Raw genomic sequence first — 57,068 nt, 5'->3', positions numbered from 1 at the left:
TTGCTGCGTGATACGCTGGGTGTAAATGGTGGCCGAGACACCGACGCTGCGTTTACTCAACATGAGCAAGACCGTTTCGTCCACATAGTTGTCGATAAGCACGATCGAACGCCTGGCCGACTTTACCAGATCGGTAGCGAACTTGTACGCATCGAAAATCTGGCCGTTATAAAAAATGCCTTCGACCGGGGGCAAGGCAGTACGCACAAAAAAATCTATCTTCTCGGTATGTTGAGCGACAGTCCTTTCAAGTTCTGACAAACGTTTATTAATGGAATACCCTTTTAAAAGATAGTCCTTTAAAACCTTATTCGCCCATTGCCTAAATAAAATACCTCTTTTACTATTGACACGAAACCCAATGGATATGATCGCATCCAAATTGTAATAAGTCAGATTGCGCATCACTTGCCGTTTGCCTTCCTGTCGAACTGTTCGGAAATCCCGAACAGTTGAACTTTCCTCTAATTCTTTCTGATCATATATGTTTTTTATATGCTCGCTTATATTTGCTTTGCTGGATTGAAAAAGATCCACAATTTGCGCCTGTGTCAGCCAAACGGTTTCATCTTCCAGCCTCACTTCCAACCTGACCGCTTCATCCGGCTGGTATAATATGATTTCTCCCTGTTCCATTACTTATTTACCTTTTCTTAATTCATCAAGCCTCTGCATCGCACCGCTGAACTTCTCACTAAACATCATATCATCGGGCAAAACAAACCAGGTGGGAATACCTCTCGACTGTGGATTACCTATACATTCATCTTGCCCGTTCTGTTTGCGGTAATCGTCCCATTCACTATAAGCGATGTTCCAACGAATACCTAATTTATAGGTATTTTCCCATTTAATAATAGCCAGTGAATAGGCCGGATCATCTTTGCCGTCATAAATCACTTCTACAACTTCAACCACCCCTTTAGGGGAATTTATAAACTTCGGATTTTTATACGAATAAGTGCTCATGTCTTTTATTTTTTATTCATAGCACACAAAGATACTCAAAAACAAATATATACATATATACATACGTATGATTAACGTATAAAAACATTTATGGTTATTCTAATCTTTGATTAATTCCGGTACAGAAACAAAACGTACCGAAAGACGGAAACAGGATTTATTTCGGTACGCTTCCCCGATCGGTACAAAAAACACGCAAAAAACGAAAATACTACTTTTAGTCTTTTAGTATATTAGTATTTTGACTATATTTGCGGACATGACAACCATTTAAAAAACTGAATTTATGAGCAAAGCAAAAGTAATCTCCGTATTGAATCACAAGGGGGGAGTAGGAAAGACCACAACCACGATCAACCTGGGCGGTGCGTTACGTCAAAAAGGGTACAAGGTTCTTTTGATCGACCTTGACGGGCAGGCCAACCTGACCGAATCGCTGGGCTTCTCCGCGGAGCTTCCCCAAACGATCTACGGCGCGATGAAAGGCGAATACGACCTGCCGATCTACGAGCATAAGGACGGTCTTAGAGTCGTTCCCTCCTGCCTGGATCTCTCGGCCGTTGAAACGGAGTTAATCAACGAGGCCGGGCGGGAACTTATCTTAGCCCACCTTATCAAGGGCCAAAAGGAAAAATTCGATTATATCCTGATCGACTGCCCCCCCTCGCTGTCGCTGCTCACGCTTAACGCACTGACGGCCTCGGATCGGTTGATTATCCCGGTTCAGGCTCAATTCCTGGCAATGCGTGGAATGGCCAAACTTATGCAGGTCGTCCACAAGGTGCAGCAACGTTTGAACTCGGATCTTTCGATCGCCGGGGTCCTGATAACCCAGTACGACGGAAGAAAGAACCTGAACAAGAGCGTTTCGGAACTGGTACAGGAAACATTCCAGGGCAAAGTGTTCAGCACCCATATACGCAACGCCATTACGCTGGCCGAAGCCCCGACACAAGGGCAGGATATTTTTCACTATGCCCCCAAATCTGCCGGGGTAGAGGACTACGAAAAGGTATGTAACGAACTGCTAACAGAAATAAAGTAACCATATGGCAAAGAAGAACGATTTAAAAAACAGTATGTCGGCCGGGCTGACCGGGGGATTAGACAGCCTGATCCAATCCACGGCCGGGCAAAAAGAGGCTCAAAAGCCGAAGAAAGCGAAAACCGTGCATTGTAATTTTGTCATGGACGAAACCTATCACCAGAACTTAAAGCTGATCGCGATCCGCAAAGGCGATTCGCTAAAATCGGTATTGCAAGAGGCTATATCTGACTACTTGGATAAAAACAGTTCCCTGCTATAACAGCGTATCGGGAATATACAGGGCAAACACTCCACAAAAGAAATTCTCCAGGAAAAAGGTACGCAAAAAGCACCCCTACACATCAAAAAGTATATTGAAAATGCGATTCCCTATAAAGAACCCGTTGGCGGGATTAATCTTGCGTATGTTTAACCTGCCAACGGGTACGATATTAATTAAACGTTTACGTCTTTTGCCGCATTAACCCAGCCTGTTGTCTCTGCATCAAACTGGATCGGATTCAACACAGCCTCTCCCTGATCATCATAACCACCACCGAAAATCAACGTGTAGATATAGCGCTTGCCCTGTTCCCATGTATCTCCGAACGGAACATAAATTGTTTTGTATTCGCTTGCTGAACCCAACAGATAAGCTCCGGACTGCCGGATTTTGCAGGCGATCTCCAGATAACATTGCTTCGCATTATCGGCCTCCAACTTGCTTTTGGTGGCTGTTTCGGAAACTTTCCAAGCAGTCAGCTCCTGTGGTATATTCAGCATAGGAGTATTTGTGGTAATATCGGTAGCTTCGGTATTGCTATTGACCGTGATGTTTGCGTTTTTCACTACGGTAAATGCGTGTGGAAATGCTAAATCAGACGAACTCCAACTTCCCGTTCCATCGGCTGCCGCAGGCAATGTGAAGGCGCCGGCAAATTTGAAATTATGAATCTTGATCACGTCGATGTCCACCTGCATGTTATCGTATTGGGTCTTTGCTTTGAATACGACCTGTGACAGAATATGTTTGAAATTAAATTTCACTATTCCGTTGTTCATGTCTTTTGTCTGGCCTTTGGCCATGGCATACATCACGTCGTAGTTTGCATGAGTAGTACCGCTTCCATACTCATCCATGCAGGTATAACTTATCTTTTGGACATCCTTGGTGGCTTCCCAACTATAAAATATCATCATGTCTTCACTAACCGTTCCGGGATTGAACGCGTAAAAGTCCAAAGCCTCGGTAGGCCAATAACGAAGGTCGTTCGCATCGTCATAATCCCACTTACCATTTTTGTACACGATCTTCACTCCGTCATGTTCAAATTCCGTGTCGTTCTTTCCCATGAAGGCAGTACCATCCGCCGTAAAAGCGAACACGTCGAAATCGGTGTTCTTCAAGTTGGTGTTGGTAGTAGGGGTAGCCCTCGTTTCCGCCGCATTACTTAACACGTTAAAACCAATCGCATTCTGTGAGGAGGTTTCCACATTCGCAATCTCCTCGTCTGAGCAACCCATGAGTAGTGCTCCAAAGATTGCCCAAAGCATTACTGTACTTTTTTTCATAAATAAAAATAAATTAAATTGATACATATAATTAATAAACTCGATTACTTAATAGTTGACATAGCGTTTACCCGGCATCCAATCCGCACTGAAAACTCAAATATCCGTTTATAACACTATATCCACATTCACATCATCCCAATCATCAACGTCCACATCAAATCCCGGACCGCCACTTCCCGGCTCGGATGGTACCTCATAATCAAAATTCAACACCAGATGCACATCACCGACATGCCCCGCTACCGGGACATCATGCACTTGGTCGCTCACGTCCTGTTCCAATACAGACATGCTGCCGGAACGGTTCTTGAGATACAGCCGGAAAACATTGGGCTCTCCTTCAAGTGCGGAATGTCCAAACGTATAGAATCCGCCTATAATCTGATTCCGTGAAACCATTCCATCAAAGAGCAGGCTCTCCGAAAGACCGGCGGGCAAACTGTCGCCGGACATGTTAAGCGAGCCGGACATGCCGGAAAGAGCAGCCCGCAAATCCGCCACCCTATCCAGTCCCCGAAGACCGTTCACCTCATACGTGTAGTGACATACCATGTTTACGGGAGTTAGCCGTACTATCTCCGCGCTTCCTCCCGGAATGTCCTTGAGGATAACTCTGTCTATATGGTCGCCACACAGCCAGGGTGGGGTGACAGCCATTGTCCGGTTATCCGGCGACCGAACATCACGCGTATCGGCAGTAAAAAGCGTGTAACTGCCGTTTTCTTTCCAAACCATCCCGTCGGTATCGTAGTTGAAGCAAATTACCCGGTAATCATTCTCGGGGAGCTCCACTTCCCCATCCTCTCCTCCGGGGAAATCAAATATCCACGTGTTGCTTTCATCGTCGGTCGGATAAAATACGACCCTCATGCCTTCAGGCTTGTCATGATTGGAAATCTTGGTCCAGTCGAATATTACCCGCACCGTGGCAAAGTGCGGATGATCGTAACATAAATCCTTATGCTCACAAGCCGTCAGTCCTATCCATAAAAATATGAACACCAGACTAAAGCGTATCCGTATCACTGCCTGCCTCCTTTCTTCCGGCTATAATTCCCCCGCCCGATCAACCACACCAAAGAGATACCCGCCTTGGTCGGGCCGAACCAGCGGCGGTTTTTAGTGGTCTGCCATACATAGTGACCGTCCAAAGGGATGTACTCCTTGTACGATCCTCCAAGGTAGCCGATTCCCAACGTGAAATCCACATTGAACCGATGTCCCACAGGTAACGAGTAGCCGTAAGCCACGCCTCCCCCGTAACTCCATTTATCCCCCAAGTAACCTTTCCCACCCAATTCGAAATCATAGGTGACGATCTGCCCGTACAATCCGACATGATGCCCGGAAAACGGTTTTTCCACCGCTCTCCGACCGAACCAGCGGCGCAACTCCACATCTCCCCCATAGATACGCCAATAATTATGCTTCCGATCACTTTTCCACCAGGCATACATCCAATTCCCGGCCACAGACCAGTTCTTCCCCAAACAGAACTCAACCCCGATGTCAGGTATCAAAACAGCGTCATAAAGCAAGTTTGTTTTCACCGCCATGCAAAACGGCCGTTTCTTTACCGGAGCTATGACGGTAACGGTATCACGGATGCACAACGTATCACGTGTATGTATATATACCGTATCTCTGACGGGATTTATCGGATCACTATCATAGCATATTTTCACCATCGACGAACGAAGTTTCGGAAAATGGAATTTATACAAATATGAGTATGGCCTCCCCCCTTTCAGTCTTTTCAGTTCTCCCCCCCAATAAGGGCTGTCCTGGTTTTCCAAACGGACGATCTTCTCCAACAAACGAAGGACATCCTCCCTCTCCGGAACATTCACATCCGCTCTCACCATCGTTATAAGTCCGTTCCAGTCGCTTCCCGAAAAATGAAAATCCCTCTCCAATACCGGAATCTTTATATAAGGTGATATATACCGCCACAAAACCTCTGCTCGTTTTTCAGACAGCCTTCCATTCAACAGCCCCCCTCCTTCCGGGGAAGCTCCTCCTATTATTTGAATTTTCCTGATAAGACGGACGGAGTCGTTCAATGCGGAACAGATTTTAGCAAACCGCTCCATCTCGTTCCCATTGTCAAGTAAACATGTATCTATATTTACCTTTCCTTGATGAAAATAGATCCTTACCGAATCACGCTTCTCCTGAGCGGATATTTCTCCGCTTATACTCAACACGAGCACGAACAATACACATTTAATATAAAAAAACATCTTTTCGTCATTTAATCATTTGTTAATATGACAATCCAAACCCAGGCTTTTACACCCCCCTGAATTTCAACCGCTAAAGATACGCACCTATAAACCAACCTCCAAAGCAAAAACAAGCATTTTAAACTTATAAATACTTAAAAAGACAACCACACAACAATTAAAAACACTTAACATCATAAAGAAAAGTACTTAAACATACAAAAAAAAAAAAAAAAACAGTTATTTTTGCAGGAAACATTATACTTAATAACACTTAAAACAATAAAACACATGAAAATCAGCACAAAAGCCGCCTCTTTTCTAAGTTCAATAAAAACTCAAACTTACGACAAAAAAGAAAGAGAAATGATAATAACGTATCAACAAAAACGAGTCTTTCATCTATCCCTGCTCATGCTGGTCTTATGCGCACCCATATACATATATTCAGTTCCATTTCCCAATGAACAGTTTTACCTTAATTCCGCAACACTATTATAAATTAAACTTTTTAAGTACCTGAGCAACAAAAAGTTGCTCAGGATTTTGCCATGTCAGAATTTTCACTTATCTTAGTGTTGCAAAAAAAACAAGAGAATCCGACGATAGACATGGCGAAGATACAAATTAAATCTGAGAGACTCACTCCTTTTGGGGGATTATTTTCAATCATGGAGCAATTTGACTCCACATTATCATCTGTAATCGACTCAACCCTCGGTCTAAGGTGTAGATCGTTCGGTTATCAGTACAGCGAAATCATCCGTTCTCTCATGAGTATCTACTTCTGTAGCGGTTCATGTATTGAGGATGTCACTACTCATTTGATGAACCACCTCTCGCTTCATCCGACACTTCGCACTTGTAGCTCTGATACTATCCTCAGGGCGATAAAGGAGTTGACGCAAGAAAACATTTCATACACATCAGATATGGGCAAGACCTACGATTTCAATACGGCTGACACTCTCAATACTTTATTGCTCAATTGTATATTTGCATCTGGCCAACTGAAAGAGGGTGAGATGTATGATGTTGATTTCGACCATCAGTTCATAGAGACAGAGAAGTATGATGCAAAGCCTACATACAAGAAGTTCCTTGGTTATCGCCCTGGCGTGGCGGTTATTGGCGATTTGATAGTCGGTATAGAGAATAGCGATGGTAACACAAATGTTCGTTTCCATCAGAAGGACACGCTGAAGAGGTTCTTTGCGAGATTTGAACAGAATGGGCTCACTATCAATCGCTTCAGAGCTGATTGTGGATCATGTTCCGAGGAAATCGTGGAGGAAATAGAAAAACACTGCAAGTCCTTCTATATCCGTGCTAACCGCTGCAGTTCGATCTACAATGACACCTTTGCTCTCAAAGGCTGGAAAACTGAGGAAATCAATGGCATTGAGTTTGAATTGAACTCTATCCTTGTTGAGAAGTGGAAAGGTAAGGCATATCGACTTGTGATTCAAAGACAGAAACGGATGGATGGTGTGCAGGATTTTTGGGAAGGAGAATACACATACCGTTGTATCCTGACTAACGACTATGATTCTTCCGTAAGAGAAATTGTCGAGTTCTATAACCTTCGTGGAGGAAAGGAACGTATCTTCGATGATATGAACAATGGTTTCGGGTGGGACAGATTGCCCAAATCCTTCATGGCAGAGAACACAGTGTTCCTTCTTCTTACAGCACTTATCCGTAACTTTTACAAGGCCATTATTCAAAGACTTGACGTAAAGAAGTTCGGGCTCAATGCAACAAGTCGCATAAAAGCGTTTGTCTTCAGGTTTATCTCTGTACCAGCCAAGTGGATCAGGACATCAAGGCGGTATGTGCTGAACATCTATACCTGTAATAATGCTTACGCAGATGTTTTCCAGACTGATTTTGGATAATGCCTACAACTTATGGGAATGATATTGTGTATTGCCTCAAGTCACATTGTGGGGTAAGGGGATATTGTAGGCAGAAGTGGGTGCTTCAAGTTCAAATTATCTGCAAATTCAGTAATGAGAGGACGTGTAAACGCAATAAGGACGTTCAAGGGCTTAGTTGCGGATTTGAGGATAAAAACATTATCATCTTCATTTTGCCTTAATTCCGCATCCGTAGCATTACTTTTACTCAATACTATTTGGTCACCCTGTCTTGTTGTTAACACAGCAGCTACATCATATAAACTTTCTCCCGAAGCAGATGTCTTTGTCAATACTCTTGCAATCGTAATAGACGGAGTATAAAGTCTTGTAACAGGAAGAAGAATTTCCTTAGAAGTATCATCAAAACGTCTTTGAAAGTTTCTTTCCAGTACAAAATCCGACATTGGATATAATCCTTCTTCTATTAAATCAATCACTGTATGATTTTTTGAATCATTTAATGATTTTCTCCAAGATTGCAAGTTTATATTTATGTCTTTAAGTGCCATTGTAGTATTCACTACACCTGTTTCATCTTGAATACCACCCAATGTTTTTACACGTATAAATATATCTTGTCTTTTGTAAACTGTAGAATCAAAAGTACCATCCTTTCCATTAAATCCGAACGACCCATTAAGTGAATCACCTTTATATACAAGTGAAGCATTAATATTTTTCTCTAAGGATTTAGTTTTCTGTTCAAAATTTACTTTAATTTTTAATTACCAAGGCTTGCTGAAATACATAAAATGTGAATTATTTGAATACAAAGATACTAAAAATTCCTTCACATAACATCGCATTGGCAAAATGGCAGGTTAAGTGCTAAATTGAAAGTTTCTGCATTTTATTCCGCCGAATGTGTTCCACATTCGCTTTTTATTTGTAAGTTAGCTCTGTGGAAACACATCGGCTACGTTCTCGCTAAATTGAACTTTTTGTCCAATTTATCCGCCACTTCGCCAATGCGTTTCCCGTTATGTGCCATTTTTGAATGACAATGCGAATAGATACAGACAAACAAATGAATTTACTTAGTGATAAGAACGTTGCAATAATTGGTGGTGGACCCGTTGGACTGACTATGGCAAAATTATTACAGCAAAACGGCATAGACGTTTCAGTTTACGAAAGAGACAACGACCGAGAGGCAAGAATTTTTGGTGGAACCCTTGACCTACACAAAGGTTCAGGTCAGGAAGCAATGAAAAAAGCGGGATTGTTACAAACTTATTATGACTTAGCCTTACCAATGGGTGTAAATATTGCTGATGAAAAAGGCAATATTTTATCCACAAAAAATGTAAAGCCCGAAAATCGATTTGACAATCCTGAAATAAACAGAAATGACTTAAGGGCTATCTTGTTGAATAGTTTAGAAAACGACACGGTTATTTGGGATAGAAAACTTGTTATGCTTGAACCTGGTAAGAAGAAGTGGACACTAACTTTTGAGAATAAACCGAGTGAAACAGCAGATTTGGTTATTCTTGCCAATGGCGGGATGTCCAAGGTAAGAAAATTTGTTACCGACACGGAAGTTGAAGAAACAGGTACTTTCAATATACAAGCCGATATTCATCAACCAGAGATAAACTGTCCTGGATTTTTTCAGCTATGCAATGGAAACCGGCTAATGGCATCTCACCAAGGTAATTTATTATTTGCTAACCCCAATAATAATGGTGCATTGCATTTTGGAATAAGTTTTAAAACACCTGATGAATGGAAAAACCAAACGCAGGTAGATTTTCAAAACAGAAATAGTGTCGTTGATTTTCTTCTGAAAGAATTTTCCGATTGGGACGAACGCTACAAAGAATTGATTCATACGACGTTGTCATTTGTAGGATTGGCTACACGGATATTTCCTTTAGAAAAGCCTTGGAAAAGCAAGCGCCCATTACCCATAACAATGATTGGGGATGCCGCACATTTGATGCCGCCTTTTGCAGGGCAGGGAGTAAATAGTGGGTTGGTGGATGCCTTGATATTGTCTGATAATCTAGCCGATGGAAAATTTAATAGCATTGAAGAGGCTGTTAAAAATTATGAACAGCAAATGTTTATCTATGGCAAAGAAGCACAAGAAGAATCAACTCAAAACGAAATTGAAATGTTTAAACCCGACTTTACGTTTCAGCAATTGTTAAATGTATAAAATGGAATAAAACGGCACATAACAAACAAATTGGCAATAGAGCCGGTGAAGTACTTCTATTGAACTTTTGTGCAATGTTGAAGATTAGTAATTCTATTCAACATTTGTGCTAAAAGTCGGCTCCATCGCCAATTTGCCAAACGTTATATGCCATATTACACCAAAACTCGTCTGAATTATACAAAATGAACTATGTTTAACTTTTTTAAACCTAAACCAAAAAATCAAATTGAAATGGAAGTTTCGGGAATAAATCCTGAAACAAACAATGAATTTCTATTCTATAATTTTATCGAAAATACACCAAACTATATTCTTGAACCTTGGCTAAAAAAAGCAAAACAAGTTGGTTATAAAGTAAAACCTCAATACGAACAAGCGATTTTGCAAAAATTGAAATTCAATCAATTTAAAAATCCTCATACATTCCCTGAGTACTTTGAAAATAAATTTGATTTTATTGCTATTGACTTTGAGACAGCAAATAACAGTAGATTAAGTGCTTGTGCAATCGGATTATGCTTCGTGAAAAATGACACAATAGTTTATTCGACAAAACACTATATAAATCCACCAAAATCAGAAAAGTTTTTAAAAACTCATACTTCAATACACGGAATTTCATATGAAGATGTAGAATTTTCCCTTAATTTTCAAGAATTATGGGAAGACGAACTTTCTAAATATCTTTCATCTAATTTATTAATTTTTCATAATGCGAGTATGGACTTGAGTGTTTTGAAAAATCTATCTGATTCTCCGCAAACACACCTAATATTTTTAGTATATTAGCGCTCAAAAAGCAGGGATTATGAACATATTCAGTTTTACGGCTCATTTCGGTTCGGAGGAAGATTGTCGTTTGCATTTCAAGGAGCAGCGTGATAAGGAAGGGGTTGTCTGCAAGCGATGCGGGGGCACTTCCCATTATTGGTTACAGGGTAAATGGAGTTATGAATGCAAAGGTTGCCGTTTCCGCACCTCGTTGCGCAGCGGTACGATCATGGAGAGCTCCAAGCTGCCGTTTCTGGTGTGGTACAAAACGATGTTCCTGATGAGTTGCACAAAAAAGGGATTCTCCACCAACGAACTCCAGAAGCAATTAGGATTGAAGCGTTACGAACCGGTATGGGCGATGGTACACAAACTCCGCAGGGCGATGGGCAACCGGGATGCAAGGTATACACTGGAAGGGATGATAGAACTGGATGAGGGTTACTTTTCGGTGGCCAGTAAGGAAATCGAGCGAGGCAAGGGTACACGTGGCCGGGGAGCCGAGGGAAAGCAGAACGTTGCGGTGATGGCCGAAAGCACCCCGTTGGAAGATATCGAAACGGGCAAAAAGGAGAAGCATGTGCGTTATTTCAAGGCCAGGGTACTGGATAGCCATCAAAGTGAAGGAATCAACGGCGTGGTCAGGGACTGCATGGAGGATGATGCCATCGTATTTTCGGACAAAAGCACTTCTTACGTTGACATCTCCGATCTGGTGGAATTGCACGTCACCGAGAAATCAGACGCCAAAACCACCAAGGAAACACTCAAATGGGTGCATATCGCAATCAGTAATGCAAAACGGACATTGCTGGGCAACTACCATAAAATCAAAAGGAAATACTTACAGTTGTATCTCAACGAGTTTATTTACAAATTAAACAGACGGTATTTTGGAGACAAACTCTTTGACAGACTAGTAATTGCGAATATAACAGGTGCATAAACGGATAATCAGAATCTTTAAACATCCTAATTAACTACCTGCGGATTTTAGGTATAAAACGAATTGGGCATAACGACCTAGAATATTTGGAGAAGGTACTAAAAGAAGTCAAAGGGCAATATCAAACTAAACTTGTAATAATAGATGGTGTATATTCCCAGGATGGGGATTTGTCTTTACTTCCGGAAATTATTACTCTTTGCAAGACTTATGAAACCATGCTGATGTTAGATGATGCACATGGAATAGGAGTAATGGGAGCCAATGGCAGAGGAACAGCTGAATACTATAACTGTTTAGGTCAAATTGATATTATTACTGGCACATTCAGCAAGTCATTTGGTTGCGTAGGGGGATTTGCAGCAGCTTCGAAGAAGATAATACAATACTTGAAATTTTATGCGGACAGCAATGTGTTTTCAGCAGCCCCTACCCCACAAGTCACAGCATCCATACTAAAAGCTTTAGAGATTATAAAAAAAGAACCACAAATAAGAACCAAACTTTGGGAAAATACGAACTATCTTAGAAAACGGTTGAAAGAAGAAGGGTTCGACATAGGAAAATCTGTTTCCCCTATTTTTCCTATTATGATAAGAGATAATAAAAAGGTTTACGAAATTGCTAAAATGTTGCAAGAAAAAGGTATCTTTACAATTGGAATTGTATATCCGGCTGTAAGAACCAAAGAAGCAAGATTAAGGGTCAGCGTTCTTGCCACGCATAAACTTGAACAATTAGAATCTTTAGTCAATACTCTTAATGATATAAATAAGAACATAAAAATAAAATAATAATGAAAGAAAGGAGAAAGCGAAGAAGTGCCAAAGACATAAAGGAAAGCATTATTAATGCGGCAACCCATTTAATTGAAACTGAAGGATTTTCTAATCTAACAGTTACAGGTATTATGCGACAAGCTGAAATTGAGCCTGTACAATTCTATAACAGATATGATGATTTGAATAAGTTCATTGACGAGTATGTAAAAAAATACGACTATTGGTTTAGCGATATTGTAAAATCACAAAAACAATCTAGTAACGATAAAGCACTATATATGAACATTCTTGTAGGTTTATTTCAATCTTTATCAGAAAATAAAATCATGCAAGAACTTCTAAAATGGGAACTAGCTAATAACAATGAAACTAGTCAACGTACCGCTCAACTACGGGAATTGCACACGTTACCTTTATGCCAAAAATTCTCAAACATATTCTCCAATACAGATATTGACATTGTAACTATATCTGCACTAATAATAGGAGGAATATATTATCTTATTTTGCATGATAAACTTTCAACTTTCAGTGAAATAGACTTAAAAAAAGAATCTGACAAACAAAAAGTTATTAAGGCTATAAGCAAATTGTCAGACATTTTATTTACGTTTATACCTTCTTCTATTACTAAAGAAAATATTGATATTATAATAAAAATGAGAGAAGATAATATTCCTGTAGAAAAAATAGCATATTATACAGGAATCCCTAAAGAAATTATTGTTTCTATCTAAAATATCCGTCCAATGAGGAAAAACCCATTGGACGGGTCTATAGCCTAACCAAAAATCTTTTGTTTCACAAAACGACCCTTTTTCTGTACTAAAGAAAACGGTTCTTTTTTTGCTTAATCAAAGAACTTATGTCGCTACGGTGTTTAGTTAACCAATCTTCCAAAATAAACGAAACTAAAGATGAAATAGGTATTTTGGCTTTAGCTTTGAGCAACCCAAACACCTCTTTTACATCTGTATCAACATATAGAACTTCCTTGCAATTATAATTTTTTCCTTTAATGTACTCTAATAAGTCCGTCAAATCCATTTCACTAGAGCCATTAAAATTAAAAACTTCCGAAGAAGTTGTTTCCATTTCTACATGAAGTGGTTCTTTCTCCTCTTCAACTTCATATTTAGCTTCTTGAATAGGAGCTTCATTTATACTACTCCCATGCAATTCTTCACCTCTTATCATTTTAGCTATTTCCAGAACACTAGAAATACCTTCATTTTGCTTTTTCCTTAATTTATCAGCCATGTGCAAATATATACAATAAATGAATAACTTTATAACAAATATCTATTAAAAGAATATTTTATTTTATTGCTCCTTCTTGAATGATATAATCATAAGCATTCTTCACCTTATCAATACACTCATTACTAATTGCTAATGTATTTATACGTTCCATAGCAACAGAAGCTGGTATTTCATCTGTAACAAAACCAACTTGCTTAAGAATATCAACTACCTGTTCTTTTGTTTCATATCTTACCGCAGTTCTCATATTGTTAGGTAAAAAGAATATTTTAGCTTTTACATTTAAATACTGTAACACTTGGATAAAAAAACCTGTACTATCCATTGTAAATTTATCGTATTTAAATGGGCATATTATTATATCCGCAGCTTTAAGAATAGTTCCCAGAGCATCATCATCAATCTTACCAGGCAAATCTATTAATAGATTTCCTTGCTCAACCTTAGTAAAATCACTAATAATTTTAGCAACATTAGATATATCGGTTTGTATAACCTCATATTTAGGTTCATTATCATAGGTCGCAATATCTTCTTTTCTTCTATCCGATAATGAACGCTGAAAATCTAAATCCAATACTAGAACTTCTTTTCCTTTTTCTACTAGATAGTTGGCAAATTGTATGCAATTAGTCGTTTTACCACAACCGCCTTTCTGATTCCCAAATAATATTATCATATCTTACTTATATTTATTAATTTTGTTGCTGTCCTCTTTTCTTTTTCCTATTAGGAGATTTATCTTGCTGTACATTTATATGCTGGCTAAGAATATCACAAATAGCATCAATCAGATTAAATCCCCTTGCCAGTTCTGAATCTTGTTCAACATTTATTCTTTCCATCTTATCAAGAGTAACTAGAGTAATCCTATCTTTACTATAGCCATCTTTTATAATATTGATTCCTAAATCATCAGTACTTACGATTACTTTATTCTTTTTATCTATTAGATAAACTAAATTATCATCTTCAACAAAAAGAATTCCTTTTTCTCTTAATGTAGAATGTAAATCTGAACTATGAGCCAAATAACTATTTATCATATCAGTATAGACAGTATTTTTTTTATCCATATGCTCTTGAATCAAAATATCATCTTTTTTCACATGATAAATTCTACTTAACAACTCGGCTTCTTTAAGTGTAGCAACATTAAATTTATTTGCTTCATACACTCTGCTATTATATCTAAGTTCTTTCAACAGTTTTTTATCAAGAACCAATAAAGCCTTATCATCACCATTTATAAATATTGTGCCATTCATTGAAAACCTATAACCGTAATCTAACATTAATTTCTTGAAACTATCCATTGTATATTTTGTTCCATCTTTCAAAAGAAGATTAATTATACTATTACAGTGTTCAACTTTTGCTTGTTTATTAGGCTCTACTAAAAGTTCCTTCAAATCCATAACTTCCCCACCTTTCAAAACTCTCTTATTTCTATAATCAATTAATGTATATCCATAAGGTTTAGTATGTCCTTTTCCTGTATGAAAGACTAAATTTATACCAAACTTATCTTTCATCAAAGTTTGAAGTTCTGTATAGGAAAGTCCTTGCTTATATTTAAATAAAAGAGCTGTTATCTGTTTTCTTCTTTCTTCATCAGGTGTATATTGTTTAGCTTTATCTTTTATCTGCTCTAATTGAATTGAAGCGTGCTTTTCACCACCCTTATACAAAATTAATAATCCATCCTTTTCTCTTAATTTCCATCCTGATTGTTCAAGTAACAACTTATATTGCTGCACTGTAGAAAAAGAAAACTCCATGTATTTTGAAATATCATCTTTAGCCTTCAAAGCTAAATCAACATTCATTATTTGATTTATGACTTTCTGTGAGCGCACAGCTTCCATATTATCTTTTACCTTCTGTCCGTTCTTCTGTACTCGTGTAGAAACAATATGTACATGATTATTTTCTGTATCAGAATGAAAATATATCATATAAGGATTATTTCCATAACCCATTTTATTTATATATTGCAAAGCTACATTTTTCAAATCCTCTGCCGAATATTCACGCCCCTTACATGAAATCACTGCATGAAATTGTTTTGCCTTGACCGCTGGATTAGTCCTACAGACAGATTCCATATAAGCTATATAATCCGACTTCTTCAAATTATCTGGATTCATAGCAAAATTTTCTGCAACAAGAAGTTCACTCTTGCCTTCCTCATTCTTTCGCTCATTATAATCAATACCAGCGAAAGAAGTTGCCGCTTTTAAAACTACTACTACCATATTTATAACTTCACACCGCAAATATACAAACAAATATTCAATAAAAGAATATTTCAATATAATTTATTCATACAATAAATATACAAATATTATATATTCATATATTATTTATATATATAATATTTTCCCCTAAAGTTTTTGGTATCATAATAATGTTTTCTCTTCGTCCATGCCGGGCAGAACCCGGAAAAGTACGGTATCAAATACCTTCCCGGTTTCTCTCCAGTGCAGGCAGAAAAGGTATCAATTAGATGCAATCCTTTTGCCGATGGGCGGTAGTTCCTGAATGGTGTCGGTGTCTTTTCTTTTATGATGCAGCCGTTTTCCTGTATTCAGGTATAGAGAGAAACGACACAAGGAACTTTAGGGAAAAGAAATAGTAACGCTGTCTTTATCACTAAAATTATATATATAAATATTATATATACATATATTATTTGATTGACATCAACTTACGCCAAGTAACATTCAATTTATCTTGCATAATTACATAGTCTGCCATTTTCTTTTCTACCTCATTAAGAACCTCTTGATTAACTTCTTCCTTATGAATATTTACATACCTAGCCAACTGATTTATATTATTTCCTATACGTTTCATTTCCAAACAAATTTCATCCATCGAACGAATAAATTCTTTAGGGTCAATAAGACCAACTCCTTTCCTAAAGACTCTCTGTCTAAAATAATCTGACATACATTTGCTAGATTTAGAAGCTTTAGTTAGTTCTTCATATTCTAAATTCGTTAAGCGAACTTTCACTATTCTATCTCTTTTATTTGCTTTCATACTATGATACTAAATAATATATGCCCCCAAGTTGCGAGGGGGCTAAACTCCTGATTTATCAGGCAAGATTTGGTTTTTGTGTCCACAAAAACACATCTTGCTATTAATTTCTACAAACGCAAATATATAAATTACTAAACACCCTCCCAAACAAAAGGGAAAAAAATACAATTAGATAAGTTTTTTTGGTATCATAATAATGTTCTCTTATCGTCCATGCCGGGCAGAACCCGGAAAAGTACGGTATCAAATACCTTCCCGGTTTCTCTCCAGTGCAGGCAGAAAAGGTATCAATTAGATGCAATCCTTTTACCGATGGGCGGTAGTTCCTGAATGGTGTCGGTGTCTTTTCTTTTATGATGCAGCCGTTTTCCTGTATTCAAGTATAGAGAGAAACGACACAAGGAACTTTAGGGAAAAGAAGATTTTTCGTGTGGCTCTTTCTGGAACTCTGGAAGTGAAGCGTGTTAATCACATATTATATATTATTTGTTTATATATTATATATTCACATATTATTTATATATATAATATTGTATTTTGTTCCTGTTCTTTTTCCCTAATGTTTTATGGTATCAATTTTTTGCGTCCGGCTTCCGGCTGCTTTTTGTATTTGGTATCAAAAGGTCGTTCTACAGGGTGTGCCAGGAATGATAATTCGGTATCAATTTCTTTCCCTACAGTATATCAAAAAAGCATAGGGACAAAAACCCAACTTTTTAAAATATGTTTTTTTTAGATAGGGACAAAAACCCAACTTTTGATTGATTATTTGTATCATATAGTGTCTTTTTTTGTTAATAGATGTTCTTTTCCCTAAAGTTTGTGTTAAGATTATGAGAAAAGTTCCTTTTTTATGGGTTTATGTAATAAGAAAAGTTCCTTTTTTGTGTGTTGGTATGATTATCAGGTTTTTTTTATCAGCTAGTGATGGTAGTACCCTTAAAAATGAAAGGGTAACTATCTGAAAAACAACAGATAATGGTAAAAAATCAGGGACAAAAACCCAACTTCTTAGGGACAAAAACCCAACTTCTTAGGGACAAAAACCCAACTTCTTAGGGACAAAAACCCAACTTTTAGACCCCTCCTAGGGACAAAAACCCAACTTTTATTCATCTTCTTTTTCTTCTCCAATCATTCCGGGGAGTATTTCTACTTCTTTTAATAATACGGATAAACAATATTCTGCTTTATTTGAAATTTTATTCCAGTTATCTCTAACATATTCGCCTAGATAAAGCATCTTAGTTACTACTGCTTTATAGTTGCTTAATGTAATCTGTGGAATAAACTGCTGCAAATGCTCGTCCTTCATTGCAAAGTGCAAAGAACAAAAATTCGTTATCATCTTCTTTTGTCCTTTTAATAGTTCTTCTTCCTTCTTTGATAATGCAGACTTAATAACTTTGAAATTAAGTTTATAAGGCTGTGTATCGCCTGAATTACGATAAACTTCTGCCATTTCAAACCAGCAATCAGCCTGTTCAAACAAATCATCGTAAACAGGGCGTATTACACGTTTATACAAATCTTTAAATTCGGGGTATTTATCTTCTAATTTTAAGAATTTCCGAAATCTATCCACATAGATAGAAAAACCACCTTTTTCTTTCCATGAGCTAATCAGCATATACATTCTTATTGTATATCTACTTTGCGCTCTTAAAGCTATCTCTTTTATATAGCGTGTAAAACCTCTATCAACATTAATGAAAACTTTAGCAACCTCTCTATCCATTTCTAAAGAAAAACCTCTTGAATAAGGAGTTTTGGGTATATTTGCCTTAGTGAATAAACCAGTAATAGACCAACTATCCTCACCTGTTATTGGGTCTTTAACATCAAGCTCTACAGGAATACTGATTAATTTACGAACCATGCTTTTTACTTCCTTGTATTGGTCTGGATTAACGCCCAAATCCCGATATGCGATATCTACTCTTATACGGTCTGAATATTCTTGAAATAAAGATAATTGCTCGCATGGAATAGATGTACCATATTTATCTAGATGCTGAATACTTAATTCTATGACATCCTGTAATTTCTCTATAACAGCAATTAAGATTCTAATCTGTACTGTCTTAAAATCACCAGCCATTAATGTAACTACATTAGGTTGTTTCAGCCATGTGGGATTTTCTGGGAGTTTCACAGGAAGATTTGTACGAGGATGCCCTTTCCTAATTCTAACAATCTCACCGTCTATTTCTTCTTTTTCTTCTTTCACCGCACGTTTTCGGGCTTTTATTTCTCTATTTACCATCGCTTATTATTTTGACTGATTAATACTCCAAAAAAAAGTAGAATAAAGAACACAAACATAAACTTGGCTATATAAAATAGCCCTATGAAAATCATTCTAAAAATAGCAATGATAATTTCTAATAGATTTCTTATTATGTTCCTCCAGTCCATTTTCTTTGTTTTATAATTCCTGTCGCCAAAGCTCCGGCTGCACTATTGTATAACCAGCACTTTGCAAATATACTCTTTTAAATTCATCGGGCAACGTTCCTTCAAGGAATTGCTTTTTATGCCTTGATGCAGTTCGGCGGTCATATGGACTATTTTTAGACCAACCTCTTTTAAGAATTAGTTCCTTAAAGCATTCATCTAATGTTTTTGCTTTATCTATCATAATCTTTTCGTAAAGAAATTATAGGGTTTTTCATCCCTTTATACGTTTCACAAGGATTTCCTAACAGTTCGCACATAACAAAATGTACAATTTTTCCTTCATCCAATGATAAATTCGATTTATTTGCTAATTCTACAACTAATGTATATTGATAACTATAGTTCTCAACAACAATTTCTTTTTCATTGGAAACTTCATTGTAAATCTTTCTATACTTATGCCATAAAGACGTATTAAAAAGCTCTACCGTAAGAAAATTGTTTACCTGCTCTGTTGTATAGTCTTCTGGCAAACGTTTCCCTGTAAGTCTATAAACAGCCTCCATTTTTGCTTTTTTTCCTACAAACTTTTTTTTCCCAATCATCTGACAAGAAGGAAGTTCATCCCTAGATATAAAAGGCTTCAAATCTGACACCCTACGATATACCTTATATTCAATAAACATTCTATCTATATTTTGATTATATGACATCTATTCCCTTTCACACTATTCGAAAAATTATGGTCATTTATCCCAATCATAATTATCGTAATCTATTTCCTTTCCTGTAGCATGGCATTCAGCCACATAATCAGCCCATTTTTTTCGCTTCGTCACATCAAAAGGCATACGTAGAAACTCATCCTTCCAAGGCTGTATAAAGTAACCAAAATCGTGTTTGTTCGTTACATACTGAACAGCATCTCTAATGGCGTTATACTCATATCCTTCTTTCAACAATGGTTCGTCACCCAGTTTAGAGTATATGTTTGCCACTTCCCGAAGCATCTTTGCAAATTCTTTGTATGTGGCAAAATTCTTTTCTTTTTTATCCATAATCATTCTTTTTTGTTTTGAGTATTAATTTTTTTCGATGAAAGTATTGGTTGTATTCAACACCCCGGCTGAATCTCGACTTTTGCCATCTCTTATGAAGATTCCTTCTTCTTTCAACCGTTCATAATCAAATTCATTCATCATGATAATGACAATATTTTCATTTGTATATAGCTTACACTTCATAAATTGAGTACCTTCTATTTTTCCAATTACGTCTATTTGGATTGTTCTTTCATTCATAATTCGTTTATTTATATATCGATTTGAGGATTATTCTTGTTTTTTTACTTCATATCCCTTTTCTCTGAGATACGCTGCTATATACTCATCATCTCCGACATCATTAAGGACATCGAAAAGATAACCTTTTACATAACTGGCTACTGCAACCGCATTTGCATACTCGATGTTCTGCGAAATGAATCTCACTTTCTCTGTTCTTCCTAAGCCTCTGAAGGCTTCTTCAATTTTGCTCATATTTATACTGTTTTACGCTAATTCTGTTTCAATAAACTTCATCATCTGATTGTGAAAAGAACCACTCCTTTTTTGCGCAGCCTTACAATCATCAATGGAAAGATTCGATTCCTTAATTATCCCTATTGCGATTGCTGGCATATCTCTGACTACTACAATATGCTGAACAGCAAACCAAATACCATCAATAAATTCATTATTCATATCTTCATTTTATTGGTTAAAACTCATATTCACTTTCATTGAAATTTTCGATTGAATAAATTAAACCACCGAAGTCACCTGCTGAGAAGCCTCCAGTAATATTACTTCGATGTGTTCCCTTATACTTACCAAAGGTTAATGTTCTTTCTTGATTCATTACTATTCTGTTATGCGTTATTTGGTATGATAATCCCATTTTATCTTGACTTATATATCTGGAAAAGAGACCTGTGAACTAAAGACTACTCTTTCTTTTCCTTACGCCTCGATTTGAGAAATTCTTTAGCCGCTTCTTTGTCCTCATGTACTTCATCTGATACATAATATATTATAGCCTTTGAATTGTGAGGATTGTTTTTCCACTTTCTTCCTATTGCATCCGGATTTACAACATATCCTTCTTTTGCCCATTGCAGGGCTGTTAGGCTCTTTTGGTTCATTCTCTTATACCAAAGAACCTTACGATGCATTTTTGTCCGGGGAGTAATTACTCCGTCTGCACATACCAGTCCTTCACAGTTGTAACCGGGGCTTTCCAGAAATTCAATTTCTTTTTGAATTTCTTTTATGCTCATTTTCTCGATGCGTTCCATGTATTGTGCAATCGTTTCATCTGTCATATCCGCTGCCATATTTCATGAATTTATGTATTAAAATAAGGCTATTAACTAGTTTAATAGCCCATTTTTGATTTCAAATACTATCAAACGTATTTATCCAATTCTTTTTCTAGCTTTTCCCTATCAATCTCTGGAAATAGTTCAAGAACAAGACTTAGCGAATCGCAATAATTGTTTGCATAGTTTTCTGTATCCATCAATCGTAACACCATTGAACAAAAAATACTCTTTTCCTGCTTAAAAGTACGATTTAACACAGAACTAGATAATCTGAAAATTTTCTTCTCTACTCCAATCATAAATTAATCCTTTCACATTTCTAATAATTGACTATCAATCTGTAGTTTTCTTCAATGCTTCAAAAGAAGACAAGTAATCATCAACAGCTTTATTTAACGCTGCATATTTATCTTTCCACGTCCTTATTTGCCGTTGTGTTTCAATATACCTATCATTCAAAGTTGCATAATTCTGAATAGCAAATCTAATAGCTTTAGCATCTGTTTTTTCACCAGATAATTTTTTTAGATTTTCTAACTCTGCGCAGGCTGCATCGTCTAAGCGTAATGTAAACTCTTTTTTCATAAAAAAATGATTAATGAATTAATACTGAAAAATAGCACTAACAGTTGGCTACGAAATGGATTTAAGAAGCAATGTTTCATGATTTTGTTTGCTGTTCTTTATACTGGCAGCCAAACCAGCTTTAAAGGTTTGTTTATCTCTTTATTTTCAATACTCAAAGATAGTGATTTTCTATAAATGTCGCAAATAATAGGACAATTATTTTTGTTAAAAATGGTTTTAGGTTTATAGACTGCCGAGGTTTTATTTTTCCCTAAAGTTTTTGGTATCATAATAATGTTCTCTTATCGTCCATGCCGGGCAGAACCCGGAAAAGTACGGTATCAAATACCTTCCCGGTTTCTCTCCAGTGCAGGCAGAAAAGGTATCAATTAGATGCAATCCTTTTACCGATGGGCGGTAGTTCCTGAATGGTGTCGGTGTCTTTTCTTTTATGATGCAGCCGTTTTCCTGTATTCAAGTATAGAGAGAAACGACACAAGGAACTTTAGGGAAAAGAAGATTTTTCGTGTGGCTCTTTCTGGAACTCTGGAAGTGAAGCGTGTTAATCACATATTATATATTATTTGTTTATATATTATATATTCACATATTATTTATATATATAATATTGTATTTTGTTCCTGTTCTTTTTCCCTAATGTTTTATGGTATCAATTTTTTGCGTCCGGCTTCCGGCTGCTTTTTGTATTTGGTATCAAAAGGTCGTTCTGCAGGGTGTGCCAGGAATGATAATTCGGTATCATTTCATCATGCCATGTTTACCCATCAGTGCCGGAACTCCGAAAAGTACGGTATCAATTTCTTTCCCTATAGTTCTTATTGGGTTAGACAACAAGACGCATTAAAATGTATTCTCAAAGTGAGAATGTATTTTAATTTGCGTCATGTTTCCGCTTCTGCAATGCTTACTAAAGTGGAGTTACCTAAAAGGTAGTGGAACTTTACTAAGGATTGCAGAAGGGATAAAGAAACATACCTTAGAAGGGTGGGTGGGTTTACCGATAGCAAAACTATTGGAGCGTAACAAAGTGAAGCGATTAAGCCTTTTTGGTTCTTTTTTGGCGTTTGAAAAAAGAACTCCCCCCAATGAGGGGGGAAGGAACCTTTAAGCAACCTTTGTATTTTTCTCTTCTTCAACTTCTTCCACATCTAGCCTTATATTTAGATGCTGGGCTATGAATTTACTACCTTTAATAGCATCTGCCAATACAGTAAATAAAAATTTAGGTTCTTCTTTTATTGCTTTGCACCATGATTTTAAATAAGCCGCATTTTCTTCTCTGACGGTTACAGAAATACCCAAATATACACCAGACAAAGCCGATATTAATTCTGCTACAAGTTCTTCACGCCCATAATTGAATTTATCATTTTCATAAAATCCTTTTCGATTTAGTCTATTTTTAACACCTGTACTATGTCCCATTTCATGTAATTCTGTACCATAAAAACTTTCTCCGTCCTTAAATTGGCTCTTTAAAGGTAAAGTAATGCTATCATTTGATATTGAATAAAACGCACTATCACTAGAAACCGTTTGAATAGGACATACCCAATTTTGATTCTTATTCATTTCATCAAGTATTGGATTTACATACATTTCTTTCTCTTCTTGTGGCTGTTCCTCTCCTGAAAATTTAGCCTTTAATATATCCCATCTATTGGGATATTTTTCCGCAAAGTTTGTTTGGTCTAAATTAAAAACTTGGAAATATTTTGTATAAGCTGCTAAACGGTATTCTTTTTGTTCTTCTTCTGATAATTTGTTATATTCATCATATGAAATTTTTTCATTTGTCTGACGATGATAAGCACAAAATAATGTATAATAAACAGGAAAAGCAACAGCACCTTTTAGAACATTAATACCTTCGTTTCGTGCTTGATTGAATGTCAAAAAAACAGGAGTTTGATAATTATATTTTTCACACAAAAAATAAAGTAAAAAAGCGTTTCCACCACTATAAGTACGACCTGTTAAATTTTGTGGTAAAAAGTTCTGTTTAGAGTTGACTTTAGAGAACCAAGGTTTTTGCCAATTCATAGACAAGCTTTCAATTTTTTCAACCATAAGGTTTACAAACTTCTCTGCATTTTTATCAAAAGTAGATTTCATAATTTTGTTTGCTGTTCTTTATACTGGCAGCCAAACCAGCTTTAAAAGTTTATTTATCTCTTTATTTTCAATACTCAAAGATAGTAATTTTCTATAAATGTCGCAAATAATAAGACAATTATTTTTGTTAAAAATAGTTTATAATCGGCTGATTTTTAACGTATTATCTTTTCCCTAAAGTTTTATATATTTTGGGTGAGAGATAAGGTTTTATAAACGGAATATTCCCTTTAGGGAACATGAAGTCTATAAAACCGAATATCCAATGCCTTGCTTTTGTAGGTGCTTCATAGAAGCGGTGAAAAAAGCAAAGCATTGGATATACCTTAGAAGGGTGGGTGGGAAAATGCGTTAGGGATTGCAGCGGAAAGCCCACAGCGTAGCGAGGACTTGCAGCGAAAAGCCCGACCTGAAAGGTAACGCCCTATTTATTTCTTCTATTCATCAATCTTACTTTTTCATAACGTAAATACCTATACAAAGTAGCCTTACTTCCAATGTGTAAAATTCTACATATTTCATCTATAGAATAATCCCGATTTTCATATAAACGCTTTGCTGCTATAGCTTTTCTCTTTGCATCTTCCGATAACCCTATAGGTCGTCCCGTAAGTTTCCCTCGTTCTTTTGCAGCTTGTAATCCAGCCCTAGTTCGTTCTACTATTATTTCACGTTCATATTCAGCCAATGAAGCAAAAATTCCAAATTGACATCTTCCTAAAGCACTATTAGTATCAATACCATCAACTATGCTTTTGAATGCAATTTTTCTTTTCTGCAAACAATCAACTATATAAACTAAATCTTTCAAAGAACGTCCTAATCTATCTAGCTTCCAGATAACAAAAGTATCACCTTCTCGCAAATATGCAAGGGCTTTATCTAATTCGGGTCTATCCTTTACTCCTGATACTTTTTCCTCAAATATAAGTTTGCATCCGGCTTCTTTTAAAGCATCTAGCTGCAAATCTAAATTCTGTTCCCTCGTTGAAACACGAGCGTAGCCTATTATCTCCATTTTATTTAAATCCAAGTTTCATAAATTCAACTATTCGCGAAACTATTTTAAACTAGGGCTTTCCCCCCTGTTATTACCTCTAGTACTATTATAAATCAAAAGTACAGAAAAAGGGTCGATTAATGAAACTTTTAAATTTAAGAATATGAGTTATTCACAATTTATCATGGCTGTATTTGCCATTTATGTAGTTTACTACGCTGCAAACATCCTGTATGATGCTTTCCTAAAGCAAAGCAAAACCAATACAGGTGAAGAAGAAGAAATTATTTCAATAGGAGAGGAAGAAGAAATACCTCACAAAGTTGTAGATGAAGATTTTGAAACAGGCTCATACGAAAAAGAAGATGAAAAAAAAGAATCTGAACAGAATTATGTATCTGTAAATGAATCTATTGAAATGGAAGTTGAAACACAAGGTATTCCAATGGAACAACTTCTTGCTAAAGGGAAAAGCATGTTTTCACACGTAAATTTTAACAAATAAACAACTAATTTTTATTCAAATGAAAAAGTTTTTTTCAAAAATTGCTCAAAGAGCATTCGCTTTAGCCATTAGCATAATGGTAGTAACTAACACTTTTGCACAAGGTGCTGCGGGAATTGATGCAGCTAGTTCTGAACTTGCAACCTACATGGACCCCCTAGGAAACATGATGATGATACTAGGAGGTCTAGTAGGATTAGTTGGAGCAGTGCGAGTTTATTTAAAATGGAACTCTGGTGACCAAGATGTACAAAAGGCTGTTATGGGCTGGATGGGGTCATGTATCTTTCTGGTTGTATCAGGTGTTGTCGTAAAAGCATTCTTCGGAATCTAATATGTCGAAAGAGTATCCAAGTTACAATGTATATAAGGGGCTACAAAAGCCCCTTATTTTCAAAGGATTTAAAGGCAAGTTCATATATATCGGTGGAGCTTGTATTATTAGTGCTTTACTTTTATGTGCTATTGTTTCTACTCTGGCTTCTTTTATGTGGGGAGGTATAACTCTTGTAATAGTTATGTTTGGAGGGTTAGGAATAACATCGCAATTACAAAGAAAAGGGCTTCACAGGAAAGATAAACGAAAAGGCATATATATAGTATCACGCACTTTTATAAGAGATAGAAAAAAATAAAGCTTATGAAAAAGAAAAGTGAATTTGAAGCTCCTTATATTGGTATTGAAACAATAGACAATACTCCTATATTCTATAACCGAAGGGGCGACTATTCTGTTATCATTAAATGTGAAAATCCTATAATACAGTATTCAGCAGATATGGATGCTTACTATGATTTTCACCACTTATTTACTAATATCCTCAAAGTATTAGGAACTGGATATACAATACAAAAACAGGATATTCTATGTAAAAAATCATTTTTACCACCCCAGAATAGGAAGAACGACTATTTATCAAATCGTTATTTTGAACATTTTAAAGGACGAATATATACTGATATTTCTACTTATCTTGTTATTACAGGAGAAGTAGAAAGGTCTAAATTCTTTTCTTTTGACCCTCGAAGGTTTGATACTTTTATTAGAAACATCACAAAAGTATTAGGACTATTCGCTAACAGAGGAATAAGAGCTAAACTATTAAATGAAAATGAAATAGAAATATATATAAAAAGATTTCTATCTATCAATTTCAATCAGCAAACAGTAAGCCTAAAAAATATCAAAGCAAGAGAAGAAAATCTTATAATTGGAGAAAAAAACGTACAGTGCATTTCTCTTGTAGATATTGACGAAGTTAATTTTCCTTCTGTTATAAAACCATATAAAGAGGTCAATATTGGGCTAAGGTTTCCTGTTGACTTACTCTCTTTTTTGCATGATACACCAGGTATAGACACAATTATCTATAATCAAGTAATAAATATTCCAGACCAACGAAACGAAGCAAACAAATTAGAAGGCAAAAAGAAAAAACATAAAGGAATGCCTGACCCTGCAAATGATTTATGTGTAGAAGACATAGAACGAGTGCAGTCGGATATTGCCAGAGAAGGGCAAATGCTTGTATATGCACATTATAATATAATTCTTGCTGGTCTTGATGATATTAGTAAGGCTATCAACTATGTTGAAACATCTCTTTTTGATTGTGGCATTATTATTAATAAACAATGCTTCAACCAATTAGAATTATTCGAATGTGCACTGCCAGGAAACGCAATCAACCTAAACAGTTATGACAAATTTCTAACAACTTCCGATGCTGCAATTTGTCTTTTGTTCAAGGAAAAATTACAAGTAACAGAAAACAGCCCTTTTCTTACTTATTTTACAGACAGACAAGGATTGCCTGTTGGAATAGATATGTCCGGGAAAGAAGGTGAGAAAAAATATACAAATAACTCCAACTTCTTTGTTTTAGGTCCAAGTGGTTCTGGTAAGTCTTTCTATGTCAACTCCAAAGTAAGACAATGGGTTTTAGATAACACTGATATTGTATTGGTAGATACAGGGCATAGTTATTCAGGAATGTGCGAATACTATCATGGCAAATACATTACTTATTCTGAAAGCAAGCCTATATCTATGAATCCTTTCCGAATTACTGAAGAAGAGTATAATGTAGAAAAGAAAAACTTTCTTAAATCATTAATTTTCCTGATATGGAAAGGTGCAAATGGTGAGGTCAAAAAGCAAGAAGAAGAAATTATGGATATTACCATAGAAAAATACTATTCTTTCTACTTTCATCCCTTTAATGGTTATTCAGATGCGGAAAAAGAAGCCATACGTGAAAATTTACTACTCGAATTTCAAGTCAATGAAGAAGAATTTGAAAACGAAAGGGAAAAAGAAGAACGCAAGATACTTTCCGAAAAAATAGAGAAATTACAGCAACTAGTAGAAAAAGGAGAAGGCGGAGAAAAAACCAACGCAGAAAAAGCGATACAAAACATTCTCATCGAAAAAGGCTTTACACGCCAAGAGCTTGATAATCCTGAAACTAGATTACTTTCTATAATAGAAAGACGAATCCAGAAGAAGGAAGATATATTGAAAGAAATAAAAGTTGAAAGCTTATCTTTTAACTCTTTCTACGAATTTTCCCTACGCATTATACCTATCATTTGCAAAGAGAACAAAATTGATTTTGATATTACTAACTATAAGTTTCTATTAAAAAAATTCTATAAAGGAGGACAGTTAGAAAAAACTCTTAATGAGGATTTTGACACTTCCCTTTTTGAAGAACCCTTTATAGTTTTTGAAATTGATGCAATTAAAGATGACCCTGAATTATTTCCAATAGTAACCTTAATTATTATGGACGTTTTTATTCAAAAAATGAGATTAAAAAAGAACAGAAAGGCATTAATAATTGAAGAAGCATGGAAAGCCATAGCTAGCCCTATGATGGCTGGCTATATACTCTATTTGTATAAAACAGTTCGTAAATTTTGGGGTATGGCAATGGTTGTTACTCAAGAACTGGAGGACATAATTAGTAATCCTGTAGTCAAAAACTCTATAATCAGCAACTCCGATATTATATGCCTATTAGACCAAAGTAAATTTATAGACAAATATCAAGAAATAGCAAATCTTTTATCCCTAACGGAAGTAAATCAAAAGCAAATATTTACCATAAATCAACTTCCCAATAAAGAAAACCGTAATCGGTTTAATGAAGTATTTATAAAAAGAGGAAATTATGGAAATGTATTTGGAGTAGAGGTTTCTCTACACGAATATTTCACATTTACTACAGAACGAATTGAAAAAGATGCTGTTGGATATTATCATATCATTTATGGTAGTTTCCAAACAGGATTGGATAATTTTATAATAGACCTAAAATCTTCCAAATTAAAAAATATGGATTGGGTTTTACAAGTCAATAAGGTACTAGGGTATCACTCCGATGATGGAAGCCTAAAAGATATACTTAACATCATAGGGGAACAACCATTATATAAGTATATCCTAGATAAATACAAATGGATTACAAACCGTTAAAGATAATATCATGAAGAAAATCCTATTTATTTTAGTGGTAGCATCTACTTTAACCCAAGTTGCATATTCGCAAAAGGCAGTCTTGGATATAACCTGTATGGAAACACTTATAGCTAATCATAAGGTGCAACATACTTCTTTCTCTAAAGTGAAAGAGAATGAAGCTCAAATAAGCCTTATACAAAAACAAATCAGTGAAAAAATGGTTCAGATTGAATTTTTCCAAAGCAAATTTTATAATAGCCTAAAATCTGTAGAAGCCATCATAAAAACAGGAAAAGATATTATCTACTGCACTGATATTGCAGCAGATATTGGTAAATATCAAAAACAAATGGTTGAACTTGCTGTAGGTGACCCGGCTTTATTATTGGTGTCAGCAAAAACAGAGCTAGAATTAGTAAATCGCACTGCGGATTTGACACAATACATTTATCAGGTCGCTATTGTCGGGACAGATGTAAACCTTATGGATAATAAGCAAAGAATAGACTTGCTTAAGTATGTTATTAATGAACTAAGAAACATGAGAGGTATAGCATACGCTGTATGCCGACAGATGAAAACAGCAAAAAGAAATGGAGTATTACAAACATTAGCTCCGGGGGTATTTAAATACAAAGATAATCGTTCAAAATTAGTTGATGATTTATTACAGAATTATAAAGTAAAACCTAAAAGATAATATGAAAAGAGTGCTTTTATTTTTTTCCCTAATGTTGATTATTGGTACTTCTAATACCTATTCCCAAATGCCTGTAAAGGATAAAGGGAAATGGAGCGTGCTTAATAATATGGAATTTATGGATAGAGTACGACTACAACCAGAATGGTATCATTACTGGATATGGTATAAAAAGGTTTTGGGTATTAAAATTCCTTTGCCGGGCTTAGGGTTACACGACAAATACGGGAAGGAAGATAGACGTAATTTCCAGTTACAAGAAATTCCCATGATGGCAGCCGTAGAGTACAATAAATCAGAAACAGAAAAAGAAGGGTATAATGTTGATACCATATATAGACAGGAACTCTTCAAATTTGGAGATAAAGAAATTGATTATCAATATACTTTAACTAAAAATCGTAGAAATGATATTCTTAATGATATAAATAAAAAACTTGTCGAATATTCTTCTAATGGCGGTAATAAAGAACATGTTGAAGTTATAACTGATGAAGTTACTAGAATAAAAAAGAACATAGATATAATCCATGATTCACATATGAGTAACTCTAAAAAAAGGGAAGCCTATTTAGATTTTGATAAAGAACTAATAGAGGTTCTTTCATTAATAACAAGATTGAATAATATAAATAAAACAATAATGAGCCATGAATGAGTTAATAGATAAATTCTTATTTGAATTATTTGATGGACTAAGAGATAAAACAACTGTTCTATTCGGAGAATTTATTGCGGATGCACAAGCATTGGCAGCAATCTTTATGTTGTTATATTTTGGAGTAGAAAGCTTCAAAATGATGAGTGGAGATAAAAAATTAGAGATTATCCCGTTATTGCGTCCATTCGCACTGGGATTGGTTCTTATGTTCTGGATTCCCTTTATTAATCTAATCAGTTATCCCGGAGAGTTATTAACAGCACGAAGCAAGGCTATGTTTACGAATCAGATAGAAGAAGTAGAATTACTTTCTCGTAATAGATATGCACTCATTGATAGCGTAGCAGTAGAGTTATTACATACTTCATTAGAAGTTGAAAGAGCCGAAAATGAAGTTAAGGATAAGAAATGGTATGATTTTAGTATAGACTTCTCAGCTATTGGAGACAAGATAGCTGGATTATATGTATATGTAGTCGCTAAGGTTAAAATGATAATGTTTAATATCATTGAATTTATTGTCGTTACTTTTTGGCAAGTATGTACCTATTTTGTCTTTTTCCTACAAATCATATTCACAGGAATATTAGTTATTCTTGGTCCACTAGCTTTTGCATTCTCTGTTTTACCTGCATTTCGGGATGCTTATATACAATGGATAGCTCGTTTTGTCAGTGTTAGTTTATATTCATGTATTGCATATATAGTATTATCAATTTCTTTAGTAGTAATGCAATATGGGATAGAAAGAGAAATTGAAATTTTAGAATATGCGCTTAGAAATGAAGCTGCATTTGTCATGTATGTCGGAATGACCTCTGGAGGTGTCAATAGCTTCCTTCTTACAGCATTACTTGGAGCATTTGCCATGCTTACAATACCTTTTGTTTCTACATGGATTGTAAGTACAACTGGAGTAGGGCAAGCAGTAGGAGGCATGGTTGGAGGAGCAGCCATCGCAACCAAAGCTGTAGCAGCTCCGGCTACAGGTGGAGCCAGTGCAGCTATGTAAAAAGATTCATTAAATTTTAAATTCACATAATCATGATTATTAAAAACTTAGAAAATAAAATCAAATTAGCCGGAATTTTATCCATTGGCTGTTTTGCAACTAGTATAGTTATTTCAGGTATGGTACTAGCCTTTTGTTTCTCTTTAGTAAAAGCTGAAAGAAAAAAAATATATGTTTTGGATAATGATGTCCCTGTACTAGTAAAACAAACTGGTACAGAAGTCAACTTGGAAGTCGAATGTAAGAGCCACATAAATCTATTCCACACTTTATTTTTCACATTACCACCAGACGATGAATTTATAAAATACAACATGGAAAAAGCCATGTATCTAATTGATGATAGCGGATTAAAACAATATAATAATTTAAAAGAAAAAGGATATTTCAACACCATATTAGCGAGTTCTGCAACAGTAACAATTATGACAGATAGTATCAAGGTGGACATGAACAACCTATCTTTTGAGTACTATGGCATCCAACGTATAGAGCGAGAAACCTCTATTCTAAAAAGGCAACTTGTAACTACAGGGAAATTAAGACAAATTCCACGTACTGAAAATAATCCTCATGGACTTATTATCACAGATTGGAAAACGATACTAAACAAAGACCTAGATTATAAAGTAAAAAAGAATTTCTAATGAAACTGTTTAAACATAAAAAGAATGATAGAAAAGAAAGTATCAAGACTAAAGCCGAGCAAGCTACAGTTGTTCTTCTTACTAAAATATTTCAAAAGTTCGGAGTTAATAACGCTTGTGAACGCTTATTGGCGTGGGCTGATATACACCGTAAAGCTATGTTTGGAATTACGATTTCATTCCTTTCTTTCGTCACAATTCTATCATTAGTAATGCGTCCAGAAAGAAAGCCAATGCAAGTTTTCAACGAAGAAAAAAGCAAAGTACAAATTAACATTGATAGTACCCTACAAAAAAAACAAGTAGGAGTTCACGACTTGTTAGAAGTGATTAAAATGCAAAATGAAATTAATGAGCTAAGAAAAAATGGGAAATTAACTCCAGAAGACACTATACGAATAAAAAATTTATACAATAAATTAAATAAATAGCGTATGAAACAGATTGATATTAAAAAGCCTAAGTACATCATTCCGATACTCATCCTACCTTTTATTCTAGGGATAGGATGGCTAGTTAAGGATATGATAAACTCTGCCCCAGCAGAAGAAACTACATTAGTAGAAACGGAAGAATTAAATCTTGATATTCCTGATGCTAATTTAGAAAAAAGAGAGATAAAAAGTAAATTTGAATCACTCAAAGGAGCTTTCAATAAATCTTCTGATTATTCATCAATACAAACCATAGATAAAGAAGAAGAAGTTAGCGAAATTGAAAGTTCTGGTTCTCTTTACTCCAATGATGAAATAAGGCAAATTGACAGTTTAAATCAAGCTTCTAGAATCCGAGAAAAGGAATTGGAACAACAAATAAAAGGATTTCCTACTATAGATGAATCAAGTCAAACAGAAACTAGGAAAGCTCCTGAAAAATCCAAGATGCAAGAAGAAATGGAGCTTTTTAAAATGCAAATGGCTTATATAGATTCATTACAAAATCCACGTCCTAGAACACCTCAAAAAAAACAAGATGAAAAGCCAAAAGAAAAGGCTATAGAAGTTGTAAAAGCGAAAAATCCCGCAGAAGTATATTTTAATACTGTAGGGAAAGAACAAAAAACTTCACTAATCACAGCTATATTAGATGAAACTTTAAAAGTAACAGATGGTAGCCGAGTACGCATACGGCTTCTAGATGATATAATGATTAATGACGCTCTTTTAACTAAAGGCACTTACCTATATGGGAATGTATCTGGCTTTAAAGCTCAAAGAGTACACATTAATATTTCCTCTATAATGGTTGATGGCAGACAAATGAAAGTAGATTTATCTGTATATGATAATGACGGACAAGAAGGTTTCTTTGTTCCTTCATCAGCTTTTAGAGATTTGAGTAAAGATGTTGGAGCGCAAATAGGAAGCCAAACTATACAAATGAACAGCCAATCAGAAGGAGTAGAACAATTCGCTTTAGGTGCTTTACAAGATGCTTACCGTAGTACAACCCAAGCTCTTTCCAAAAACATCAAAAAAAACAAAGCCAAATTAAAATATAACACACAAGTTTTTTTAGTAAACAACAAAGATAAAGAACAATAATATGAGAAAGATTTTTATTGCATTATGCACAATGGTTTCTGTTATTACAGGAAATGCACAGAACACCCCTATTGGAGAAAACATCGAGCTTGCAGGTGAAAACCCAGAAGAACTAAAGGTTATATACGTCAACAAAGATGTTTCAACGCATTTTATAGCTATGGAAGATATAAAATATGTTGATATATCAGTCAATGATATTGTTGGCGATATTCCTACTGGTAACTCTCTTAGAATAAAGCCCACAAAAGAAGGAGCTAGTGGAGTTATCACCATTGTTACAGAAAGATTTTTCGTACAATATATGCTAGTATATAGTAGCGATTTAGCAAAAGCATACACTCGCTTTAATATCCCTTATGCTGATTTACGTAGCTATATGAATCCAGAAGTGAACTTAACCAAAGCACAAATGTATGATTACGCACATAGAATGTTTATTTCAAAAAATAAATTCTATGATGTTTCCAGTAAAAGTAACCTAATGAAAATTGTACTAAACAATATCTACACATTAGATAAGTATTTCTTTATTGATATTTCTATGATTAATAAAACAAAAATACGATATGATATAGACCAAATACGCTTCAAAATAGAAGATAAAAAACAAACAAAGGCTACTAATTTTCAATCTATAGAAATACTTCCATTGATGCAAGTTAATAAGAATCTTGTTTTCAAGAAGAACTATCGAAATATTTTTGTCTTTGAAAAATTTACTTTCCCAGACGAAAAAGTTCTTACCATAGAAATATCTGAAAAACAGATTTCAGGACGTACTATAACATTAAGAATTGATTATGCAGACATTCTTCATGCAGATGCTTTTACTGAATAAAATTTTACGATTATGAAAAGAATAGCATTTCTTGTTATCACCTTATTTTTTTCCCTAAAGTCAATGGCTGGTGATGGTGATAAGTTTTTTAATATTTCAGGAGGTTGGCAATGGAAAAATACCGTCAATGCAGTTGTAGGGCTGGAGTTTGAAGGTAAATATCACAATGCTTATGAACTATATATTGATTTAGCTACAGCATATGATAAATGCCCGGTATGTAATAAGGTATGCTCTGATAGTTTCTGGAGCTATAAAACATTCGGCATAGGTGCAGCATATAAACCTACAATCTCACGAGGCAAAAACAGTAATTTAAGATGGCGGTTTGGAGCAGATTTAGGAGCTAACAGAAAAGGGTTTCAGGCTTCCATTGATATAGGTTTAGAATATAGCTATTCATTTAGAAATGGAATGCAAGTCTTTGTAATGCAAAAAAATGATTTTGTCTTTTGGACACGTGACCATTTCCGAAATGGATTATTAGTAGGTGTCAAATTTCCAATAAATAATTAAGTATGAAAAAAATATATATAATTCTATTATCCATTATAGGGGTAATATCATCATGTACAAAACACGAAGATATTATAGACACATCATTACAGCCGGGTAGTATCTTATGTAGTGATGGAAGTATAGTGCATCCCTCACTTTTTTCACCCAATGAAAAAGAAGCCATTGGAGTTGTATTTTGGTGTAATGATGGGAATAATCCTGATATAAAAGAAACCGCTTATGCCGTTTCATTAGAAGATTTAGAAGAAAATCCTTTAATAGATACAGACGAGGATATAGCTAATGTTTCGGAAGATGAAAACAGCTTTGATGGAGCAGCTAATACTGCCGCAATAATGAACTTTGCTATAAAAGATAGTTTAGCTTATCCAGCAGCTCAAAAAGCTATAGAATACGCACCAAAAGGTGTTACAGGTTGGTTTATTGGCTCTATCGCACAAAACAAAGCAATCTCTAATAATCTTGAAAAGGTATATTCTTCTTTCTCAATCATTGGAGGAACGCACTTTGATGGTTGGTACTGGAGTTCTACAGAAGATGGAGCAGGAAAAGATACTCCTAAAGTGTTTGCACTAATTTCTTCATTAACAAAAGGAAGAGCAACCAGTACAAGCAAAAGAAATTCATTTAAAATCAGACCTATTATAGCAATAAGATAATCATGAAAAAGAAAATAATTATACTAGCAGCCTTCGTTGTTACATTTTTTACCGCATGTACTTCAACGCATATGATAACTTTCAGTAACGCTGAACTAAGCGACAAAGAAAAAGACATGATAGAAAATAATAGTAACTATTCAACCGCTTCAATAGTTGGTGGAAGTGCAAAATTAGTTAAAGAGGAAAGAGATAAAGCTATCCAAGAAAAGATAGAAGCTAGAAGAAATAAACTAAAAGCTATTGATGGCTTATCAATCTCCAGCTATAAAGATAAAAATGGAAAAGAACAGTTTAAAGCAACAGCTCAAAGTGAAATCCTATTCAAATTTGATTCATATGAATTAAATGAAGAAGCTCAAAAAATGCTTTCTGACTTATGTAATATCATTAGTGAAATACCCAATACTAAGATTAAAATAATTGGGCATACTGACAATATAGGAGAAAAACAATACAATATCATACTTTCTAAAAATAGAGCAGCAGCAGTAGGAAATTACCTTAGAACCGCTGGTATAGAAACAAACAACATAACAGAAGATGGAAAAGGATATAGCGAACCCATTGCAGACAATACAAGTGAAGCTGGACGTGCTAAAAATAGGAGAGTAGAAATATTTATCACAAATGATGAATATTAAAAAGAGAGATTTCTATTAACAAAGACCGGGAGGTAAAACTCTCGGTCTTTGTTTTATAGTCTGGAAAGAAATTGATACCGTACTTTTCGGAGTTCCGGCACTGATGGGCAAACATGGCATGATGAAATGATACCGAATTATCATTCCTGGCACACCCTGCAGAACGACCTTTTGATACCAAATACAAAAAGCTGCCGGAAGCCGGACACAAAACATTAGGGAAAAAGAACAAAGAGAAAACACTATATATAAATAATATATGAATATATAATATATGAACCTATAAACATATAATATATGATTAATATACTCCACTTCCAGAAAGAGCAACACGAAGAATCTTCTTTTCCCTAAAGTTCTTTGTGTCGTTTCTCTCTATATCTGAATACAGAAAAACGGCTGCATCATAAAAGAAACGATACCGACACCATTCAGGAACTATCGCCCATCAGCAAAAGGATTGCATCTAATTGATACCTTTTCTGCCTGCACTGGAGAGAAACCGGGAAGGTATTTGATACCGTACTTTTCCGGGTTCTGCCCGGCATGGACGATAAGAGAACATTATTATGATACCAAAAACTTTAGGGAAAAATAAAACTTCGGCAGTCTATAAACCTAAAACCATTTTTAACAAAAATAATTGTCCTATTATTTGCGACATTTATAGAAAATTACTATCTTTGAGTATTGAAAATAAAGAGATAAATAAACTTTTAAAGCTGGTTTGGCTGCCAGTATAAAGAACAGCAAACAAAATCATGAATATCTTAAGATTTCTTTTAAGTAGCTTTTTATGGGCTATGGGTGGAATTTTTGTATTAGCAATCTATGCGTATAGTGAACTAGTCTATTTGATTTTTATTTGCATTGCAATAGTAGGATTAACCATCTACTACAGAAAATCCATAATAAAAATGTACGCAGAAATCTTTAATGAGTTAGGAATCAATAAGTATGTTATACAAATTAAAAATCTAAAGAAATACAAAGAACCTATTTACAAACTAATCAATACAATAGGTCTATGATGATTGTTTTTTCTCTATCTTTGCTAAAGACATCAGCAAGATAGCTATATAAAATTAGAAAATAAATAGTTATGGAAACTAATCAAACATATCAAAATGAACTTGGTTCGGCTATGCTCCCATTTGTTATGAGAGAATTGGTTGATACAGTCATGAAAAGAAAAACGCTACCTTTAGAAGATGCGTTATACTATATATATTCTTCCAATTTGTACAAGGCATTATTGGACGAGAACACAAAACTATGGTATTCAAGTACATTATCACTTTATGAAGCATTAGAAAAAGAGAAAACAGAACAGAAGAAAGTACAAAAGGACAATCCAAAGATATTGCTTTTTCAAATGTTTTGTGCTGAAAATTACAGGGAAACTAAAAATATAAGTGCTAAAGAAACTCTTTTGCTGTTTTCCAATCATGGCGTTTTTGAATTTCTATATGAAAATTTTGAAATGCTGCACACACAAGATACAGAGTATATATTAGATACTATAATAACTTATATCAATAAAAAGGCATGAAACTATATCACGGCTCAACAGTTACCGTCAAATCCCCTAATATACAGAAAGGGCGTAAAGCTACTGACTTTGGAAAAGGATTCTATACGACAACTAATTTTGAACAGGCTAAGAAGTGGGCAATACTCAAAAGAAATCGGGAACATGGTAAAAAAGCGGTCGTTTCAGTTTATGAAGTCCCCGATAATATTCTTGATAGAGAGTTTTCAGTCCTTCGATTTGATGGGGCTACAAAAGAGTGGCTGGAGTTTGTAGTTAATAACCGCAGAGGAAAAGGAAAAAACAGCTATGATTTAATAATGGGACCCGTTGCCAATGACCAGTTATATGCAACAATCCGGCTTTATGAACAAGGTGTTGTTACGGCTGATGCAGCGATTGAAATGCTAAAGACCCATAAGCTTTTTAACCAACTTTCATTTCATACAGTGAAAGTTATTCCATTATTAAAATTCACAGAATCTATTGAAGTATAAATCATAAAACTATAATGAACCATGAATAAAGAAATGAGCTTGGATGTTGCGCTCGACATTATCGGGACACTCCGCATGATGAAGATAGATGAAATATCAGAAGAGAAGGATGAAAACAGAAAAAAAATACTGCAAAAAGAACTTTCTGTTCTCAACACAGAAGAAAAAATAGCAAATGGATTGTTGCAGTTTGAAGTTTCTGAAAATGTGCGCTTATCAGTCATGGATAAGATACAAAACTATTACGCACCTAAATTGAAAGCATATTATGCAACGCTATGAAGTAGAAGCCATCTTTGAACAAAAAAAAGATGGCTTATTTGAGGACATCAATATATCATCACAAAAGCCTATTGCTATAATCTTAGGTGGACAACCAGCTTGCGGAAAAAGCACTCTTATAAATGTTGCAAAGAAAGACCATCCTAACTTAGATTTTCTCACTGTTAATGGTGACCTTTACAGACAGTTTCACCCCAATAAGGAACTAATAAAAGACCCTATTAAATACCCCATTGAAACCCAGATTTTTTCTAGCGTTTTTACAGAAAGACTAATAGAAGAAGCCATTAAACGGAAATGCAATATTATTATAGAAGGAACTATGAGAAATCCAGATGTACCTTTAAAGACAGCACAAAAATTTAAAGATGCAGGATTTAGAGTTGAAGCATATATTATTGCAGCCCCCAAGGAGTTTACCCAACTAGGACTTTACAACAGGTATCAAGAAGAAGTACTAAGTAAAGGACAAGGACGATTAGCCGATATTGATTCACATAACAAAGCCGTAAATGGACTAATGAAATCTGCAAATCAATTATACAGTGATAAGGCTGTAGATAAGATTTCTATCCACACCTACTTAGCGAAAGAAAGAATTAAAGATTTCAATCTAGTAAATGGTGAATGGAGTTGCAAAAGTATGCCATCTATTTTTATAGATGAAAGTCGTTCAAAACAGATGAAGAATAAAGAAATACTTAACACTAACATTCAAAGAGGAAAAGAGCTTATTGAATCCGTAACGAATCCTGAAGTAAAAAAAGGAATGAAAGAAGCTCTGTCACAACTTCAATCTTCACTAGAAAAAGTTCAAAGACAAGAAAAAGGATTAAAAAAAGGTTTCTTCTGATTCTTCCAAAAAGAGAGGACTGGCTTTTCCAATCCTCTTTTTCTATTTATTTGCGTCTTAACTCATTATCTATTTGCTGTGAAATTTGTCCTTTAACGGTTCTGATTACCTCATTAATATAATCAAGAATTGGCTTAGGGTCTATAGTTTTATCTTTGTATTCCATTTGAAAATGTAAGTGTTCTCCTGTGCTGCGCCCGGTACTTCCACTAATGCCTATTGGTTGCCCAGCTTCAACAGCTTGTTTCGCATTTACAAGCACACTGTATAAATGCCCATAGATAGAAGTAAAATCACCATGACGCACTTCTACATAATTGCCCAACCCTTTATTTTTTCCTGTTTTTACAACCATTCCCGGCATTATCGAATAAACATAGTCGTTGTTGCCTTTAAGGTCTATCCCTCTATGATTTGCTATTTTTCCAGTAAATGGGTCTTTTCTTTTACCATAATGGGAAGTTATCACCATTGAATCAATGGGCAAAGATAAATACCTTCTTTGCTTCCAGTATGCAAGTCGTTCTGTAGTCAAAGCATCATTGACGACAACAGCCTTTTCTTTTTCTTCTATCAATTTATTTTCTGTCGTTGCTAATACAGGTTCCGCTTTAGGAATATCCTTTTTCTGTAATACCGTATTAAACTGACAGTAGCCATTCACTGAAAAAAACAATGAATAAGTAAAAAACATGATAAATTTATTCTTCATATTGATATTTTTATTACTTTTGAGCAAAAATATACATTACATGGATAAAAAGCAAGCTATTTTTAATGAAAATGATATTCCATATAAAGAATTAGAACTAATAGGAATATCAAAAAAACAGATATGGTCTTTGGATAAGGCAAATATCACAGCTCTATTATCTGGAAAGAGAACCAGTTTACTAGACCTTTCTTTTCACGATAATAATGGAGAAGAAATAAGTATGAAAGGAAAAATAAGTTTGTACTGGAAAGATAGCAACAATGCTGGCGTTAAAGTTCATCCAGTCAGACCAGAAATAATGAATGATATAAACCTTAAACCAAAGGAGTTAGAACGACTTCAAGATAACGAGATAATAACAAAAACTATTAACAATGAAAAATATCTCGTACAATTAGACCCTGAAACAAACGAATTGCTTAAAACAAAAATCAAAAGTATTTCAATACCTTCAAACATAAAAGGTGTTGAGCTGGATAAGCAACAAAAGGAAACTCTAAAATCAGGTAAGGAATTAATTTTGAATGTTGACAAAGAAAAAATTGCCATAAGATTAGATTTAAATAATCCAAGAGGAATAAAATTCCTAGACTTCGAGCAGAAACAGAAAATAGCTTATGACCGGCATAACCCACAAATTATAGGAACTATTCATACTGATAAAAACAGAAATGAATATATAGAATACATGAAAGGACAAAAAACAACACTTGGAAATGAATCGCAATCTAAAGTAGAACATAAATTCAAATTATAAAATGGAAGAAAAGAAAAAATTTGAAGCTTTGCAATATAGTTATGAAAATGCCGGACAATTCCGAGCAATAGCAGCAATTCTTGGATATTCAGAAGAATATCGGAATGGTGATATTACCTTTTCCAAAGGTAATGAAACATATACTTATCCACTGAATACACTTAAACTTGGCAATTTAGGAGATAATAGAGAATCTTTATTAGAGCAATCTAAAGAAAGAATAATCAGTTTCTTTGATAAAGAACAAGCTAGCAATAATTTCCAAGAATATAGCCAATATTTACGAGAAAACCACAATGTTGCAATTATAAAATGGGATGATATAAAACAAGGTACTAACAAGAATGAAGGATATAAAGACGGATTTACAGTCATTGACCTTGAAAATAAAATTGCATATAAAGGAGAAGACCTTTATCGATATGCTTATGAACAAAACCAAACCCTAGATGGTAAAGGTTCATATGTTGATATAGACTGGAACAAGTTTAATGAAGTAGGAGTTAAACCGGAAAATTTAAGCCCCGAAGATATTGCAAACATCAAAAATGGGAAAAAAACAGGTATGCTAAATTTTTCCATTGAAGATACTCCCGGTAATAGAACACTTCTAGACAATGAAAAAGTGTCTTATAAAACAGAAAATGGAAAACTCCATTTTGAGGGGAAAGCAACAACTCTTAAATATATAACAGCCGAGAATACACCTGAAAATAAATCTAAATTAAAAACCAACGAAATTGATTTCAAAGAAGAAGGTAAACGCATCAAAATTGATGGTATCAATGCTAGAAAACTAGCAATCGCAGCTATTACAGTAGTTTACCCAATCGCTGGGATTGCTATCTTGCTCATTCCTAAACGACAAGAAATAAAAAATGATTTATCCTTTACTAAGGATGAAATAAAAGCCCTAAAAGCTGATAATGTCGTAGTAAAGACTAATTCAAAAGGAGAAAGAACATTGCACCAACGTGACAAAGATACTAATGAGATAGTATCAATAAAAGCAAAAGACATTCATATTCCCCAAAAACTTGGAGGAATAGAGCTTACTCCTATGCAGCAAGAAAATCTCAAAAATGGAAAAGAAATTACCATTGTAAACGAGGAACTAAACAAAGCTGCAAAAGTAAAACTAGATTTGAATGCCAGAAATGGATTATCAATCAAAGATGCAAATACTATAGAAATTAAAGCGACTGAAAAGAAAGAACAAACAATAGGGAAAGAAAGATATATATCTGATAAAGAAAGATTAGAGTTTGTAGCCCAAAAAGGAGCTAAAGGGATTGATGAAATTTTTAAAGATAAACCCACCGAAATGGCTGCCTTTTTAGAGAAACATAAACTTTCTAAAGATTATGCTTCTTACAAGGAAGTAGAAAAAACATATTCCAGCTCTAGGGAAGCTACTAAACAAACTGTCGGAGAACAAATATCTACCCAAATGGATAAAATAGATAGTTCTATTAAAGCAACAGCGAAGCAAGAAGCATCTATTCTCGGATATGGTAGAACCTACGGAAAAAATAATGATACTCCAACAATGAAACTATAATATTATGCTAACATTTGACGATTATAAGGCTAAAATATCCATCATTCAAATACTTGAAGATTTAGGATATAAACAAGACATTAGCAAAGGAAAGGTTTCGCCTGTTTTTAAACTGACAGACGGAGCAGGTAACAAGTTGGATGAAATCATCATCAAGAATCCTCATAGTGTACAAGAACACTACTATGATAGGAATTATAAAGGTGGAGATTTAATTCAGTTCATCAAAAATCATATTAACGACTTCCCACAATTCCAACATCAAAATACATTTGTGCGAATCAATATGATTTTAGGACATTACGCAAATGAGCCTTATAGTCCTAAATATGAAGCATTCAAAGTTGTAAAAGCAGAAAACAAATCTTTTGACAGAGATAGATATAAAGAATTTCCTACTACACTCGCTGATTTAAGATTTCTCACAAATGAAAGAAATATAAATCATCAAGTCGTAGAAAAGTTTCTACCATTTATCACAAGGGTTAAAGACTTACAAGGAAACGGCAATTATTATAATATAGGTTTTCCCTATATTAATCCAAAAGATAAAGACAACAAAGTAACAAATTACGAATTAAGAAACTATGGATTCAAAGGAATGGCTGCCGGAGGTGATAAAAGTAACTCGCTTTGGATTGCTGATTTTTGCCCACACCCCCAAATGGCAAAACATATATACTTTGCAGAATCCGCTTTAGATGCTATGAGCTTCTATCAGCTCAATGCTAACAAAATCAAATTAGAAGAAAGTGTTTTTTGTAGTGTAGGAGGGTACATTTCAGTTAATCAAATAAAAAACACTTTATTGCGATACCCACAAGCTAAAGTACATACCTGTTTTGATAATGATTTAAACGGTAATTTGTATGACATTAAAGTGTCTGGAATCATTAGTAATACAGAAATGACAATAAAAGAAAATAAAGATGATGTGCTGTTTAAAACTAAGGGTAGAGAATTCACTATTAACAAAAATGACGTTTCACTAGAAAGTTTTAGGGAAAAAAGCAAAATAATAGCTCCTATGATTTCTCATAAAGCAGAAAAAGCAAAAGATTTCAATGAAATTCTAATGAAACAACATGAACAAAAAAAAAGTATTAAGTTATGAATGATGGAACAAACATAGCTTCTGATGATATTATATTAAAGCCTAAATTCCGATATTGGTTAATGAAGAATTTCCTTTTAATCACATTAGCGATTTTCGTATTCATTTTTAGTAAATATATAAGAGAACATGAATTATTAAAATTTATCAGTGGAACGATATTAGTATTGTTGATATTTATAATTTTCTACAGATATATTTCAATGTTACTTTGTACAAAATGGATTATAACTAGAGAGCAAATAAAAATATATCAAGGAGTGCTTTCAAAAAGGATTAACTACATAGAATTATATCGTGTATATGATTATGAAGAAAAGCAAAGTTTTATCCAGTCTTTAATAAACAACACCAATATCTACATTTATTCTGGCGATAAATCAACACCAGAACTACTGATGAATGGTCTTAAAGCTAATAGTGATATAATTCAAACCATCAGAAATAGAGTAGAAGAACAAAAAAAGAAAAAAGGAATATATGAATTTACAAACAGATAATGATATGAAAAGAGTGCTTTTATTTTTTTCCCTAATGTTACTGTTAGGCAACATAAAAGGACTAGCACAATCTATTGTCATTGACCCGGTAATGATTGGAACATTGGTTTATTCCCATCAGGAGCAACAAGGTGTATTGAAAGACATACAAAGTGAGGAAACAAAAATCCGCAACTTTCAAATTTTAATCCAACAAAAAATGAATCAAATTCAATCCTTACAGGAGAAGACATACAACTATCTTTCTACAGTTAATGCAGTTGTGAAAAATGGAAAAGATATTATTTATGCTTCAACCTTAGCTAGAGACATAGCTAAATACCAATCCGAAGCAGCTAAATATGCAGTTGGAGACCCTAAATTATTAACCATAATTGCAAAAACAGAGTATGAGCTTATCAGTCGAAGTGTAGATTTAATGATATACATAAACAATATAGCATTGCAAGGCGGTGAAAAAAATCTTATGGATAATAAGCAAAGGATAGATTTATGTATTCATGTGGTCAATGAACTTAGACGAATGCGAGGACTTGCATACGCTGTATGCCGACAAATGAAATCCGCTAAAAGGGCTGGAGTACTAAAAACACTTGTACCCGGACAATTTAAATATGTAAATAGTGGGAAACAAAAAGTAGATAATATTTTAAACGGTATTAAATGGATTAGTAAAGGAGGATATTAAATGGATAATGATACAATCAAAGATTTAGGCTTATGCCCTATTTGCCAGAAAGGACACATAATGAAAGGCAGTTTAGGATATTCCTGTAATTACTTCAAAAACATGAATGACAAATGTACATTTAATATTTATCATTCATATTGGGGAAAAGAGATTACAGAAGAAATAGCCAGGCAATTAATAACAACAGGGAAAACAGATATATTTCATGACTTCCATAATAAAAAAGGAGTTCCTTTTTCTGCATATCTGACTATCGAAAATGGAATCGTTATTCCTTCTTTCGTAAATGAAGTATTAGAAACTCCGTGTCCTGTGTGTGGTAGAGAAATTGAAATTTTACTAAATGGATATGCTTGTAAAGGGTATTCACAAAAGGACAAGGACAACAACAGAGTTTGTAACCTCTATATACCCAAAACTATTGCACAAAGAGAAATACCATTGGAAGCAGCAGAAATACTTGCCAGAGGAAAAAAAACACCGTTTATGACTGGATTTAAATCAAGAGAAGGAAATGATTTTTCTTCACGGCTGGTTCTAACAGAGAACTTAGATATTTCTTTTGACAATACATTGTGTAAGTGTCCTAAGTGTGGAGGAAACTTATATATAAACAAAAAAGCCTATAATTGTTCCAACTATAGAAATGAAGCCATAAAATGTGATTTTGTCATTTGGCGTGAAATGTCAGGACGTTCTATAACTCCCGAAGAAGCAATAGAACTTTGCGAGAAAAAAGAAACACCTGTGTTAACTGGATTTCATGATAAAAACGGGCAACCGATGGAAAGAAAGCTTGTACTGAACGATGATTTTAAAATAAAACTAATATGAAAATAGAATTTATAATTTATAGCCATTTTTTTAAAGAGAGAGGAATGAAGGTAAAGGGTGATTGGAATTTTCCGCATCTTCCAAGGATAGGCGAAGAAATTTCACCTCACATTATAATGTTTCAGAATGAATTTACCTATCAAAATTTATTAGAATATCTAACAGATGAAGCTAAAAGTGATTTTAATAAATTCAATGATGGTGAAGATGATTTAGAAGGGAATTTTAAAGCATGGGTATATGATGTTATCTGTGAGGTCAATATAGTTGAATCAATACATTATAGACCAGATACAGAAGACTATACCCAAATTATTCCTGAAATTTGTTTAAGTGATTTAAGTAATTAAATATTATTGATATGCAAATGAATAAGACTGATTTAATCAAAATGGTTGCTGAAAAGGCAAATAAACCAACAAAAGAAGTAGCAGAAATAATTGATAGTTTTTTCAAAGAATTATCTCAAAATCTAAGAGAAAAAGATGTTTCTATAAAAGATTTTGGTACTTTCAAAAAGATTATTCAGCCAGCTCGGATAGCTAGAAATCCGGCAACTGGAGAACCTGTAGAAGTTCCAGAAAAGGAAGTTGTTAAATTTAAGCCGTCCAAAAATATACTAAACATGAAATGGCTATGATAGAAATAAACATCCATATTCCTATAGATGGTGTGAACAATATTTCTATACCAATCCAATTACCTGTAGTTCCAAGGGTTGGAGAAAAGATTTATCTATCTGACAAACAAATAAATAATTTGATAAGTCTATTAGAAGAAGAATATTACCACAATCCACAAACAGAAGAATGGAAAGAATCAATAAGACGGTTCACCAATATTGAGGAAGTAGCATATAATGCTGCAAATGGAACGATACACATTGAATTATCAACTATTTAAAAGAAACAATATGAAAAAGTATTTATCATTAGTAATGATTGGTTTAAGCCTTATGTTGTCTGGATGCAATAAAGACGATAACAACGACCCTGATACTCCACCTACAGGAGATACAGGAAAAGTACGTTATGAAGCTACCGTAAGCGACCCAGAAAATTTCAAACTTCTAATACATTATACAGTAGGAGTAGATATTTCTTCCGAAGCTCCCGAAGAAGCTGCCAAAGAAACTATTGTAGAAAGTCCATTCACATTTGAGCAAGAAGCCAAACAAGGAACATATTTATGGCTATCTGCCTACCCTATACCTAAAGATGAAGAAAACCTTGAAAATTTACAGCTACCTAAGACAGTCGAAGTAAAAATTTTTATTGATGATAAGCTGCATAAGTCTAACAGTGGTGAAAATTATGCAATGGTTCAACATATATTCGGACAGGAAAATTACCAGTAGAATTGATACCTTTTCTGCCTGCACTGGAGAGAAACCGGGAAGGTATTTGATACCGTACTTTTCCGGGTTCTGCCCGGCATGGACGATAAGAGAACATTATTATGATACCAAAAAATAAAAACCAATACCACTCTCACTGCATAAAAGAGTGGTATTTTCATTTGAATTAATAAAATGAAAGACCAAAAAAGATTATTACACAAGTGCCTATTAGAAGACATTCCAGCTTTTGTAATATGCGGAACAGATATTTGTTCCGTCCAAGCAATGGAAGCATATTACCAGATAGCAGTAGAAAAAGGTTGCAATAGCAATTTTTTAGAAGACTTGAAATTAGCTATAGAAGATTTCAAGGCTTTTCAATGTGAGGAACCTGAAAAAGTTAAAATACCCGATTAAATCATGGAAGAAAGCAAAGAATTACAAAAACTATATGGATTCATGCAAGCATTCATTTATATAACTGTTTGCATAGAGATTCTACTATTTGTTCATTTTCCCTTTAGTGAACAAATTATGCCCTTATTATCAAAAATGGCAAAAATTCCTATCTATTCTAATATTCTTTATAGTAAACTATTTACATTCTTTATTATAATGGTTACTTGCATTGGAACACGTTCAAAAAAGGATTTAGAATTAGACCCGACTAAACAAATCATTTTTCCTTTAATCTTTGGATTCATAATGTTCTTTGGAAGTATATGCTTTCTTTTCTTTAAAGAAAAAGGAGAAACTAGTTTAGAATGGTATAATATAGCTTACATTATACTATCAATAATTGGAGCGACATTAATAAATTCAGCTCTAGATAACATTTCCAAACGTATTAAATCAAACTTTATGAAAGATAGATTTAATATAGAGAATGAAAGCTTTGAACAATCTAAAGACAAGGTAGAAACAGAATTCTCTGTCAATATTCCGATGAAGTTTTTCTACAATAGAAAGTGGCATAATGGGTGGCTGAATATATGTAACTGTTTTCGTGGAACTTTCGTAATAGGAACGCCTGGAAGTGGTAAATCTTTTTCTGTTATAAATTCTTTTATAAGACAACATTCAGCTAAAGGATTTGCAGAAGTTGTTTACGACTTCAAATTTCCTGAACTTGCCAAAATTGCATATTATAATTATCAAAAGAACAAGCAATTAGGAAAAATACCAAGTAATTTCAAGTTCAATGTCATTAATTTTTCTGATATTGAATATAGTAGAAGAATAAACCCATTGAAACGAGAATATATAGAAATCCTAGCAGATGCAACAGAAACGGCAGAAGCATTATATGAGAGTTTACAAAAAGGCGACAAAGGAAGTGGAGGTAATAGCGATTTTTTTAAAACATCAGCAGTAAACTTGTTAGCAGCTTCTATTTATTTTTGGTCTAGATACGAGAATGGCAAATATTCAGATTTACCGCATGTACTGGCTTTCCTTAATCAAGAATATGACGTACTTTTTAAAGTCCTCTTTTCCGAACCTGAATTAAAATCACTAGTTTCCCCATTTGAAGCTGCATATAAATCAGGAGCAGTGGACCAATTAGAAGGACAGATGGCAAGTCTAAAAGTACAGTTATCAAGACTGGCTACTAAAGAATCTTTTTGGGTATTTAGTGGCAATGATTTCAATTTAAAAGTATCAGATAAAAAAGACCCTAGTTATCTTATCATTGCAAATAACCCTAAAACACAAAGCATGAATAGTGCTTTAAATGCACTTATCATTAACCGATTAACTAGACTTGTCAATACAAAAGGTAACTACCCTACTTCAATCATAGTAGATGAATGTCCCACATTATATTTTTATCAACTTGCAACACTACTTTCTACTGCACGTAGCAATAAGGTTTCAATTTGTTTGGGATTACAGGAACTACCGCAATTAGAAGAACAATACGGCAAAGCTACCGCAAAAACTATAACTTCTATTATAGGTAACACTTTATCCGGGCAAGCTAAAGCTCCTGAAACTTTAGATTGGCTACAAAAACTATTTGGAAAAGTTAAGCAAGTAAAAGAAGGTGTTACTATCAGAAGAAACGAAACAACAATTAATATGAATGAACAAATGGATTTTGTTATCCCGGCATCCAAAATATCTTCATTACAAGCTGGTACATTAGTAGGGCAAGTTGCATTAGATTTTGGACAAGAAGATAATTTTCCAACAGCGATGTACCATTGCAAAACCAATTTAGATTTAAAAAAAATTAAGAAAGAAGAAGAAGCCTACAAAGAACTGCCAAAAGTATATAACTTTGGGACAGCAGATAATAGAGAGAAATTACTGCAAAAAAACTTTAAGAGAATATACGACGAAGTAGAAACAGTAATAGAACAATATGTATAACATTACATTACCAATTTTAGGCACAAGGTTAAAGCAAATCCGAGAGCATATAGGATATTCCCAAGCTCAATTAGCAGAACAGCTGAACTGTAAACAAAATGCGATTTCAAATCTTGAACTAGGAAAAGGGGGCAGCCTAAAACTTTTATTTCAAGTGCTGAATTTTTATTCTAACTATGTTTTTATAGATTTAATATTTAGTGAAAAGTTTTATCTGATTTCTAATACAGAAGAAGATGAAGCGCAAAAAGCCAATTATAATTCTGTTATAATAGAAATTATAAGACAATCAGAAAAAAACTATGAGGATGCTATGTCAAACGCTAAAAAAGAGCTAGAAGCTAATCTTCAAAAAGCCATCAATTTATTACAGCCCTAATAAAATAAAAGAGAGTACAAAATACTCTCTTTTATTTTCCAATATTACTTTAAAGAATTTGTGATACCTATTCTTTTGGAGTTCTGGCACTGATGGGCGTATATAGCATGATGAAATGATACCGAATTATCGTCCCTGGTACACCCTGAAGAACTCCTTTTTGATACCAAATACAAAAAGCTGCTGGAAGCCGGACACAAAGAATTGATACCATAAAACTATAGGGAAAAAGAAGAAGGACAAAATGCCATATTATATATAAATAATATGAATATGTGATTAATATCCTTCACTCCCCGAAACCCAGAAAGAGCAACACGAGAATCTTCTTTTCCCTATGTCCATTTCATAAAAATGATACCAGTATAATAACAAATACTTATAATATGAAAAGAGAGCATCCAAATACATACCTTTTAACAATACAATCGAAATCAATCTATCCTATCTAATTCTATTATAGCTACTTTCTCTTTATCTGGACTTGCTTCATTTTGTATAAGAGTTATATGTTTTTGGGTATAGCTTTTAATAACCCAAGGAGCACCACCTAAATATAAAGCATTGCTATTAAATATGATATATTTTCCTTCTATTTTGTAAGTAATATCAATTTCATCGTAACTTTCCCAATTTACTTTCCCCGATTGAGTATCTATAAATTGCATACCTACTCCCATATTGGGAACTACCCAAGCATCACAACGACCTGTACCACGCCATGAGGTTTGATATAGTTTTTGGGGAGTAAGTTCTCCTATTTGTACCTCTGGATTTTTATCATCACAACTTGTAAAACTTATGTTTACTAAAAATAATGCCCAAAGCATTAATAAGCAAGATTGTTTAAAATAATGTACCATGTATTAAAATAGATTATATTAATATAAATACCAGACTTCAAAATTACAATCCTATAATTGTGTATAGATTTGCTAATGTTGCTATTGAAATCTGTTTTTCTACTAAATTAGAAGCCCATGAACTAAGACCATATACTTCCAGCAAACTCTCATCTCTTTCATCTGCAAAAAATGAAAAACAGAGTTTGGTAGTTGGGTCGTATAAATATTCCATATTAGTTGCCTCATGATAGTACTTACAGAAACCTTTTTCATTGAAGTTCTCCAAAACCATACATAGCGGAGAACGCATTTGAGGATTAATACGCTTTCTAGTATTATAACTTATCTGAATATCAGAGCTGAAATACCTTGATATTTCTGCCGATATAATTTGGGCTTTTTTGATAAACCTTAATTCCGCAACACTATTATAAATTAAACTTTTTAAGTACCTGAGCAACAAAAAGTTGCTCAGGATTTTGCCATGTCAGAATTTTCACTTATCTTAGTGTTGCAAAAAAAACAAGAGAATCCGACGATAGACATGGCGAAGATACAAATTAAATCTGAGAGACTCACTCCTTTTGGGGGATTATTTTCAATCATGGAGCAATTTGACTCCACATTATCATCTGTAATCGACTCAACCCTCGGTCTAAGGTGTAGATCGTTCGGTTATCAGTACAGCGAAATCATCCGTTCTCTCATGAGTATCTACTTCTGTAGCGGTTCATGTATTGAGGATGTCACTACTCATTTGATGAACCACCTCTCGCTTCATCCGACACTTCGCACTTGTAGCTCTGATACTATCCTCAGGGCGATAAAGGAGTTGACGCAAGAAAACATTTCATACACATCAGATATGGGCAAGACCTACGATTTCAATACGGCTGACACTCTCAATACTTTATTGCTCAATTGTATATTTGCATCTGGCCAACTGAAAGAGGGTGAGATGTATGATGTTGATTTCGACCATCAGTTCATAGAGACAGAGAAGTATGATGCAAAGCCTACATACAAGAAGTTCCTTGGTTATCGCCCTGGCGTGGCGGTTATTGGCGATTTGATAGTCGGTATAGAGAATAGCGATGGTAACACAAATGTTCGTTTCCATCAGAAGGACACGCTGAAGAGGTTCTTTGCGAGATTTGAACAGAATGGGCTCACTATCAATCGCTTCAGAGCTGATTGTGGATCATGTTCCGAGGAAATCGTGGAGGAAATAGAAAAACACTGCAAGTCCTTCTATATCCGTGCTAACCGCTGCAGTTCGATCTACAATGACACCTTTGCTCTCAAAGGCTGGAAAACTGAGGAAATCAATGGCATTGAGTTTGAATTGAACTCTATCCTTGTTGAGAAGTGGAAAGGTAAGGCATATCGACTTGTGATTCAAAGACAGAAACGGATGGATGGTGTGCAGGATTTTTGGGAAGGAGAATACACATACCGTTGTATCCTGACTAACGACTATGATTCTTCCGTAAGAGAAATTGTCGAGTTCTATAACCTTCGTGGAGGAAAGGAACGTATCTTCGATGATATGAACAATGGTTTCGGGTGGGACAGATTGCCCAAATCCTTCATGGCAGAGAACACAGTGTTCCTTCTTCTTACAGCACTTATCCGTAACTTTTACAAGGCCATTATTCAAAGACTTGACGTAAAGAAGTTCGGGCTCAATGCAACAAGTCGCATAAAAGCGTTTGTCTTCAGGTTTATCTCTGTACCAGCCAAGTGGATCAGGACATCAAGGCGGTATGTGCTGAACATCTATACCTGTAATAATGCTTACGCAGATGTTTTCCAGACTGATTTTGGATAATGCCTACAACTTATGGGAATGATATTGTGTATTGCCTCAAGTCACATTGTGGGGTAAGGGGATATTGTAGGCAGAAGTGGGTGCTTCAAGTTCAAATTATCTGCAAATTCAGTAATGAGAGGACGTGTAAACGCAATAAGGACGTTCAAGGGCTTAGTTGCGGATTTGAGGATAAAAACATTATCATCTTCATTTTGCCTTAATTCCGCATCCGTAGCATTACTTTTACTCAATACTATTTGGTCACCCTGTCTTGTTGTTAACACAGCAGCTACATCATATAAACTTTCTCCCGAAGCAGATGTCTTTGTCAATACTCTTGCAATCGTAATAGACGGAGTATAAAGTCTTGTAACAGGAAGAAGAATTTCCTTAGAAGTATCATCAAAACGTCTTTGAAAGTTTCTTTCCAGTACAAAATCCGACATTGGATATAATCCTTCTTCTATTAAATCAATCACTGTATGATTTTTTGAATCATTTAATGATTTTCTCCAAGATTGCAAGTTTATATTTATGTCTTTAAGTGCCATTGTAGTATTCACTACACCTGTTTCATCTTGAATACCACCCAATGTTTTTACACGTATAAATATATCTTGTCTTTTGTAAACTGTAGAATCAAAAGTACCATCCTTTCCATTAAATCCGAACGACCCATTAAGTGAATCACCTTTATATACAAGTGAAGCATTAATATTTTTCTCTAAGGATTTAGTTTTCTGTTCAAAATTTACTTTAATTTTTAATTACCAAGGCTTGCTGAAATACATAAAATGTGAATTATTTGAATACAAAGATACTAAAAATTCCTTCACATAACATCGCATTGGCAAAATGGCAGGTTAAGTGCTAAATTGAAAGTTTCTGCATTTTATTCCGCCGAATGTGTTCCACATTCGCTTTTTATTTGTAAGTTAGCTCTGTGGAAACACATCGGCTACGTTCTCGCTAAATTGAACTTTTTGTCCAATTTATCCGCCACTTCGCCAATGCGTTTCCCGTTATGTGCCATTTTTGAATGACAATGCGAATAGATACAGACAAACAAATGAATTTACTTAGTGATAAGAACGTTGCAATAATTGGTGGTGGACCCGTTGGACTGACTATGGCAAAATTATTACAGCAAAACGGCATAGACGTTTCAGTTTACGAAAGAGACAACGACCGAGAGGCAAGAATTTTTGGTGGAACCCTTGACCTACACAAAGGTTCAGGTCAGGAAGCAATGAAAAAAGCGGGATTGTTACAAACTTATTATGACTTAGCCTTACCAATGGGTGTAAATATTGCTGATGAAAAAGGCAATATTTTATCCACAAAAAATGTAAAGCCCGAAAATCGATTTGACAATCCTGAAATAAACAGAAATGACTTAAGGGCTATCTTGTTGAATAGTTTAGAAAACGACACGGTTATTTGGGATAGAAAACTTGTTATGCTTGAACCTGGTAAGAAGAAGTGGACACTAACTTTTGAGAATAAACCGAGTGAAACAGCAGATTTGGTTATTCTTGCCAATGGCGGGATGTCCAAGGTAAGAAAATTTGTTACCGACACGGAAGTTGAAGAAACAGGTACTTTCAATATACAAGCCGATATTCATCAACCAGAGATAAACTGTCCTGGATTTTTTCAGCTATGCAATGGAAACCGGCTAATGGCATCTCACCAAGGTAATTTATTATTTGCTAACCCCAATAATAATGGTGCATTGCATTTTGGAATAAGTTTTAAAACACCTGATGAATGGAAAAACCAAACGCAGGTAGATTTTCAAAACAGAAATAGTGTCGTTGATTTTCTTCTGAAAGAATTTTCCGATTGGGACGAACGCTACAAAGAATTGATTCATACGACGTTGTCATTTGTAGGATTGGCTACACGGATATTTCCTTTAGAAAAGCCTTGGAAAAGCAAGCGCCCATTACCCATAACAATGATTGGGGATGCCGCACATTTGATGCCGCCTTTTGCAGGGCAGGGAGTAAATAGTGGGTTGGTGGATGCCTTGATATTGTCTGATAATCTAGCCGATGGAAAATTTAATAGCATTGAAGAGGCTGTTAAAAATTATGAACAGCAAATGTTTATCTATGGCAAAGAAGCACAAGAAGAATCAACTCAAAACGAAATTGAAATGTTTAAACCCGACTTTACGTTTCAGCAATTGTTAAATGTATAAAATGGAATAAAACGGCACATAACAAACAAATTGGCAATAGAGCCGGTGAAGTACTTCTATTGAACTTTTGTGCAATGTTGAAGATTAGTAATTCTATTCAACATTTGTGCTAAAAGTCGGCTCCATCGCCAATTTGCCAAACGTTATATGCCATATTACACCAAAACTCGTCTGAATTATACAAAATGAACTATGTTTAACTTTTTTAAACCTAAACCAAAAAATCAAATTGAAATGGAAGTTTCGGGAATAAATCCTGAAACAAACAATGAATTTCTATTCTATAATTTTATCGAAAATACACCAAACTATATTCTTGAACCTTGGCTAAAAAAAGCAAAACAAGTTGGTTATAAAGTAAAACCTCAATACGAACAAGCGATTTTGCAAAAATTGAAATTCAATCAATTTAAAAATCCTCATACATTCCCTGAGTACTTTGAAAATAAATTTGATTTTATTGCTATTGACTTTGAGACAGCAAATAACAGTAGATTAAGTGCTTGTGCAATCGGATTATGCTTCGTGAAAAATGACACAATAGTTTATTCGACAAAACACTATATAAATCCACCAAAATCAGAAAAGTTTTTAAAAACTCATACTTCAATACACGGAATTTCATATGAAGATGTAGAATTTTCCCTTAATTTTCAAGAATTATGGGAAGACGAACTTTCTAAATATCTTTCATCTAATTTATTAATTTTTCATAATGCGAGTATGGACTTGAGTGTTTTGAAAAATCTATCTGATTCTCCGCAAACACACCTAATATTTTTAGTATATTAGCGCTCAAAAAGCAGGGATTATGAACATATTCAGTTTTACGGCTCATTTCGGTTCGGAGGAAGATTGTCGTTTGCATTTCAAGGAGCAGCGTGATAAGGAAGGGGTTGTCTGCAAGCGATGCGGGGGCACTTCCCATTATTGGTTACAGGGTAAATGGAGTTATGAATGCAAAGGTTGCCGTTTCCGCACCTCGTTGCGCAGCGGTACGATCATGGAGAGCTCCAAGCTGCCGTTTCTGGTGTGGTACAAAACGATGTTCCTGATGAGTTGCACAAAAAAGGGATTCTCCACCAACGAACTCCAGAAGCAATTAGGATTGAAGCGTTACGAACCGGTATGGGCGATGGTACACAAACTCCGCAGGGCGATGGGCAACCGGGATGCAAGGTATACACTGGAAGGGATGATAGAACTGGATGAGGGTTACTTTTCGGTGGCCAGTAAGGAAATCGAGCGAGGCAAGGGTACACGTGGCCGGGGAGCCGAGGGAAAGCAGAACGTTGCGGTGATGGCCGAAAGCACCCCGTTGGAAGATATCGAAACGGGCAAAAAGGAGAAGCATGTGCGTTATTTCAAGGCCAGGGTACTGGATAGCCATCAAAGTGAAGGAATCAACGGCGTGGTCAGGGACTGCATGGAGGATGATGCCATCGTATTTTCGGACAAAAGCACTTCTTACGTTGACATCTCCGATCTGGTGGAATTGCACGTCACCGAGAAATCAGACGCCAAAACCACCAAGGAAACACTCAAATGGGTGCATATCGCAATCAGTAATGCAAAACGGACATTGCTGGGCAACTACCATAAAATCAAAAGGAAATACTTACAGTTGTATCTCAACGAGTTTATTTACAAATTAAACAGACGGTATTTTGGAGACAAACTCTTTGACAGACTAGTAATTGCGAATATAACAGGTGCATAAACGGATAATCAGAATCTTTAAACATCCTAATTAACTACCTGCGGATTTTAGGTATAAAACGAATTGGGCATAACGACCTAGAATATTTGGAGAAGGTACTAAAAGAAGTCAAAGGGCAATATCAAACTAAACTTGTAATAATAGATGGTGTATATTCCCAGGATGGGGATTTGTCTTTACTTCCGGAAATTATTACTCTTTGCAAGACTTATGAAACCATGCTGATGTTAGATGATGCACATGGAATAGGAGTAATGGGAGCCAATGGCAGAGGAACAGCTGAATACTATAACTGTTTAGGTCAAATTGATATTATTACTGGCACATTCAGCAAGTCATTTGGTTGCGTAGGGGGATTTGCAGCAGCTTCGAAGAAGATAATACAATACTTGAAATTTTATGCGGACAGCAATGTGTTTTCAGCAGCCCCTACCCCACAAGTCACAGCATCCATACTAAAAGCTTTAGAGATTATAAAAAAAGAACCACAAATAAGAACCAAACTTTGGGAAAATACGAACTATCTTAGAAAACGGTTGAAAGAAGAAGGGTTCGACATAGGAAAATCTGTTTCCCCTATTTTTCCTATTATGATAAGAGATAATAAAAAGGTTACGAATTGCTAAAATGTTGCAAGAAAAAGTATCTTTACAATTGGAATTGTATATCCGGCTGTAAGAACCAAAGAAGCAAG

At 34.8% G+C, this 57,068-nt stretch carries 67 protein-coding genes and 5 pseudogenes (1 of these 72 running past the window's edge); 45 read left to right on the top strand and 27 right to left on the bottom strand.

Annotation, left to right across the window (positions count from 1 at the left end):
- Together EJF25_RS19260 and EJF25_RS19255 are read right to left on the bottom strand one after the other, a co-directional pair.
- A protein-coding gene (locus EJF25_RS19260) for a virulence RhuM family protein (protein WP_117682277.1) crosses the window boundary here: on the bottom strand, positions 1–636 show its 5' portion. The gene continues 201 nt to the left of window position 1, outside the view; the window shows 636 of its 837 coding nt (coding positions 1–636); its start codon is at positions 634–636; its stop codon lies off the left edge, out of view.
- A 3-nt stretch (positions 637–639) separates the two neighbouring features.
- Positions 640–969 (bottom strand): hypothetical protein, encoded by a 330-nt coding sequence (locus EJF25_RS19255; protein ID WP_005868799.1) that lies wholly within the window; start codon positions 967–969, stop codon positions 640–642.
- 286 nt (positions 970–1,255) lie between these two features.
- On the opposite strand from EJF25_RS19255, the gene EJF25_RS19250 reads away from it, so the two are divergent.
- Both EJF25_RS19250 and EJF25_RS19245 read left to right on the top strand, forming a co-directional pair.
- A complete protein-coding gene (locus tag EJF25_RS19250; protein WP_125042326.1) occupies positions 1,256–2,014 on the top strand; it encodes a ParA family protein in 759 nt (252 codons plus the stop codon).
- 4 nt (positions 2,015–2,018) lie between these two features.
- On the top strand, positions 2,019–2,276 hold the full coding sequence (locus EJF25_RS19245) for a hypothetical protein (RefSeq protein WP_005648607.1): 258 nt from the start codon (positions 2,019–2,021) through the stop codon (positions 2,274–2,276).
- A 176-nt stretch (positions 2,277–2,452) separates the two neighbouring features.
- Here the strand turns inward: EJF25_RS19245 and EJF25_RS19240 are convergent, their stop codons facing one another.
- The 3 genes from EJF25_RS19240 to EJF25_RS19230 all read right to left on the bottom strand — a co-directional run bounded on the left by EJF25_RS19240 (position 2,453) and on the right by EJF25_RS19230 (position 5,814).
- The gene (locus EJF25_RS19240; RefSeq protein ID WP_125042325.1) at positions 2,453–3,568 is read right to left on the bottom strand and encodes a fimbrillin family protein; all 1,116 of its coding nucleotides are present in this window, start codon (positions 3,566–3,568) and stop codon (positions 2,453–2,455) included.
- A gap of 108 nt (positions 3,569–3,676) precedes the next feature.
- On the bottom strand, positions 3,677–4,597 hold the full coding sequence (locus EJF25_RS19235; RefSeq protein WP_125042324.1) for a DUF5119 domain-containing protein: 921 nt from the start codon (positions 4,595–4,597) through the stop codon (positions 3,677–3,679).
- Positions 4,594–5,814: a DUF3575 domain-containing protein gene (locus EJF25_RS19230; RefSeq protein ID WP_009276883.1), complete on the bottom strand. Its 1,221-nt coding sequence runs from the start codon at positions 5,812–5,814 to the stop codon at positions 4,594–4,596. Before EJF25_RS19230 ends, EJF25_RS19235 begins: the two co-directional genes overlap by 4 nt.
- A gap of 273 nt (positions 5,815–6,087) precedes the next feature.
- Here EJF25_RS19230 and EJF25_RS25870 point away from each other — a divergent pair.
- Positions 6,088–6,294: pseudogene (locus tag EJF25_RS25870) on the top strand (helix-turn-helix domain-containing protein); the annotation flags it as partial.
- Positions 6,295–6,407: 113 nt separating this feature from the next.
- Positions 6,408–7,694 (top strand): IS1380-like element ISBf12 family transposase, encoded by a 1,287-nt coding sequence (locus tag EJF25_RS19220; RefSeq protein WP_009040242.1) that lies wholly within the window; start codon positions 6,408–6,410, stop codon positions 7,692–7,694.
- Positions 7,695–7,912: 218 nt separating this feature from the next.
- On the opposite strand, the pseudogene EJF25_RS26660 reads toward EJF25_RS19220, so the two are convergent.
- Positions 7,913–8,122, bottom strand: a pseudogene (locus EJF25_RS26660) (MAC/perforin domain-containing protein); the annotation flags it as partial.
- A 593-nt stretch (positions 8,123–8,715) separates the two neighbouring features.
- On the opposite strand from EJF25_RS26660, the gene EJF25_RS19210 reads away from it, so the two are divergent.
- From EJF25_RS19210 to EJF25_RS19190, 5 genes and pseudogenes are all read left to right on the top strand, one after another.
- Positions 8,716–9,882 carry a tetracycline-inactivating monooxygenase Tet(X2) gene (locus EJF25_RS19210; RefSeq protein ID WP_008651082.1) on the top strand — a complete coding sequence of 389 codons (1,167 nt, stop codon included), beginning with the start codon at positions 8,716–8,718 and terminating at the stop codon, positions 9,880–9,882.
- Between the two features lie 234 nt (positions 9,883–10,116).
- Positions 10,117–10,674 (top strand): exonuclease domain-containing protein, encoded by a 558-nt coding sequence (locus tag EJF25_RS19205; protein ID WP_009135711.1) that lies wholly within the window; start codon positions 10,117–10,119, stop codon positions 10,672–10,674.
- Positions 10,675–10,693: 19 nt separating this feature from the next.
- Positions 10,694–11,602 (top strand): IS1595-like element ISBbi1 family transposase, encoded by a 909-nt coding sequence (locus EJF25_RS19200; protein ID WP_005807145.1) that lies wholly within the window; start codon positions 10,694–10,696, stop codon positions 11,600–11,602.
- A gap of 38 nt (positions 11,603–11,640) precedes the next feature.
- Positions 11,641–12,396 (top strand): annotated as a pseudogene (locus tag EJF25_RS19195) (aminotransferase class I/II-fold pyridoxal phosphate-dependent enzyme); the annotation flags it as partial.
- A gap of 2 nt (positions 12,397–12,398) precedes the next feature.
- The gene (locus EJF25_RS19190; RefSeq protein ID WP_007559082.1) at positions 12,399–13,121 is read left to right on the top strand and encodes a TetR/AcrR family transcriptional regulator; all 723 of its coding nucleotides are present in this window, start codon (positions 12,399–12,401) and stop codon (positions 13,119–13,121) included.
- An 88-nt stretch (positions 13,122–13,209) separates the two neighbouring features.
- On the opposite strand, the gene EJF25_RS19185 is transcribed toward EJF25_RS19190, so the two are convergent.
- From EJF25_RS19185 to EJF25_RS19090, 17 genes are all read right to left on the bottom strand, one after another.
- A complete protein-coding gene (locus tag EJF25_RS19185) occupies positions 13,210–13,644 on the bottom strand; it encodes a hypothetical protein (RefSeq protein ID WP_007557648.1) in 435 nt (144 codons plus the stop codon).
- A gap of 58 nt (positions 13,645–13,702) precedes the next feature.
- The gene (locus tag EJF25_RS19180; RefSeq protein ID WP_004295355.1) at positions 13,703–14,326 is read right to left on the bottom strand and encodes a ParA family protein; all 624 of its coding nucleotides are present in this window, start codon (positions 14,324–14,326) and stop codon (positions 13,703–13,705) included.
- 16 nt (positions 14,327–14,342) lie between these two features.
- Positions 14,343–15,905, bottom strand: coding sequence for a relaxase/mobilization nuclease domain-containing protein (locus EJF25_RS19175; RefSeq protein WP_007559083.1), 1,563 nt, complete (start codon positions 15,903–15,905; stop codon positions 14,343–14,345).
- 433 nt (positions 15,906–16,338) lie between these two features.
- A complete protein-coding gene (locus EJF25_RS19170) occupies positions 16,339–16,695 on the bottom strand; it encodes a plasmid mobilization protein (protein ID WP_007557662.1) in 357 nt (118 codons plus the stop codon).
- A 1,111-nt stretch (positions 16,696–17,806) separates the two neighbouring features.
- Complete coding sequence (locus EJF25_RS19155; protein ID WP_007559085.1) at positions 17,807–18,964, bottom strand: replication initiation protein; 1,158 nt, start codon at positions 18,962–18,964, stop codon at positions 17,807–17,809.
- 162 nt (positions 18,965–19,126) lie between these two features.
- Entirely contained in the window at positions 19,127–19,339 is a 213-nt protein-coding gene (locus tag EJF25_RS19150; protein ID WP_004295360.1) for a hypothetical protein, read from the bottom strand.
- Positions 19,329–19,811 (bottom strand): hypothetical protein, encoded by a 483-nt coding sequence (locus tag EJF25_RS19145; RefSeq protein ID WP_007559088.1) that lies wholly within the window; start codon positions 19,809–19,811, stop codon positions 19,329–19,331. The genes EJF25_RS19150 and EJF25_RS19145 overlap by 11 nt, the downstream gene beginning before the upstream one ends.
- Positions 19,812–19,844: 33 nt before the next feature.
- Complete coding sequence (locus tag EJF25_RS19140) at positions 19,845–20,162, bottom strand: hypothetical protein (RefSeq protein WP_007559090.1); 318 nt, start codon at positions 20,160–20,162, stop codon at positions 19,845–19,847.
- Positions 20,163–20,180: 18 nt separating this feature from the next.
- Positions 20,181–20,399 carry a hypothetical protein gene (locus EJF25_RS19135; protein ID WP_004295363.1) on the bottom strand — a complete coding sequence of 73 codons (219 nt, stop codon included), beginning with the start codon at positions 20,397–20,399 and terminating at the stop codon, positions 20,181–20,183.
- Positions 20,400–20,429: 30 nt separating this feature from the next.
- Positions 20,430–20,636 carry a hypothetical protein gene (locus EJF25_RS19130; protein ID WP_007559092.1) on the bottom strand — a complete coding sequence of 69 codons (207 nt, stop codon included), beginning with the start codon at positions 20,634–20,636 and terminating at the stop codon, positions 20,430–20,432.
- Positions 20,637–20,648: 12 nt separating this feature from the next.
- Complete coding sequence (locus EJF25_RS19125; RefSeq protein ID WP_007559094.1) at positions 20,649–20,840, bottom strand: hypothetical protein; 192 nt, start codon at positions 20,838–20,840, stop codon at positions 20,649–20,651.
- 16 nt (positions 20,841–20,856) lie between these two features.
- Complete coding sequence (locus tag EJF25_RS25160) at positions 20,857–20,997, bottom strand: hypothetical protein (protein ID WP_007559096.1); 141 nt, start codon at positions 20,995–20,997, stop codon at positions 20,857–20,859.
- Positions 20,998–21,082: 85 nt separating this feature from the next.
- Positions 21,083–21,472 (bottom strand): hypothetical protein, encoded by a 390-nt coding sequence (locus EJF25_RS19120; protein WP_007559098.1) that lies wholly within the window; start codon positions 21,470–21,472, stop codon positions 21,083–21,085.
- A 71-nt stretch (positions 21,473–21,543) separates the two neighbouring features.
- Positions 21,544–21,759, bottom strand: a complete 216-nt coding sequence (locus EJF25_RS19115) for a hypothetical protein (RefSeq protein WP_007559101.1) — start codon at positions 21,757–21,759, stop codon at positions 21,544–21,546.
- A gap of 34 nt (positions 21,760–21,793) precedes the next feature.
- Positions 21,794–22,045 (bottom strand): hypothetical protein, encoded by a 252-nt coding sequence (locus EJF25_RS19110; RefSeq protein ID WP_004295365.1) that lies wholly within the window; start codon positions 22,043–22,045, stop codon positions 21,794–21,796.
- A 1,107-nt stretch (positions 22,046–23,152) separates the two neighbouring features.
- Positions 23,153–24,163 carry an ArdC family protein gene (locus EJF25_RS19095; protein ID WP_005780952.1) on the bottom strand — a complete coding sequence of 337 codons (1,011 nt, stop codon included), beginning with the start codon at positions 24,161–24,163 and terminating at the stop codon, positions 23,153–23,155.
- A 424-nt stretch (positions 24,164–24,587) separates the two neighbouring features.
- Positions 24,588–25,181 (bottom strand): recombinase family protein, encoded by a 594-nt coding sequence (locus EJF25_RS19090; protein WP_007559111.1) that lies wholly within the window; start codon positions 25,179–25,181, stop codon positions 24,588–24,590.
- Positions 25,182–25,326: 145 nt separating this feature from the next.
- Here EJF25_RS19090 and EJF25_RS19085 point away from each other — a divergent pair, with 145 nt between their 5' ends.
- The 18 genes from EJF25_RS19085 (at position 25,327) to EJF25_RS18990 (ending at position 39,524) form a co-directional block, all read left to right on the top strand.
- Positions 25,327–25,668, top strand: a complete 342-nt coding sequence (locus EJF25_RS19085) for a hypothetical protein (RefSeq protein ID WP_007559113.1) — start codon at positions 25,327–25,329, stop codon at positions 25,666–25,668.
- 19 nt (positions 25,669–25,687) lie between these two features.
- A complete protein-coding gene (locus EJF25_RS19080; protein ID WP_004295370.1) occupies positions 25,688–26,002 on the top strand; it encodes a DUF4134 domain-containing protein in 315 nt (104 codons plus the stop codon).
- 1 nt (position 26,003) lies between these two features.
- Complete coding sequence (locus tag EJF25_RS19075) at positions 26,004–26,303, top strand: hypothetical protein (RefSeq protein WP_004295371.1); 300 nt, start codon at positions 26,004–26,006, stop codon at positions 26,301–26,303.
- Positions 26,304–26,308: 5 nt separating this feature from the next.
- Positions 26,309–29,149: a TraG/VirB4 family ATPase gene (locus tag EJF25_RS19070; protein ID WP_007660146.1), complete on the top strand. Its 2,841-nt coding sequence runs from the start codon at positions 26,309–26,311 to the stop codon at positions 29,147–29,149.
- 10 nt (positions 29,150–29,159) lie between these two features.
- Positions 29,160–29,834 (top strand): hypothetical protein, encoded by a 675-nt coding sequence (locus EJF25_RS19065; protein WP_004295374.1) that lies wholly within the window; start codon positions 29,160–29,162, stop codon positions 29,832–29,834.
- Between the two features lies 1 nt (position 29,835).
- Positions 29,836–30,492: a hypothetical protein gene (locus EJF25_RS19060; RefSeq protein WP_007559119.1), complete on the top strand. Its 657-nt coding sequence runs from the start codon at positions 29,836–29,838 to the stop codon at positions 30,490–30,492.
- Entirely contained in the window at positions 30,485–31,507 is a 1,023-nt protein-coding gene (locus tag EJF25_RS19055; protein WP_007559121.1) for a TraJ family protein, read from the top strand. Before EJF25_RS19060 ends, EJF25_RS19055 begins: the two co-directional genes overlap by 8 nt.
- A 32-nt stretch (positions 31,508–31,539) precedes the next feature.
- Positions 31,540–32,154 (top strand): conjugative transposon protein TraK, encoded by a 615-nt coding sequence (traK, locus tag EJF25_RS19050; RefSeq protein WP_005647312.1) that lies wholly within the window; start codon positions 31,540–31,542, stop codon positions 32,152–32,154.
- Entirely contained in the window at positions 32,154–32,585 is a 432-nt protein-coding gene (locus tag EJF25_RS19045; protein ID WP_007559125.1) for a hypothetical protein, read from the top strand. Before traK ends, EJF25_RS19045 begins: the two co-directional genes overlap by 1 nt.
- A 3-nt stretch (positions 32,586–32,588) precedes the next feature.
- Positions 32,589–33,698: a conjugative transposon protein TraM gene (traM, locus tag EJF25_RS19040; protein ID WP_007559128.1), complete on the top strand. Its 1,110-nt coding sequence runs from the start codon at positions 32,589–32,591 to the stop codon at positions 33,696–33,698.
- A 1-nt stretch (position 33,699) separates the two neighbouring features.
- On the top strand, positions 33,700–34,539 hold the full coding sequence (gene traN, locus EJF25_RS19035) for a conjugative transposon protein TraN (protein WP_004295380.1): 840 nt from the start codon (positions 33,700–33,702) through the stop codon (positions 34,537–34,539).
- Positions 34,540–34,551: 12 nt separating this feature from the next.
- Entirely contained in the window at positions 34,552–35,055 is a 504-nt protein-coding gene (locus EJF25_RS19030; RefSeq protein WP_007559132.1) for a hypothetical protein, read from the top strand.
- A gap of 2 nt (positions 35,056–35,057) precedes the next feature.
- Positions 35,058–35,717 (top strand): hypothetical protein, encoded by a 660-nt coding sequence (locus EJF25_RS19025; protein WP_007559134.1) that lies wholly within the window; start codon positions 35,058–35,060, stop codon positions 35,715–35,717.
- 2 nt (positions 35,718–35,719) lie between these two features.
- A complete protein-coding gene (locus tag EJF25_RS19020) occupies positions 35,720–36,361 on the top strand; it encodes an OmpA family protein (protein ID WP_007559135.1) in 642 nt (213 codons plus the stop codon).
- A 1,102-nt stretch (positions 36,362–37,463) separates the two neighbouring features.
- Positions 37,464–37,913, top strand: a complete 450-nt coding sequence (locus tag EJF25_RS19005; RefSeq protein WP_004295329.1) for a DUF3791 domain-containing protein — start codon at positions 37,464–37,466, stop codon at positions 37,911–37,913.
- Positions 37,910–38,389 (top strand): DUF3990 domain-containing protein, encoded by a 480-nt coding sequence (locus EJF25_RS19000; RefSeq protein WP_005647329.1) that lies wholly within the window; start codon positions 37,910–37,912, stop codon positions 38,387–38,389. Before EJF25_RS19005 ends, EJF25_RS19000 begins: the two co-directional genes overlap by 4 nt.
- 21 nt (positions 38,390–38,410) lie before the next feature.
- Positions 38,411–38,671: a hypothetical protein gene (locus EJF25_RS18995; RefSeq protein WP_005647331.1), complete on the top strand. Its 261-nt coding sequence runs from the start codon at positions 38,411–38,413 to the stop codon at positions 38,669–38,671.
- A complete protein-coding gene (locus EJF25_RS18990) occupies positions 38,658–39,524 on the top strand; it encodes a zeta toxin family protein (RefSeq protein ID WP_007559145.1) in 867 nt (288 codons plus the stop codon). Before EJF25_RS18995 ends, EJF25_RS18990 begins: the two co-directional genes overlap by 14 nt.
- Positions 39,525–39,570: 46 nt before the next feature.
- Here EJF25_RS18990 and EJF25_RS18985 read toward each other — a convergent pair whose 3' ends face one another.
- A complete protein-coding gene (locus EJF25_RS18985; RefSeq protein ID WP_007559149.1) occupies positions 39,571–40,236 on the bottom strand; it encodes a M23 family metallopeptidase in 666 nt (221 codons plus the stop codon).
- A gap of 40 nt (positions 40,237–40,276) precedes the next feature.
- Between EJF25_RS18985 and EJF25_RS18980 the strand changes: the two genes are divergently transcribed.
- The 13 genes from EJF25_RS18980 to EJF25_RS18920 all read left to right on the top strand — a co-directional run bounded on the left by EJF25_RS18980 (position 40,277) and on the right by EJF25_RS18920 (position 49,790).
- Complete coding sequence (locus tag EJF25_RS18980; protein WP_029425721.1) at positions 40,277–40,996, top strand: DUF4099 domain-containing protein; 720 nt, start codon at positions 40,277–40,279, stop codon at positions 40,994–40,996.
- 1 nt (position 40,997) lies between these two features.
- Positions 40,998–42,557 carry a DUF3945 domain-containing protein gene (locus EJF25_RS18975; RefSeq protein ID WP_007559152.1) on the top strand — a complete coding sequence of 520 codons (1,560 nt, stop codon included), beginning with the start codon at positions 40,998–41,000 and terminating at the stop codon, positions 42,555–42,557.
- Between the two features lie 4 nt (positions 42,558–42,561).
- Positions 42,562–43,671 carry a toprim domain-containing protein gene (locus EJF25_RS18970; protein WP_007559154.1) on the top strand — a complete coding sequence of 370 codons (1,110 nt, stop codon included), beginning with the start codon at positions 42,562–42,564 and terminating at the stop codon, positions 43,669–43,671.
- Positions 43,668–44,171, top strand: a complete 504-nt coding sequence (locus EJF25_RS18965) for a PH domain-containing protein (protein ID WP_005647342.1) — start codon at positions 43,668–43,670, stop codon at positions 44,169–44,171. Before EJF25_RS18970 ends, EJF25_RS18965 begins: the two co-directional genes overlap by 4 nt.
- On the top strand, positions 44,152–44,859 hold the full coding sequence (locus tag EJF25_RS18960) for a hypothetical protein (RefSeq protein ID WP_007559156.1): 708 nt from the start codon (positions 44,152–44,154) through the stop codon (positions 44,857–44,859). The genes EJF25_RS18965 and EJF25_RS18960 overlap by 20 nt, the downstream gene beginning before the upstream one ends.
- On the top strand, positions 44,860–45,696 hold the full coding sequence (locus tag EJF25_RS18955) for a topoisomerase C-terminal repeat-containing protein (RefSeq protein ID WP_007559158.1): 837 nt from the start codon (positions 44,860–44,862) through the stop codon (positions 45,694–45,696).
- Positions 45,693–46,046: a hypothetical protein gene (locus tag EJF25_RS18950; protein WP_004295339.1), complete on the top strand. Its 354-nt coding sequence runs from the start codon at positions 45,693–45,695 to the stop codon at positions 46,044–46,046. The genes EJF25_RS18955 and EJF25_RS18950 overlap by 4 nt, the downstream gene beginning before the upstream one ends.
- 11 nt (positions 46,047–46,057) lie before the next feature.
- Positions 46,058–46,336: an HU family DNA-binding protein gene (locus tag EJF25_RS18945; protein ID WP_004295340.1), complete on the top strand. Its 279-nt coding sequence runs from the start codon at positions 46,058–46,060 to the stop codon at positions 46,334–46,336.
- Complete coding sequence (locus EJF25_RS18940) at positions 46,327–46,599, top strand: hypothetical protein (protein WP_004295341.1); 273 nt, start codon at positions 46,327–46,329, stop codon at positions 46,597–46,599. Before EJF25_RS18945 ends, EJF25_RS18940 begins: the two co-directional genes overlap by 10 nt.
- A 10-nt stretch (positions 46,600–46,609) precedes the next feature.
- Positions 46,610–47,053, top strand: a complete 444-nt coding sequence (locus EJF25_RS18935; protein WP_007559162.1) for a hypothetical protein — start codon at positions 46,610–46,612, stop codon at positions 47,051–47,053.
- A gap of 174 nt (positions 47,054–47,227) precedes the next feature.
- Complete coding sequence (locus tag EJF25_RS18930) at positions 47,228–47,452, top strand: hypothetical protein (protein WP_004295344.1); 225 nt, start codon at positions 47,228–47,230, stop codon at positions 47,450–47,452.
- A 3-nt stretch (positions 47,453–47,455) separates the two neighbouring features.
- Entirely contained in the window at positions 47,456–49,411 is a 1,956-nt protein-coding gene (locus tag EJF25_RS18925; RefSeq protein WP_004295345.1) for a type IV secretory system conjugative DNA transfer family protein, read from the top strand.
- On the top strand, positions 49,404–49,790 hold the full coding sequence (locus tag EJF25_RS18920) for a helix-turn-helix domain-containing protein (RefSeq protein WP_007559164.1): 387 nt from the start codon (positions 49,404–49,406) through the stop codon (positions 49,788–49,790). Before EJF25_RS18925 ends, EJF25_RS18920 begins: the two co-directional genes overlap by 8 nt.
- A 434-nt stretch (positions 49,791–50,224) precedes the next feature.
- On the opposite strand, the gene EJF25_RS18915 is transcribed toward EJF25_RS18920, so the two are convergent.
- Complete coding sequence (locus EJF25_RS18915; protein WP_005780925.1) at positions 50,225–50,653, bottom strand: hypothetical protein; 429 nt, start codon at positions 50,651–50,653, stop codon at positions 50,225–50,227.
- 43 nt (positions 50,654–50,696) lie between these two features.
- Complete coding sequence (locus tag EJF25_RS26655) at positions 50,697–51,095, bottom strand: hypothetical protein (RefSeq protein WP_370685730.1); 399 nt, start codon at positions 51,093–51,095, stop codon at positions 50,697–50,699.
- Between the two features lie 84 nt (positions 51,096–51,179).
- Here EJF25_RS26655 and EJF25_RS18905 point away from each other — a divergent pair, with 84 nt between their 5' ends.
- On the top strand, positions 51,180–52,466 hold the full coding sequence (locus EJF25_RS18905) for an IS1380-like element ISBf12 family transposase (RefSeq protein WP_009040242.1): 1,287 nt from the start codon (positions 51,180–51,182) through the stop codon (positions 52,464–52,466).
- A gap of 218 nt (positions 52,467–52,684) precedes the next feature.
- Here the strand turns inward: EJF25_RS18905 and EJF25_RS26650 are convergent.
- Positions 52,685–52,894: pseudogene (locus EJF25_RS26650) on the bottom strand (MAC/perforin domain-containing protein); the annotation flags it as partial.
- A gap of 593 nt (positions 52,895–53,487) precedes the next feature.
- On the opposite strand from EJF25_RS26650, the gene EJF25_RS18895 reads away from it, so the two are divergent.
- From EJF25_RS18895 to EJF25_RS18880, 4 genes and pseudogenes are all read left to right on the top strand, one after another.
- Positions 53,488–54,654, top strand: coding sequence for a tetracycline-inactivating monooxygenase Tet(X2) (locus tag EJF25_RS18895; protein ID WP_008651082.1), 1,167 nt, complete (start codon positions 53,488–53,490; stop codon positions 54,652–54,654).
- Between the two features lie 234 nt (positions 54,655–54,888).
- Positions 54,889–55,446 carry an exonuclease domain-containing protein gene (locus EJF25_RS18890; protein WP_009135711.1) on the top strand — a complete coding sequence of 186 codons (558 nt, stop codon included), beginning with the start codon at positions 54,889–54,891 and terminating at the stop codon, positions 55,444–55,446.
- Between the two features lie 19 nt (positions 55,447–55,465).
- On the top strand, positions 55,466–56,374 hold the full coding sequence (locus EJF25_RS18885; RefSeq protein ID WP_005807145.1) for an IS1595-like element ISBbi1 family transposase: 909 nt from the start codon (positions 55,466–55,468) through the stop codon (positions 56,372–56,374).
- 38 nt (positions 56,375–56,412) lie between these two features.
- Positions 56,413–57,068: pseudogene (locus EJF25_RS18880) on the top strand (aminotransferase class I/II-fold pyridoxal phosphate-dependent enzyme); the annotation flags it as partial.

It is taken from the genome of Bacteroides faecalis, from assembly GCF_003865075.1.
Taxonomy (GTDB): Bacteria; Bacteroidota; Bacteroidia; order Bacteroidales; family Bacteroidaceae; genus Bacteroides; species Bacteroides faecalis.
The sequence above is the reverse complement of the archived record's forward strand: the minus strand, read 5'-3'. Positions and strand labels throughout refer to the sequence as shown.

Coding starts and splice junctions, on each gene's coding strand:
- EJF25_RS19255 (WP_005868799.1), bottom strand. CDS start 969: ATGAGCACTTATTCGTATAAAAATCCGAAGTTTATAAATTCCCCTAAA.
- EJF25_RS19250 (WP_125042326.1), top strand. CDS start 1,256: ATGAGCAAAGCAAAAGTAATCTCCGTATTGAATCACAAGGGGGGAGTA.
- EJF25_RS19245 (WP_005648607.1), top strand. CDS start 2,019: ATGGCAAAGAAGAACGATTTAAAAAACAGTATGTCGGCCGGGCTGACC.
- EJF25_RS19240 (WP_125042325.1), bottom strand. CDS start 3,568: ATGAAAAAAAGTACAGTAATGCTTTGGGCAATCTTTGGAGCACTACTC.
- EJF25_RS19230 (WP_009276883.1), bottom strand. CDS start 5,814: ATGTTTTTTTATATTAAATGTGTATTGTTCGTGCTCGTGTTGAGTATA.
- EJF25_RS19220 (WP_009040242.1), top strand. CDS start 6,408: ATGGCGAAGATACAAATTAAATCTGAGAGACTCACTCCTTTTGGGGGA.
- EJF25_RS19210 (WP_008651082.1), top strand. CDS start 8,716: ATGACAATGCGAATAGATACAGACAAACAAATGAATTTACTTAGTGAT.
- EJF25_RS19205 (WP_009135711.1), top strand. CDS start 10,117: ATGGAAGTTTCGGGAATAAATCCTGAAACAAACAATGAATTTCTATTC.
- EJF25_RS19200 (WP_005807145.1), top strand. CDS start 10,694: ATGAACATATTCAGTTTTACGGCTCATTTCGGTTCGGAGGAAGATTGT.
- EJF25_RS19190 (WP_007559082.1), top strand. CDS start 12,399: ATGAAAGAAAGGAGAAAGCGAAGAAGTGCCAAAGACATAAAGGAAAGC.
- EJF25_RS19185 (WP_007557648.1), bottom strand. CDS start 13,644: ATGGCTGATAAATTAAGGAAAAAGCAAAATGAAGGTATTTCTAGTGTT.
- EJF25_RS19180 (WP_004295355.1), bottom strand. CDS start 14,326: ATGATAATATTATTTGGGAATCAGAAAGGCGGTTGTGGTAAAACGACT.
- EJF25_RS19175 (WP_007559083.1), bottom strand. CDS start 15,905: ATGGTAGTAGTAGTTTTAAAAGCGGCAACTTCTTTCGCTGGTATTGAT.
- EJF25_RS19170 (WP_007557662.1), bottom strand. CDS start 16,695: ATGAAAGCAAATAAAAGAGATAGAATAGTGAAAGTTCGCTTAACGAAT.
- EJF25_RS19155 (WP_007559085.1), bottom strand. CDS start 18,964: ATGGTAAATAGAGAAATAAAAGCCCGAAAACGTGCGGTGAAAGAAGAA.
- EJF25_RS19150 (WP_004295360.1), bottom strand. CDS start 19,339: ATGATAGATAAAGCAAAAACATTAGATGAATGCTTTAAGGAACTAATT.
- EJF25_RS19145 (WP_007559088.1), bottom strand. CDS start 19,811: ATGTCATATAATCAAAATATAGATAGAATGTTTATTGAATATAAGGTA.
- EJF25_RS19140 (WP_007559090.1), bottom strand. CDS start 20,162: ATGATTATGGATAAAAAAGAAAAGAATTTTGCCACATACAAAGAATTT.
- EJF25_RS19135 (WP_004295363.1), bottom strand. CDS start 20,399: ATGAATGAAAGAACAATCCAAATAGACGTAATTGGAAAAATAGAAGGT.
- EJF25_RS19130 (WP_007559092.1), bottom strand. CDS start 20,636: ATGAGCAAAATTGAAGAAGCCTTCAGAGGCTTAGGAAGAACAGAGAAA.
- EJF25_RS19125 (WP_007559094.1), bottom strand. CDS start 20,840: ATGAATAATGAATTTATTGATGGTATTTGGTTTGCTGTTCAGCATATT.
- EJF25_RS25160 (WP_007559096.1), bottom strand. CDS start 20,997: ATGAATCAAGAAAGAACATTAACCTTTGGTAAGTATAAGGGAACACAT.
- EJF25_RS19120 (WP_007559098.1), bottom strand. CDS start 21,472: ATGGCAGCGGATATGACAGATGAAACGATTGCACAATACATGGAACGC.
- EJF25_RS19115 (WP_007559101.1), bottom strand. CDS start 21,759: ATGATTGGAGTAGAGAAGAAAATTTTCAGATTATCTAGTTCTGTGTTA.
- EJF25_RS19110 (WP_004295365.1), bottom strand. CDS start 22,045: ATGAAAAAAGAGTTTACATTACGCTTAGACGATGCAGCCTGCGCAGAG.
- EJF25_RS19095 (WP_005780952.1), bottom strand. CDS start 24,163: ATGAAATCTACTTTTGATAAAAATGCAGAGAAGTTTGTAAACCTTATG.
- EJF25_RS19090 (WP_007559111.1), bottom strand. CDS start 25,181: ATGGAGATAATAGGCTACGCTCGTGTTTCAACGAGGGAACAGAATTTA.
- EJF25_RS19085 (WP_007559113.1), top strand. CDS start 25,327: ATGAGTTATTCACAATTTATCATGGCTGTATTTGCCATTTATGTAGTT.
- EJF25_RS19080 (WP_004295370.1), top strand. CDS start 25,688: ATGAAAAAGTTTTTTTCAAAAATTGCTCAAAGAGCATTCGCTTTAGCC.
- EJF25_RS19075 (WP_004295371.1), top strand. CDS start 26,004: ATGTCGAAAGAGTATCCAAGTTACAATGTATATAAGGGGCTACAAAAG.
- EJF25_RS19070 (WP_007660146.1), top strand. CDS start 26,309: ATGAAAAAGAAAAGTGAATTTGAAGCTCCTTATATTGGTATTGAAACA.
- EJF25_RS19065 (WP_004295374.1), top strand. CDS start 29,160: ATGAAGAAAATCCTATTTATTTTAGTGGTAGCATCTACTTTAACCCAA.
- EJF25_RS19060 (WP_007559119.1), top strand. CDS start 29,836: ATGAAAAGAGTGCTTTTATTTTTTTCCCTAATGTTGATTATTGGTACT.
- EJF25_RS19055 (WP_007559121.1), top strand. CDS start 30,485: ATGAATGAGTTAATAGATAAATTCTTATTTGAATTATTTGATGGACTA.
- traK (WP_005647312.1), top strand. CDS start 31,540: ATGATTATTAAAAACTTAGAAAATAAAATCAAATTAGCCGGAATTTTA.
- EJF25_RS19045 (WP_007559125.1), top strand. CDS start 32,154: ATGAAACTGTTTAAACATAAAAAGAATGATAGAAAAGAAAGTATCAAG.
- traM (WP_007559128.1), top strand. CDS start 32,589: ATGAAACAGATTGATATTAAAAAGCCTAAGTACATCATTCCGATACTC.
- traN (WP_004295380.1), top strand. CDS start 33,700: ATGAGAAAGATTTTTATTGCATTATGCACAATGGTTTCTGTTATTACA.
- EJF25_RS19030 (WP_007559132.1), top strand. CDS start 34,552: ATGAAAAGAATAGCATTTCTTGTTATCACCTTATTTTTTTCCCTAAAG.
- EJF25_RS19025 (WP_007559134.1), top strand. CDS start 35,058: ATGAAAAAAATATATATAATTCTATTATCCATTATAGGGGTAATATCA.
- EJF25_RS19020 (WP_007559135.1), top strand. CDS start 35,720: ATGAAAAAGAAAATAATTATACTAGCAGCCTTCGTTGTTACATTTTTT.
- EJF25_RS19005 (WP_004295329.1), top strand. CDS start 37,464: ATGGAAACTAATCAAACATATCAAAATGAACTTGGTTCGGCTATGCTC.
- EJF25_RS19000 (WP_005647329.1), top strand. CDS start 37,910: ATGAAACTATATCACGGCTCAACAGTTACCGTCAAATCCCCTAATATA.
- EJF25_RS18995 (WP_005647331.1), top strand. CDS start 38,411: ATGAATAAAGAAATGAGCTTGGATGTTGCGCTCGACATTATCGGGACA.
- EJF25_RS18990 (WP_007559145.1), top strand. CDS start 38,658: ATGCAACGCTATGAAGTAGAAGCCATCTTTGAACAAAAAAAAGATGGC.
- EJF25_RS18985 (WP_007559149.1), bottom strand. CDS start 40,236: ATGAAGAATAAATTTATCATGTTTTTTACTTATTCATTGTTTTTTTCA.
- EJF25_RS18980 (WP_029425721.1), top strand. CDS start 40,277: ATGGATAAAAAGCAAGCTATTTTTAATGAAAATGATATTCCATATAAA.
- EJF25_RS18975 (WP_007559152.1), top strand. CDS start 40,998: ATGGAAGAAAAGAAAAAATTTGAAGCTTTGCAATATAGTTATGAAAAT.
- EJF25_RS18970 (WP_007559154.1), top strand. CDS start 42,562: ATGCTAACATTTGACGATTATAAGGCTAAAATATCCATCATTCAAATA.
- EJF25_RS18965 (WP_005647342.1), top strand. CDS start 43,668: ATGAATGATGGAACAAACATAGCTTCTGATGATATTATATTAAAGCCT.
- EJF25_RS18960 (WP_007559156.1), top strand. CDS start 44,152: ATGAATTTACAAACAGATAATGATATGAAAAGAGTGCTTTTATTTTTT.
- EJF25_RS18955 (WP_007559158.1), top strand. CDS start 44,860: ATGGATAATGATACAATCAAAGATTTAGGCTTATGCCCTATTTGCCAG.
- EJF25_RS18950 (WP_004295339.1), top strand. CDS start 45,693: ATGAAAATAGAATTTATAATTTATAGCCATTTTTTTAAAGAGAGAGGA.
- EJF25_RS18945 (WP_004295340.1), top strand. CDS start 46,058: ATGCAAATGAATAAGACTGATTTAATCAAAATGGTTGCTGAAAAGGCA.
- EJF25_RS18940 (WP_004295341.1), top strand. CDS start 46,327: ATGGCTATGATAGAAATAAACATCCATATTCCTATAGATGGTGTGAAC.
- EJF25_RS18935 (WP_007559162.1), top strand. CDS start 46,610: ATGAAAAAGTATTTATCATTAGTAATGATTGGTTTAAGCCTTATGTTG.
- EJF25_RS18930 (WP_004295344.1), top strand. CDS start 47,228: ATGAAAGACCAAAAAAGATTATTACACAAGTGCCTATTAGAAGACATT.
- EJF25_RS18925 (WP_004295345.1), top strand. CDS start 47,456: ATGGAAGAAAGCAAAGAATTACAAAAACTATATGGATTCATGCAAGCA.
- EJF25_RS18920 (WP_007559164.1), top strand. CDS start 49,404: ATGTATAACATTACATTACCAATTTTAGGCACAAGGTTAAAGCAAATC.
- EJF25_RS18915 (WP_005780925.1), bottom strand. CDS start 50,653: ATGGTACATTATTTTAAACAATCTTGCTTATTAATGCTTTGGGCATTA.
- EJF25_RS18905 (WP_009040242.1), top strand. CDS start 51,180: ATGGCGAAGATACAAATTAAATCTGAGAGACTCACTCCTTTTGGGGGA.
- EJF25_RS18895 (WP_008651082.1), top strand. CDS start 53,488: ATGACAATGCGAATAGATACAGACAAACAAATGAATTTACTTAGTGAT.
- EJF25_RS18890 (WP_009135711.1), top strand. CDS start 54,889: ATGGAAGTTTCGGGAATAAATCCTGAAACAAACAATGAATTTCTATTC.
- EJF25_RS18885 (WP_005807145.1), top strand. CDS start 55,466: ATGAACATATTCAGTTTTACGGCTCATTTCGGTTCGGAGGAAGATTGT.